Genomic DNA, 57,671 nt, shown 5'->3' with positions numbered 1-57,671 from the left:
CCGCCTTTGCCGAGGCGCTCGGCCGCTATGCCGGCAAGACGATCGCTGCGGACCCCGAGCGCGCGGTCGCGGCGATCTTCGATCGGCTCGATTCGGGTGGCGCCACGGTGCTCGCGCTGCGCGACCCGGTGGTACTGACCAAGGCGGTCAAGAACCCGGTCGAGATCGCCGGTCACCGTACCGCCTCGGCACGCGACGGTGCCGCACTCGCCAAATTCCTGCGCTGGGTCGAGGCCGAGGCGCCCAAGGGCGGGCTCGACGAACTGGCGTGCGTCGCAAAGCTGCAGGCGTTCCGCGAGGCGACGGGCGTGTTGCTCGACACCTCGTTCGATACGATCTCGGCGACGGGCGCGCACGGCGCCAGCCCGCATTACCATTCGACCCCCGAATCGAACGCGCCGCTCGAACTGGGGCAGCTCTATCTCGTCGATTCGGGCGGGCAATATGCCGACGGCACGACCGACCTGACGCGCGTCCTACCGATCGGCGAGCCGACGGCCGAGGTGCGCGATCGCTTCACGCGCGTGCTGCAGGGCCATATCGCGCTGGCGACGGCGGTCTTCCCGCTCGGGACGACGGGCGCGCAGCTCGATCCGTTCGCGCGGCGGCCGTTATGGGCGGTCGGGCTCGACTATGCGCATGGCACCGGCCACGGCGTCGGCGCCTATCTCTCGGTCCATGAAGGCCCGCAGCGCATCGCCCCGCCGAGCTATCCCGGCGGCGGCCCCGCCGAGCCGCTGCGCGCCGGGATGATCCTCTCGAACGAGCCCGGCTATTACAAAGCGGGCGAATACGGGATTCGAATCGAGAATCTGATCCTGGTCGAGGACCGCAGTTTCGACGGCGGCGCGCCGATGCTGGGATTCGAGACGCTGACCTTCTGCCCGATCGAGCGCTCGCTCATTGTCGCCGAGATGCTCAGCGCGGCCGAACGCGCATGGCTCGATTCGTACCATGAGCGCGTCGTCGCGGTGATCGGCGCGCATCTCGATGCCGACGAGCGCGCCTGGCTCGACGCGAAATGCGCACCTATTTCGTGACGTCGTCGTCGCGCGGCGCGGTGTCGAGTGCCCGCTCGCGCCCCTTGCGGCGCTTGAGGTTCTCGCGCAGCGCCGCGGCGAGCCGCGCGGCTTTTTCGTCGTCTTTGCTGCCCATCTGTCACACGCTCCTTGACAATCCCCGCGCCAACGGGTCTTAGGCCGCTTCCGCAGACGCCGTAAGGTGCTTTGCGGACATGCTGCCGTAGCTCAGTGGTAGAGCGCATCCTTGGTAAGGCTGAGGTCGTGAGTTCAATCCTCACCGGCAGCACCAGTTTCCCCCTTGTATATCAAGGGCGTGGGCAAGAGCGGCGGCGATCTTAGCGCTTAGTTAGATCGCCGCCCTCTTCCGACCAAGCAGATCAGTGTCGCCGCGCACACAGATGCGCAACAGCACCAGCCTTCGGCAGCGCGTGCTCGATGCGTTCGCGACAGCGATCTTCTCAAGTTTATGACAGCGAGAACTCTGTGGCGGCGCGCGGCAACGAAGCGTTCAAAGCGATCTCTGGCTCAAGGCCGTTTGCCTGGTAGCTGCCACGCGGTCTGCGTTCGCATAAGACCGTGTCCGACTTGATCCGACGGCTGGCGGCATCACCTGCCATTGCCCCGGTCAGATGGCGCAGCCTCTTGATCGCATTCCCAATGCGAATTCGTATGCGTATCCCTCGATCATGGCTCGCCGACGACCCAGCCTGCCGTCGCGACGCGCAGTTTCCCATCGAGATCGGCCTGGCGGAGATACAGGCGAAGATCGCGCGACAACCGACCGATCTCGCTGCCGCGGCGATGCATCGCGGTGCCGTTGACGCGCTCGACCAACGCCAACAGGCGCGTTGCGGCTTGCTCGATCGCTTCGCGCGCGAATAACGTCGTCGTGACCGCCTCCGCCGGGGATGCTTGCAATGCTTCCACAGCCAGGCAGGCCGACCTGGCCCATAACACGGCGCCCCTCGCCTCCATCGCGAGATGCCCGAGACGATGCGCGGCAAGGGGGTCGTCGCGGCTGCCGGTGCGGTCGATCTGGCGCGCGGTCAAGCGCGCCAACCGCTCCATCGCGCCGGCATAGCAAGCGCATAACCGCCACACCCCGCCATTGAAATCGGGCTCGATGAACAGCGCGTCGACCGCGCCGAGGCAATCGGCCGGACCCGCCGGGAGCCCCGTACAATCGAACCGGCCCGACCGGCTGCCGACCATGCCGTCGACGTCCCAATCGAAGATCTCGCCGCGCGCCGCATCGGTCGCATCGATCACCACCATCCGCAGCCCATCCGCGACGCGCGCGGTGACGATCGCGTGCGTCACATCGCCGAGCCCCGAAGCAAACGTCTTGACCCCCGCCAACAGTCCATCGGCATCGATCGTGACCGGTCGGTCGCGCTCCGCGCCCCAGACGCCGAGGATCGAGCCCGCCGCAACCGCGGCGCAGACGCGCGCCTGCTGGTCTTGATCCCCGTAGCGCAGGAAGAGCTTGATCGCGTTGACGTGCCCTTCGTAGATCCGCGCCAGCGGGAGGCTGGCGCCGCCCAGCGTCGCCAGCAACGCGAGCATCGGCTCGGCGCCGTCCGCGCTGGTGCCCCAGCCTCGGCCACCGCGATCCACGGGCAACGGCGCCGAGAGCAATCCGGCGTCGGCGAGCAGCGCGAGTTCGACGGCCGGACCGCGCAAGCCGCGATCGAGCGCTTCGTCGCCCGCACGGATCGCCGCGAGAGTGTCATCGGCCAATATCGGGTCAGGCATTCGAGGCTATCCAGTCGCGCAGGCGGTCGATTTCGGAAGGGAGGTCGGCCGGGCGCAGCCGGGGGGCGATATGGGATTTGCGCGCAGTCGCCGCCCATGCGCTGCCGAAGGTCGTGCCATCAACCGCATCGGCACGCCATGCAGCGCGCGCCGCCCGGCGTGCACGCCACAGCGCGATCAACGCGTCGGCGGGGACGAGGTGATCGTCGCACAGATAGTCGGCCGAAAGCCGTTGGCGTAGCGCGTCGGCCATGCCGCCGCCGGCGCGTCCTATCAGGCGCGCCGAGGCCGTGACGTGCGGCGCGCGATCGTGGCGGATGCGTCCATCGGCATGCTCCACTGCGGCCAGCAGCGCGCGGTCTTCGCCGGTCGCCAGCGCGGGCACTCCGCCGACCCGCTCGAGCATCGCGCGGGTTATGCCGAGATTGGCGCCGCAGCGTTGGGCGTGGCGGGGGGCGAGGTCGTGTGCGACGGGATCGAAAAGCGGCTCGGCTTCGGCGATCAGGCCGAGATAGGTCCATTCGAGCTCGCCGATCCGCAGCGCGGCCACGGGGTGGAGCGACAATTCGGACCAGTCCGCGCTGACCCGCCCGGCCACCGCATCGGCGCCGCGCGCAAAGGCGGCGCGATGCGCGCGGACCCAGTCGCGATCGACGACGCAGTCGGCATCGGTGGTCAACACGATCGTCCCATGCTGCGCGGCCTGCGCCATCGCCATGCGGCGCGCGGCGCCCGCGCCGCGTTCGTGATCGGCGAAGCGGTGTTCGATGACATCGACCCGGATCGCACGCGGCGCGCGTGCGATCGCGGCGGTCGCATCGCTGCAATTGTTGGCGACGACGACCGCGACGATCGGCCCGGGATCGTCCTGCGCGGCGAGCGAATCGAGGCATCGCCCGATCCGGTTGGCTTCATCGTAGGCGGGTATCGCGATGGCGACGATGGCGCTGCTCATATCCGGGCCATCACGTCGATCCGCAGACGCTCGGTGCGTTCGGCGTGGATCCGCGTCCAGCCAGGGAGATGCGCGATCGCGATCTCGGCAGCCATCTCGCCGGTTATGACGGTCTCGGTTTCGCCGAGATAACTGGCCAGGAAGATGCGGGCATCGGGCATCGCGGACTGCTCGATCGCGGCCATCAGCGCGACGACACCGTCGAGGCCGAGATAATAGAGCATGTCGCTCGCGACGATCAGGTCGAAGCGCGCGTCGGGCATCTCCTGCGGCATCGTCCGCTGCTCGAGCACGACGTTCGCGCGCGCACCGATGCGATCGCGCGCGGCACTCAGCGCGGCCTGCGAAGCGTCGGTCGCGAGCAACCGGTCGCACAGCGGCGCGAACTGCTCGGTCAGCGCGCCGTTCGCGCAGCCCAGTTCGAGCGCGGAGCGATAGCGGCGCCCGGCCAGCGCGGCGATCGTCCGCTGGAAACGATCGCGCTCATAGGGCTCGCTGTCATAGCGCCACGGATCGGGCGACTGCGTGAACAGCGAATCGAAATGCGCGGCAGGGATCGCGTCGTTGCTCCGGTCGAGGCGATCATAGGCGGTCCGCACATATTCGACCGTGGTGAACGCGTCGCAAATGTCGGGCGCGAGCGAAAATCCCGCGACCGGGTCGAGCTGGCTCCGGTGACAGGCGAGGGCTGCGCGCTTACGCTCGGCGAAGTCCCCGACCGCGATGGCGTCATAGCCGGTCGGGTCGAACCGGCGGTCGACCCGCTGGCTCACCGGCATGACCTGGAGCACCCGGCCGATCCCCGAGCCAATGATGCGGCTGGCGAGGCCGAACGCCGCCTTGTGATCCGGGTGCCCGTCGGCTGGATCGGTGACGAGGATCGTATCGGGCGCCACCTCAGCGACAAAATCGGCGAGCGCCGACATTCGGGAGGGGGAGATCGCGGTGCTCGACAGCCCGCCATCGGGTTGGTCCAGGAACAGGAGGGCGGGGACATATCCCAGCATTTGCTCGAGCCCGGCGCGGCATTCGTCGCGACGCGTGTTTGCCAGAGTCTCGGCGTCGCGCCCGGGGTCGGACGCCGCGCCGTTGGTGGCCACGACGACGGCGATCCGCGCACCGGACTGTGCAGCGCGCGCCATGATCGCACCCGCGCCCAGGATCTCGTCATCCGCATGCGGCGCTATGACGAGCAGCGATGCGGTCATGCGAGCCCTGCCACGATTGCGTCGAGCCGATCGCGCGTAGCGGGTGTCAGGGCTATGTCGGTCGCGACGACCAGGGGTTGCGGCAGCGACGCGAACGCGATGCCCATGTCGGCGAGATCGATCGGAACCGGCGCGGGGGATGTCCCGGGACGCCAGTCGGCGATCCGCTGCCATAAGGCGGCGCGATCGTTCCGGCGCCGGGTGCTCGAATAGCCCGTCGCGCCTGTGGCTGTCAGGCTATCGGGCTGCTCGTATTTGTCGAGCAGGACATCGTCGATGAACCAGATATGCGCGCCCGCCATAAGCGCGCGGTTCCGCAGGTCGCGATCTTCCTCGACGCTTTCGGCATAGCCGCCGATCCGGACGAACAGGTCACGCCGGAACAGCCCGCTGTTGATCAGCACCCAGTCGCCGGGCGGTCCTGCGGAGAATTGCAGATTGGGGAAGAAATCCTCGACCAGCGACAGCGTGCGGGCGATCCGCGCCGCGCGACCGTCGGCCGAAAGGAAGCGATGCGCGGTCAGCACCAGATCGAGCTCGGCCGGCGCATCCGCGACCTGGCCGCCGCCTGCGAGATGCCAGGGCGCGCAATCGGCAGCAACGAGACCGGAGCGCGAGAGCGTGCGCTGTTGGCGGAGCAGTTTGTCGACATGGGGAATGTCGTCGGAATCGTGGAAGGTGATCGCGTCGAACGCAAGAAGCGCGAGCGCGACGTTCTTGGCAGCCGCCGTGCCGAGGTTCCGCTCGAGCTTGATGTAGCCGAAGCGGGGATGGCCGAACCAGCGCGCGCACGCGGCTTGGGTCTCATCGGTCGATCCATCGTCGATCACGACGACGCTGACGTCATGCTGCGACTGCGCCAGCGCTGCCTCGACCGCGCGTACGATCTGCTGCGCGCGCTGGTAGGTCGGTATCGCTATGAGACTTTGCATGGGCTGCCTGACATCGGGAGAACCAGACCGGTCCGGGCGATCCAAACGCGCCCGGATTCGACACTGCCGCTCTGCGGTATTTTGTCTTCGGCGCGCATTTTCGACCTCCACATCACCGCTGAACGCGTGTCGCGCGAATTCGACGCCTCGGGCCGTGAACGCAGGGCGATGTCATTCGTCGAAATGCCCGCCCACCAAAGAGTACGAGCCTTCGCGCTGATGCAAATCAATATAAAATCCGCGGCAATTGGGTCTCGAACGCGCAACCACAACATGAACCCTGCGTTAATATGGTCGGTTCCGTCAGGAGCGCCTATCCCTTGACTTGAGGTTTTCCGTCCCTTGTTCATCATGTCGATTGCCCTTGGCGGGTGCCTGAAAGGCCCGCCCATCGAATTCGGCCTGACCGAAGATACCGGCGGACATATCACCTATGCGCTTGGGGCCGCGCAGGCGCTGGCGGCGCGCAGCGATGTCGACAGGGTCGAGATCGTCACGCGCCTGATCGAGGACGTCGGCCTAGGCGCGGCCTATGCGGTCCCGTTCGAGCCGATCACAGACAGCCTCGCGATCCGTCGCATCGGGACCGCGGATCGGCGCTATCTCTGCAAGGGCGCTGCAGCGGCCGATCGTCCCGCTTTCGCCGCGGCGTTGATCGCGCATATCGCGACGCTCGAGCGGCGGCCCGATGTGATCCATGCCCATTTTGCCGATGCGGCCGACGTCGCCGCGCTGGTTCGCGATCGTTTCGGCATCCCCTTCGTATACACCGCGCACTCGCTCGGCATCGACAAGGCGAACTGCGCGTCCGGGCCGAGCGAGGCGATGGCATCGCGGATCGGCGAGGAGAACCGGGCGATCGCCGCGGCGGATGCGATCGTTGCATCCTCGCGCGACGAGGCTGAGCGGCAGCTGATGTCGTATCCCGCGGCTTGCCCCGCAAAGATCCACTGTGTGCCGCCAGGGGCCGGTCTCGATTATGCCACGCCGAGCGACCTGACCCGCGCCCGGGCGTTGATCGCGCCGTTCCTGCGCGATCCCGACAAGCCGATGATCCTCGCCATCGCGCGGCCGGTCGCCAAGAAGAACCTTGGCGGGCTGATCGATCTTTTCGCGAGCGATGCGCGGCTGCGCGATCGCGCCAATCTGGTGATCGTGGCGGGCCTGCGCGATGGGCCGGATACGGGCGAGGATGAACAGCGGAGCGTCATCGCGGGGCTGCTGGCCGGGCTCGACCGGCACGACCTTTACGGCACGCTAGCGCTGCCCAAGCGCCATACCGCAGACGATGTCGCCGCGCTCTACGCGCTTGCGCGCGAAACGCGCGGCATCTTCGTCAACCCCGCGCTGACCGAACCCTATGGCCTGACGTTGACCGAAGCAGCGCTGCATGGCCTGCCCGTCGTGGCGACGTGCCATGGCGGTCCTGCCGACATCGTCGCGCGATTGGGCCATGGCCTGGTCGCCAATCCGCGCGATCCCGGAAGCTTCGCGGCTGCGATCAACACGTTGCTCGATGATGAGATGGCATGGGCGCGGGCTTCGATCGCGGGACGAACGAATGCGCGGTCGCTCGATTGGCATGGATATGCCGCGCGGTTCGTCGCGATCGTGAACGGTCTCCTCACGGTCCCCGCAGCCAAACCGCGCCCTTCGCGCTTATTGCTCTGCGACATCGACAATACGTTGACCGGGTGCACCGTCGGAGCGCTCGGCATGGCGGCGTATCTTCAGGCTGAACCAAACCTCGCCTTCGGCGTCGCGACCGGACGGTCGCTACAGGAAGCCGAGCGATTGCTCGTGGAATGGGGGCAACCCGCGCCCGACGTCCTGATCACGTCGGTCGGCGCCGAAATCTACTGGCGTCACGGCGCGCGGCTCGTTGCGGACGCCGATTATGCCGCGCACATCGATCACGGCTGGGATCCGGCAGCGGTCGAGGCACGCGTCGCGGGTCTTGCAGGCGTCGAGCGCCAGCCGGCCGTCGAGCAACGGCGCCACAAGCGCAGCTATTTCGCCGAGGAGCCCGCGGTGGTCGCCGCCATCCGCAGCGCGGTCACCGATCTGCCGGTGCGCGTCATCCACAGCCACGGGCGATTGCTGGACATCGTTCCGGCGCGTGCCGGCAAGGGTGCCGCGATGCAATGGGCGGCGCGCGCCTTGGGGGTCGCACCCGATCAGGTCTATGCCGCCGGCGATAGCGGCAACGATCTCGATATGCTCGCGCAGTGCCACAACGGCATCCTCGTCGCCAACTACAGCACCGAGCTTGCCGAACTGATCGGGCGTCCGACGATCTACCTCGCCCACCGTGCGCATGCGGCCGGCGTCGTCGAAGGCATGCGCGCTTTTGCCATGGAGCGCGCGGCATGACGCGACCGATCGGGTATTTCGTCCATCATCAGGGGCGCGGCCATGCCGAGCGCGCCGCGGCGATCGCCAACGCATTGCCCGGCGACCGGCCAGTGGTGCTGTTCTCGGCGCGCGCGGACATCTTCCCGCCGCTCGCCGCAAACGTATCGGTGCGGACGATCCCGTCGCTGTTCGAAGCGGTCGGCGACGAGCCGTTCGGTCTGGCAAACGCCCCCACACCCTCGAGCCTCCATTGCGCGCCGCTTGGCTGGAAGAGCATCACGCACGCCGTCGCGGCGATCGCGACCTGGTTCGATACCGCCCAGCCTGCGCTGTTCATCACCGACGTGTCAGCCGAGCTGGCACAACTCGCCCGGATAGCGTCGGTCCCGTGCGTGAGCGTCCTCCAGCACGGCGACCGCAGCGATCCGGGGCATATGGCGGCGTATGAATCGGGGCTGGGGATCTTGGCGCCCTATGCCCCGTCGCTCGAGCAGCCGGGGCGGCCGGCATGGATGCTGGCGAAGACGCACTATGCGCCGGGCGTAGGGGTTGAGATCGATGCGATCGGGCGCGACGCGGCGCGGACCGCGCTTGGCCTGCCGCTCGATGCCGAGATCGTCGTCGTCATCGCGGGCGGCGGCGGCACCGGCACGCCCGCGACCCCGCTCACGCTCGGCGCGCGCGCCGAGCCCGACGCGCTCTGGCTGACGATCGGGTCGGTCGAGCAGGAGTGGCATGCGACGGCGCCGGGCAACCTCAAGCATCTCGGCTGGGTCGATACGCCGGCGCTGTACATTGCGGCCGCCGATCGTGTCGTCTCCTCGGCGGGCAATACGACGGTCCACATGATCGCGGCGGTCGGGCGTCCCTGGATCGTCGTGCCCGAATGGCGCTATTTCGACGAACAGCTCTGGAAGGCGCGGATGCTCGATCGAGCCGGCGCGGCGACCATGCTCGACCATTGGCCGTCGCATGTCGGCGCATGGACGCAGGCGTGGGCGCGCGCGGCATCGCTCGATCTCTCGCAGCAACGCGCGCTCTTCGACGCCCATGCGGCGCAGGACGTCGCCGCATGGCTTTTGCGCGTGGCGGACGCGGCCTGGAAGTCGCCCGGCATCGCGGCAGCGCCCGAACTTGCCGCTGTCGATCATCTCATCTGTGAAAGCCTGTCATGACCGTCTCGATCTGTACGCTCGCCCATGGTCGCTCGGCCCATTTGGTCAACGTCGTCCGTGCGCTCGATTTGCAGACGCAAACACCTGACGAGCTGGTGATCGCGGTCATGCAAAGCGAGGCGTACGACTTGCCCGCGACGCGGTTTCCGGTGCGGCAGATCATGATGGGTGCCGACGGCATTCCGTTGGCATCGGCGCGGAACGCCGCCGCCCAGGCAGCGCAGGGCGAGCATCTGATCTTTCTCGACGTCGACTGCATTCCGGAGCCGTCGCTCGTTGCCGACTATCTGGCGCAGTTGCGATCGGTCGATGCGGTGCTGATGGGGGAGGTCTTGTACCTGCCCTCGGGCGCCACGGCGGAGGGGCTCGATTTCGACCGGTTCGCGGCGATCGGCGTCAAGCATTCCGAACGGGCGGGGCCACCGGTCGAGGCGCTCGGCGATTGTACCGACTATCGCTGTTTCTGGTCGCTCAACTTCGCGATGCGGCGCGCGACGTTCCGCGCGCTCGGCGGTTTCGACGAACGCTATGTCGGCTATGGCGGGGAGGACACCGATTTCGGGCGCGTCGCGATGACCGCCGGCGTGCCGATCCACTGGGTGCGTGGCGCGCGAGTCTACCATCAATACCACCCGCACCACATGCCGCCTGTCCACCATGTCGACAGCGTGATCGCCAACGCCGCGCGCTTTCGCGACAAATGGGGGCATTTCACCATGGAGCATTGGCTCAAGGCGTTCACGCTGATGGGCCTGATCACGCTGCGCGACGGCGAGCATGTGCGGCTGCGCGAAGTCCAGGAGGCCGATCTGGCGCTGACCCGTCAGCAGGTCGATCAGCCCTATGCAAGTACATCCATAGTGCTGGCACAGCTCGAAACGCGCGAGGCTGCGATCGCCGCGGCATAGGAGCGTTCATAGCCGTCGATCATCGATGTCAGCGAGAACAACCGCTCTACCCGGTCGCGACATGCCGTGCGGGAAATTGCCACCGACCGACTGATCGCGTTGGCGAGCGAGGCATCATCGGTCGCCAGGACACCGCAATCGCCCACAACTTCGCGCATCGCGCCGCGATCGAGCGCTGCGACGGGCACGCCGCAGGCCAACGCCTCGGCTGCAATCAGGCCAAACGGTTCGTCCCACATCGGGGTCGAGAGCAATACCGACGCCGAACCGACAGCATCGATCAGAGCTTGGCCGCCGAGAAGGCCGCGATAGACGCGACGATGATCCAGCAACGGCGCGACCCGATCGGTGAAGTAATCCATGCAGTCGATCGGCCCGATCACGTCCAGGTCGATGTCGGCCAGGCGCGCTGCTTCGAGCGCGACTGCGGTGCCCTTGTTCGGCGTTATGCGACCAGCCCAGACCGCCCGACCGTTGCCGGACGGACGGAATTGCCAGCGCGAGGTGTCGATGCCGTTATGGACGACCGATGCGGTTTCGGGCGGTCTGGTCCACCACGTCGCCAGATGCGCCCGCGACGTGGTCGTCTGGCGCATCCAGGCCGCGGCGTTGGCCGCGATCGCGTCGGCAAGGCCCGCAAATGGGGGGACGTGGAGCGACGTCACCATCGGTCTGCGATCGCGCTTTGCGAGGACGTGCAACGTCGGGTGCATCGTGTTGTTGTGAACGATGTCGAAGTTGCCCCCGGCGATCGCGTTCCAGGCGTGGCCGAAGGCCGTGTCCTGGAATGCGGTGAGTTCGCGCGTTCCATGCCACTGCGCCCAGGGCAGCACGGCCTCGTAATGGCGTTCGGCGATGGGATGAAGCGGCAGCACGGGGTCGCTGTCGCCGCTGGCGAACAGCGTGACATCATGGCCGCGTGCGACCAGCGCTGTGACGAGCTGATGGCAATGCGCTTCCATGCCGCCCATGAACGGCATCGCAATCGGATGACGAAGATGTGCGATAACGGCGATCCGCAAAGGCGGGTATTTGTAGTTGACGGCGCGTGCGGGTTTGGCTGGCTCGGTGATGTTCATGGAATCGAAACACCCCAATGGGGCGATCGTGCCCACCAGCGACCGCCGACCCACCACTATTCGGTCGCGAACTGAACCGTTTTCTCGAGGTTGGCCGCCCCATCACCATCGCCATCCGTGCGATCGCCGCCATCTGCCGTACCGACGATACAAGGCACGAGTTCCGATAGCGAAGGGCCCAAACAGGCACGCGACTTCTCCAGTCATCATCCTCCGACAGCGGGGCGTAGCCTGTTCGCGACCGTCAAATTTAAGCCAGAGCGCCGCTCTGATCACGAATAGCGCTCCTCCGACCACGGATCGCCACGCATATGGTATCCGTTGACCTCCCAGAAGCCGGCTTTGTCGGCAGCCATGAAGTCGATCCCGCGGACCCACTTGGCGCTCTTCCACAGATAGAGGTGCGGGATCAGCACCCGCGCTGGTCCGCCATGCGAACGGGTGAGCGGCTTGCCCTCCCAGCTATGCACCACCATCGCCGCCTCGTCCGCGAAGTCGGCGAGCGGCACGTTGGTCGTATAGCCGTCATAGCCGTGCAGCAGGACAAAGGCCGCCTCCTCGCGCGCCTGAACGAGGTCGAGCAGGTCGCGCGTGGCAACCCCGGTCCATGCATTGTCGTAGCGCGACCACGTCGTCACGCAGTGCATGTCTGATTGTGTCCGCCGCTGCGGCAGCGCCATAAACGCTGCCCAGTCGAGCGTCACCGGCCGCTCAACGAGGCCGCCGATTGCAAGCGCCCAGCGCTCGAGCGCGACGTCGGGCTGGCGGCCCAGGTCAAGCACCGGCCAGTCGCGTACCAGATGCTGGCCTGGCGGCAGGCGCTGCTGCGCGGTGCGCGGATCTTCCCCGGTGATGAACTTATGCTCGCTCGCCCAGCGTTGCTTAGAGCGGGTGAGCTTGCTGTCGGGCGGCGGCGTGTCGTCGGTCATGGCGGTCTCCAGCGGCAACCGCATCATCGAACAGCGCCGCCGCACGCGCAACCCGACCGATGCAGCGCAATATGGTGCATGCGGCGTGGCCCAGCTCGCGCCAGAAGTGTGCGGGCGAACGGCCAGCAACATTTTGATTGCGGCGTCAGCGCGACAAGCCAGTGGACCAGCAATCGGCAGGTTACTAGAGCCGCATCAGCTCGGATGGCGGCAGCAGGACTTTCAGTGAGGATCATGCGATGAGCTTCTGCGATGCGATATGGAAAGACGTTGCTCCGCTGCGACGTTCCATCCTGGAGCAGCCGTTTCTAGCAGAACTCGCCGACGGATCGCTGCCGCCCGCCAGCTTTCGGCACTACATCCTGCAGGACAGTCTGTATCTGGCGGAATACGCGCGCGTCCTAGCGATCGCCGCGGCGCGCGCGCCCAGTGCCGATGGTCGGCTCGAATTTTCCGACGGCGCCAAGGTCGCGGTGCAGGTCGAGGAAATCCTGCACCAGACCTTCTTCAAACAGTTCGATATCACGCCCGCCATGGTCGCGATGAGCGAGCCGAGCCCAGCCTGTCTCGGCTATACCGGCTACCTTGCGAGCCTCGCAGCCACCCGCAGCTACGAGGAATTGATCGCCGGCATTCTTCCGTGTTTTTGGGTGTATTGGGAGGTTGGGTGCGCGATCAAATCGATCGCCAGATCGCCCAATCCCTACGAGGCGTGGATCAACACCTATGCCGACCCCGGGTTTGGCGAGGCAACGCGTCGGGTGCGCACTCTGGTGGACGACGCCGCAAGCCTGTCGACCAAACCGGCACGCGCGGCGATGGCCAAGGCTTTTCGCACGGCCGCCCGCTACGAATGGATGTTCTGGGATTCCGCCTATCGGCAGCTCGACTGGCCGGTATAGTTTCGCGATTACGCCCGCCCCCTTGTCGAAGAGAACCCCTTTGTCCCGTCTGCGTCCGCTTGCTGACCCTGCCTATCTGCCCGCGCTCGACCGGCCGTTCGTTATCGACCGACCGGCCCTGGGGCTCGGCGACGATCAGCCGCCACCGCGCATCCTGCTGCTCTATGGTTCGCTGCGCGCGCGATCGTTTTCGCGGCTCTGCGTCGAGGAGGCGGCCCGGCTGCTCCGACTGTTCGGCGCCGAAACGCGCATCTTCGACCCGTCCGATCTGCCGCTGCCCGATCAGACCGCTGGCGACGATCATCCCGCCGTCCACGAACTGCGCGAGCTGTCGTTGTGGTCCGAGGGCCACGTCTGGTGCAGCCCGGAGCGCCACGGCCAGATCACCGGCGTGATGAAAACGCAGATAGACCATCTGCCGCTGGCGATCGGCGGCATGCGCCCAACGCAGGGGCGTACGCTGGCTGTGATGCAGGTGTCGGCGGGTTCGCAGTCGTTCAACAGCGTCAACACGCTTCGCCTGCTGGGGCGCTGGATGCGTATGTTCACGATCCCGAACCAGTCGTCGGTCGCCATGGCCTATAAGGAGTTCGGCGACGACGACCGCATGCGCGCCTCCAGCTATTACGACCGCATCGTCGACGTGATGGAGGAGCTGGTGCGCTTCACCGTCATGATGCGACCGCATGCCGCGCAGCTCGTCGATCGATATTCGGAACGGAAAGAAGCGGGCATGAAATCGCTAGCCGAAGATCACTCGGCTGATGCGATCGGCAATCGATAGCGCCGGTCACTCGCAGCGCCGCCGAACAGCCTAATCTGGGCGCATTGCGGTGAGCACGCACTTCACCGCAACGTGCCGTTGGCGCAGGCAGCGCGCCCCAGTTCGCGACGTTGGCTTGCTCCTTGAGCTTCCTGGAACGCGCCGTCCATTCATCTCACGCTACGGCGGTCGCCGTCGATCTGCAGCGGCTGGGGCTAGGTCTGTTCAATTCTGCGTGGCGGCTGCGCGCGCGTAAAGGCGCTAATTGCCCCCCGTCGGGCGCGCCGCAACGCCGCGGCTCTCCAGCAGGCGCGCCTCCAATGCCTGCCGTTTTTCCGCGAAGCAAGCAGTTCGCCGGGGCGACTCGACGAGCATCGCACGCTTATGGAAGCGACCCTGTGGCGCGACGTCGCAACGTAGCGACCGCGACCGCGACGCGCGAGGTCGAGGACCATATCCGCGAGACGACCGCCAATGTTCGCCGTTGGCTGATGTCGCAGCCGCAATCGGGTTGACCGTGGCGGAGGGGCACCCATTAATGACAGGATTCGAAGGGATTTCGGGACGACGTGCTGCAGCGCTACACGTGTGTCGCGATCGTCATCCATTGGCTGACAGTACTGTTCATTCTCGTCAATCTCGTCCTCGGCCATATCATGGAAGGCGCCTCGCCGGCGCTCAAGCCGATCCTGATCCCGCTGCACATCTGGATGGGCCTCTCGGTCCTGCTGCTCACCACCATCCGGGTCGCGTTGCGCCTCACCCACCGACCACTAGCCTACCCGCCCGACTATACGCTCTGGGAGCTTCGGCTTGCCGGGCTGCTCCACACCAGCTTCTACGCCCTGCTGATCGCGATGTCGGTGATCGGCTATCTGCTCGTTTCCGCCAATCCGTCGAACCCGCAACGGCATCTGACGTTCTGGGGCGTTATCCCGCTCCCCTATCCCGTGGCGCTCCAGACCATGGACCGGCCGGCGCAACTGGTCCTCCACGATCAATTCGTGACCGCGCATGCCATCGGCGGATGGCTTATCGCGCTGGCGCTGGCGCTGGCGCTGCATTTGGCAGGCGCGATCAAGCATCAACTTCTAGATAGAACCAACGTGCTCCGACGGATCGCGCCCTTGCGCGACTAGGTATTCGTCGAATGATGGCCGCTCCCATTGCAATTTCGCGCAGTCGCGAGCGGCACCTGACTGACCGAATGGAGTTCGATCGGCGTTACCGCTGCTGAAACTTAGCGGGCGGTCGATCCGACCCCCGCAAGCCATACCCACCTCATCCTGCGGGGGGCGCCGGCGTCTGGATCCGCGCCTTGGGCAGCCCGTATAGAGTCGCCGTCGCGACGAGCATCGGCAGCGCCAGCACCAGGCAATAGGCTGGCCGCGACCAACCCTCGGCCATCAGCAGCCCGGCGAGATACGGGCCGACCACCGCGCCGATCCGCCCGCCGCCGAGCCCGATCCCGGTCCCCGTCGCGCGCGTTGCCGGCGAGAAGATGTTGGGCAGGATCGTGTAGAGGCAGGTGATCGAGGTGTTGAGGAAGAAGCCCGCGACGAACGCCGCGACGATCAGCGGCAGTGCCTGCGCCGGCACCGCGCCGAACGCGACGACTGCGCCGGCCATGCACACAAAGACGATCGTCGACAGGCGGCGCAGCCCGAAGCGGTTGGCGAACAGCCCGAACAGCAGGCACCCGAGCGCCCCGGCCAGATTCATCATCAGCGAGGCGTAGATGCCGATGCTGTCGCTGAAGCCCAATTGGCTGAGCATCTTCGGCGTCCAGCTGACGGTGAAATAGACCGTCGCCATCACCGACGCGTTGAGCAGCACGACGAGCAGCGTGGTGCCGAGCATTCGCCCGGTGAACAGGTCGGCCACGCGCGTCTGCTCGCCCGCCACGTTCGCGGTGGGGGCGGGCAGCGTATCGACCGGCGGCTGCTTGAGCCGGCGCAGCACCGCATTGACCTTGTCGAGCGCGCGCGCGGGCTGGCGCGCGACGAGGAACTGGATCGATTCGGGCAGCAATACCAGCGTGACCGGAATCAGCATCGCCGCGACGACGCCACCCAGCACGAACACCGACCGCCAGCCGAACGCTGCGATCAGCGGCACAGCAGCCAACCCGCCGAACGACGCGCCGAGCGGATAGCCGAGCGCCATCAGCGAGATCGAGAGGTTGCGACGGCGGGTCGAGGCATATTCGGCGACCACCGTATTGATGCCGGCGAGGATCCCGCCGATGCCGAGCCCGGTCAGCACGCGCGTCAGCACCAGTTCGGTCAGGTCACGCGTGAACGCCGACAGCAGCATCCCGACGGTCAGGATCGCGAGGCAGAAGACGATCGAAGGGCGCCGCCCGAGCTTGTCGCCGAGCGGGGAGATGGTGAAGGCGCCGATCCCCATCCCGGCAAGCCCGGCGCTGAACAGCCCGCCAACCTGCGCCGGCCCCAGCCCCCATTCGCGCGAGATCGCCGGCGCGGTGAAGGCGACCGCGAGCACGTCGAACCCGTCGAGCGCGCTGATCCCAACGCAAAGCGCGACCGCGCCGATCTGGAAGGCCGTCATCGGTCCGCGCGCGATCGCGTCCTGCGGGGTGCCGGGGATAGTCGCGCTGGCCAATTTGGGTCTCCTGCTCGTCCCCGTTCGATCGGGACGTGTTGGCAAGGGTGTAGAACCGCGCCGCCGCACGCGACCTATCGCAATTTCCGCCGCCCCTATGCCTGGGGCGGTATATCGAGCCGCCGCATCGCCATGCTGCTTTCCTGCGTCATCGCATGTTCGCGGAACAGCATTTCGACGCGCGTGGCGTCGCCACCTCGGAAGGCATCGGCGATCGCATGATGCTGGTGGTGGGCATAGCGCAGCAGTTCGACGATCTCGTCTTCGCGATGGTCCTCGAACGCGATCACCCCCGGCGCGGTGAACGGCACGACGTTGCACCGCGCGATCAGGTCGGCGAGCAGCGGGCTGGCGGCCTGCGCGATCACCGCGGCGTGCAGCCGGTCGTTCATTTCGCCATAGCGTTCCTCGAGCGCGTCGGTGAGGATGCCGGGCGCGAGCATTGCGTCGCCTTCATCGAGCAACGGCTGGAGTGCCGCCGCCATCGCGCCGCCCTGCCCCGCGATCACGATCGAGCGCGCGGCGAACCCTTCCATCAGCGCGCGCAGGTGCAGCGCCTCGAGGCTTTCCTGCCGCGTGAAGCGCCGCACCGCATAGCCGCGCCCGCCCGCCGGCGTAAGCAGGCCTTCGAGCGCGAGCGCGGGCAGCGCCTGGCGCACCGGCGTTCGCGACAGGCCGAGCCGCGCGGCGAGATCGACCTCGAGCACGCGCTCGCCCGGCTGCAGCACGCCGCGCAGGATCATCTCGCGGATGCGGATCAGGGCGGATTGCTGGGGTTGGTTCACGAAAGATCCCTTGTTGCTGGCGCGGTTGTACTGCCCCGACGATCGCCGCGCCACTGTACGCTTTGTATCCATTCGAGGCGGAATTGAGGAACATACTGCCGTGTTTGACAGTTTATGGATCCATTGATACCCTAATGCCATCAAGACACGGCAGCCAAGCCGTGCTTCCCGGTTCCGCCGAACAATCCAAGGAGAGGCCCGATGCGCGGCCAGATCATCGACGTGGAGGTCCGCGGTATTCGCCAGCTGACGCCGCGCATCCGCGAATATCTCCTGCAATCGGCCGACGGCGCTGCGCTGCCGCCTTATGCGCCGGGCGCGCATGTCGAACTGCACACCGAATCCCCGCTCAGCGGGCCGATCGTGCGCCACTATTCGCTCGTCGGCGGCACCGGACTTAAGGACGACCCCGCCGACCGCTATCGCATCGCCGTCCAGCGCGAGGATCGCCAGCGCGGATCGGCGCATATCCACGACACGTTCGAGATCGGCACCGCCTTGCGCATCTCGCGCCCCAAGAACAATTTCCTGCTCGACCGGCGCGACCGGCGCGTTCTGCTGATCGCCGGCGGGATCGGCATCACACCGATCTTCTCGATGCTGCGCAGCCTCGTTCGCCGCCGTCGCGATTTCGAGATGGTCTATGCCGGCCGCGAGCCCGACCGGCTCGCTTACGCCGAGGATTTCGCGGCGCTCGCCGGTTCCGCGGGGCGGCTGCATTTCAGCGGCCAGCCTGCGACCGATCATCTCGATCTGACGGCGTTGCTCGCACACCAGTCCGACGACACGACGGTCTATGTCTGCGGCCCCGGCCCGATGATCGAGGCGACCCACGCCGCCGCCGCCGCGCTCGGCTGGGCCCCCGAGCGGGTGCGCAGCGAACGCTTCGGCGCCGGGCCATCGGCCGACGACCGGCCGTTCGAGGTCGAGCTGCGCCGCAGCGGCCGCACCGTCCAGATCGGTCGCGACACCAGCATCCTCGATGCCCTCAATGCGCAGGGGCTCGACCTGCTGTCGGATTGCCGGCGCGGCGAATGCGGGCTGTGCCCGCTGCCGGTGCTCGACGGCGCGATCGACCATCGCGACCGCTATCTGTCCGACGCAGAACATGCCGCCGGCGACACGCTGTGCATCTGCGTCTCGCGCGCGGCGGGCGACCGCCTCGTCCTCGACGCCTGATCCGGAGACTGCCATGAACACGCTCACATCCATCAAGGCCGCGCCCTCGCCGCTCGAACTCGGCCGCTTCGCCGACGAAGCGACGCCGCTGATCCGCAATTGCTGGTATGTCGCCGGGTTCGCCGACGAGATCAGCCGCGACATCATCAGCCGCCGGCTGCTCGGGATCGACATCGCGTTGTATCGCACGCTCGCCGGCGAAGCGGTCGCGGTGCGCAATCGCTGCCCGCACCGCTCCTTCCCGCTCGCCAAGGGCAAGCTCGACGGCGATACGCTGGTGTGCGGCTATCACGGCATGCAGTTCGATCCGTCGGGGCGTTGCGTCAACATGCCGTCGATGCCGCTGGTGCCGACCAACGCCAACGTCCGCAGCTTCCCGCTCGCCGAGCGCGGGCCGATCGTGTGGATCTGGATGGGCGAGGCCGACCACGCCGACGAAGCGCTCGTCCCCGAGACGCCGTGGCTCGCCGATCCCGCGTGGAAGAGCGTGCGCGGGCAGTATCACATCAAGACCGATTACGTGACGATGCACGAGAATCTGCTCGACCAGACGCATTTCCCGTTCCTCCATCCCGGCACCGTCGGCACCCCCGAATATGCGCGCTCGAAGCTCGACGTGCGCCGCGACGGCGACGTGATCGTGATCGACCGCGCGCTGCGCGATGCGGCGCCGCCGGGGATTTACGGCGTGCCGATGCAGCTGATGGACAAGAAGGTCGATCGCTTTTCCGAGGCGCGCTTCGTCAGCCCGGCGCTCCACACCGCGTATGCCAGCGTCGTCGATCGCGCCGATGCGTCGGGCGAGCCCAAGACCTACCGCTTCAATATCACCCATCTGCTGACGCCCGAGACCAACGGCACGATCCACTATTGGTGGTTCAACACGCGCGACGAGCGGCTCGACGATGCTGAGGCCGACGCCTTCCTGCTCGCCGCGTCCGAGGCAGCCTATCTCGAGGATGTCGACGCGCTCGAATGGATTTCGGAGGTGATCACCTCGGACATCGAGCCGCAGTTCGACCTCAACTTCGCCGCCGACAAGCCCGGGCTGCTGATGCGCCGCGCCTTGTTCGAGCTGGCCGAGGCCGAAACCTCCCCTGCCCTCACTGCGAAGGACTGAACCATGGCACGCATCATCGGCGGCATCGGCACGTCGCACGTCCCCACGATCGGCGTCGCCTATGACAAGGGGCGGCAGGAGGATCCCGCCTGGGCGCCCTTGTTCGACGGCTACAAGCCCGTCGCCAAGTGGCTCGCGGAAAAGCAGCCCGACGTGCTGCTGTTCTTCTACAACGACCATGCGACGACGCTGTTCTTCGATCTCTACCCGACCTTCGCGTTAGGGGTCGGCGAACGCTTCCCCGTTGCCGACGAGGGCGCCGGACTGCGCGGGCTGCCCGACATTCGCGGCGACGTCGATTTCCAGGCGCATATCGGCGAGGCGCTGGTCAATGACGAGTTCGACATGGCGTTCTTCCAGAACAAGCCGATCGACCATGGCATCGCCTCGCCGCTTCCCTTGCTCTGGCCGCACGTCCCCGACTGGCCCGGCACGGTCGTGCCGATCGCGATCAACGTGCTGCAATATCCGCTGCCGACCGCGCGCCGCTGCTTCCGGCTCGGCCAGGCGGTGCGCCGCGCGGTCGAGAGCTATCCGGTCGATCTCAAGGTCGTCGTGGTCGGCACCGGCGGGCTGTCGCACCAGATCCACGGCGAGCGCACCGGCTTCAACAACACCGATTGGGATCACGAATTCCTCGAGACCTTCCGCGACAATCCCGAAGCCCTGACCGAGCTGCGCCACGCCGACTGGGTCCGCCTCGGCGGGGCCGAAAGCGTCGAGCAGATCATGTGGCTGGCGATGCGCGGCGCGCTCGCGCCCAAGCTGACCGAGGTGCACCGCAATTACTATCTGGCCACCACAACCGCGATGACCGTCGTGGCGTATGAAGAAGTCGCCGCTGATGCCTTGCCGGCACTCGAGAGCGAGCTGGTCTGATGTTCACGCAGAACCCCCAGACCGTCGGCATCGCCGAACTCACCGGCACCTATGTGTTCGACCTGCGCACCTGCAACCGCACGCTCGCCTTCAACCGCTTCTTCTGGAACATGATCCGCCCCGAGGCGCGCGAGGCGTTCTGGGCCGATGAGGAAGCCGCGATGCAGGCGGCCGGCCTCAACCCCGAGGAACAGGCGCTGGTCCGCGCGCGCGATTGGCTCGGCATCGTCCAGTACGGCGTCAATTTCTTCGTGCTCGAGAAATGGGCGCGCGTCGTCAAGACCACCAACCTCGAAGTCTACGCGATCATGCGCGGCGAGAGCTTCGAGGATTTCATGAACACCCGGCAAGTGCCCAGCTCGCGCTGAGCCTGCCGCTGCCCAAAGGACAGGATCCGCCATGAAGACGCCAACCTTCCCGATGAACGCCTGGTACGTCGCCGCGTGGGACGCCGAAGTCGGCCGCAGCCTGCTGCAGCGCACCGTCTGCAACCGCAAGCTCGTGCTCTACCGCAAGCAGGACGGCACCCCCGCCGCGCTCGTGAATGCCTGCTGGCACCGCCTCGTCCCGCTGTCGATCGGCAGCCTGAACGGGGATTCGGTGCGCTGCGGCTATCACGGGCTCGAATTCGGCGCGAACGGCCGCTGCACGCACATGCCCTCGCAGGAGACGATCAATCCGTCGGCGGCGGTGCGCGCCTTCCCGGTGGTCGAGCGGCACCGCTTCATCTGGGTGTGGCCGGGCGACCCCGCGCTCGCCGACGCCGCGCTGATCCCGCCGCTCCCTTGGGCGGACGATCCCGAATGGGCCGGCGACGGCCGGATGACCGAGGTCAAGGCCGACTACCGGCTGGTGATCGACAATCTGATGGACCTGACGCACGAGACCTATGTCCATTCGACCAGCATCGGCAACGCCGCGCTCGCCGAGGCGCCGTTCGACGCGTTCCACGGCGATCGCACCGCACGCGTCGAGCGCTGGGTGATGAACGAGGAAGCGCCGCCCTTTTGGGCGGGGCAGCTCGGCCATGCCGGCAAGGCCGATCGCTGGCAGATCATCAATTTCCTCGCACCCTCGACCATCTATCTCGAGGTCGGCGTGGCGCCGGCCGGAACGGGCGCCCGCGACGGCGACCGGTCGCAGGGCGTCGACATGCGCGTCATCCACATCCCGACACCGTCGACCGACAAGACCTGCTATTATTTCTGGTCGCATTTGCGCAATTACCGCGTCCACGACCAGGGCGCGACGCGGCGCGTGCTCGATGCCGGCGGCGGCATCCTGCTCGAGGACGAGGTCGTGATCGAGGCGCAGCAGCGCGCGATCGACGAGAATCCTGATCACGTCTTCTACAATCTCAACATCGATGCCGGATCGATGTGGGCCCGCCGCGCGATCGACACAATGATCGCCGCCGAGACCGTCGCCCCGCTCGCGGTGGCGGCGGAATGAGCGTTGCCGACCAGGGCTGGCTGCCCGCCGAGCTGGTCGCGACGCGCGACCTGACGCCGACGATCCGCGAATTCACCATCGCGACCGGGCAGGCGCTGACCTGTCCGCCGGGCTCGCACCTGCGGGTCCGCATCGCCGCCGCCGGGCGCGACGATTTCCGCTCTTACTCGGTCGTCGGCCATGCTGCCGGGACAGTGCGCATTGCGGTCAAGCGCCAGCCCGAAAGCCGCGGCGGATCGGCGCATATGTGGTCGCTCAACCCGGGCGCGAGCCTTGAGATCGCGCCGCCGCGCTGCGATTTTCCGCTCACCGCGGGCGCCGCGCACTATCTGCTCGTCGCCGGCGGCGTCGGCATCACGCCGATGGTGGCAATGGCCGAGCAGCTCGTGCGGCGCGGGGCGTCGCTGCGGATGGTCTATGCCGCGCGCAGCGCCGATGAATTAGCGTATCGCGACGAGTTGCAGGCGCTGCTCGGCGAGCGGCTCGCGCTGTTCGCCGCCGATGCCGGCGAGACGCTCGACATCGCCGCCGAGATCGACACGCTCCCCGCCGACGCCGAACTCTATATGTGCGGTCCGCTCGGGCTGATGGAGGCGGTGCGCCGCGCCTGGGACGATGCCGGCCGGCCGCGCGCCGGCTTGCGCTACGAAACCTTTGGATCGAGCGGAAAATTCGCCGCGCAGGCGTTCACCGTGAAAGTCCCGCGGCTCGCCGTCGAAGTGCTGGTGCGCGAGAACGAATCGATGCTCGACGCGTTGGAAAATGCAGGTGTCGGTGTCGTGTTCGAATGCCGGCGCGGCGAATGCGGCCTGTGTGCGGTCGACATCGTCGCAACCGATGGCGACGTCGATCACCGCGACGTCTTCTTCAGTGCGCGCCAGCACGCCGAGAACCGGCGGATGTGCGTGTGCGTGTCGCGCATCGCCAATGGCAGCGTGACGATCGATCCCGCGTGGCGTGGCGACGACGCCTTCGTCGCGGCCTGAACGACCCAATTTCCACAAGGAGACCAAGCATGAGCGGCAATCGTGGCGTAGTCTATCTCGAACCCGGCAAGGTCGAGATCCAGAACATCGCGGATCCCAAGTTCGAGGATCCGCGCGGCAACCGCATCGACCATGCGGTGATCCTCAAGATCGTCTCGACCAACATCTGCGGCTCGGACCAGCACATGGTGCGCGGCCGCACCACCGCGCCGTCCGGGCTGGTGCTTGGCCACGAGATCACCGGCGAAGTGATCGAGAAGGGCCCCGACGTCGAGATGCTCGAGGTTGGCGATCTCGTCTCGGTGCCGTTCAACGTCGCCTGCGGCCGCTGCCGCACCTGCCGCCACGGCGACACCGGCGTGTGCCTGACGGTCAATGAAGGCCGCGCCGGGGGCGCGTATGGCTATGTCGACATGGGCGGCTGGATCGGCGGCCAGGCCGGCTACGTCATGGTGCCCTATGCCGACTTCAACCTGCTGAAATTCCCCGATCGCGACCGCGCGATGTCGAAGATTCGCGACCTGACGATGCTCACAGACATCCTGCCGACCGGCTTCCATGGTGCGCTCAACGCCGGCGTCGGGGTCGGCTCGACCGTCTATGTCGCGGGCGCCGGCCCGGTCGGGCTCGCCGCGGCGGCATCGGCACGACTGCTCGGCGCGGCGGTCGTCATGATCGGCGATTTCAACCCCGCGCGTCTCGAACATGCCAAGAAGGTCGGCTTCGAACCGATCGACCTGGCGAGCCATGACCGGCTCGGCGACCTGGTCGAAGCGGTGATCGGCGTGCCCGAAGTCGATGGCGCGATCGACGCGGTCGGGTTCGAGGCGGTCGGCCACGGCGGCGGCGAACAGCCCGCGATCGTGCTCAACCAGATGATGGAAGTGACGCGCGCGGCGGGGTCGATCGGCGTCCCCGGCCTCTACGTCACCGAGGATCCGGGCGCGCACGAACAAGCCGCCAAGACCGGGAATCTCAGCCTGCGGCTCGGGCTCGGCTGGGCCAAGTCGCACAGCTTCCACACCGGCCAGACCCCGGTGCTCAAGTATAACCGCCAGCTGATGATGGCGCTGCTCCACGATCGCCTGCCGATCGCCGACATCGTCAACGCCAAGGTGATCTCGCTAGACGAAGCGCCCGCGGCGTATCAGCAGTTCGACGAAGGCGTCGCCGCCAAGTTCGTGATCGACCCGCACGGGATGATCCCGGCCTGAGCGCACGATGACGCGCTATCTCGAACAGCGGCTGAAGATCCGCCATCTTCGGGTCATCGACGCGTTGGAGGAGCATAAGAGCCTCCTCCGCGCGTCGCAGGCGCTGCGCGTCAGCCAGCCCGCGCTCAGCCGCACGCTGCAGGAAGTCGAGGAGATCGTCGGCGGCGAGCTGTTCGAACGCCACCCGCGCGGCGTGCGGCCCAATGCGATGGGGCTGCTGATCGCCAGCCGCGCGCGCACGTTGCTCCACACGATCCGCGAGATGGAGACCGACCTCGACGCGATGCGCGACGGGCAGAAGCGCTCGATCCGCGTCGGCGTGCTGCCTGTCGCCGCGCACGGGCTGCTCCCCGCGGTGCTCGCGCACGCCAATAGCGAGGCGGCGCATCTCAGCTTCGAGGTAATCGAAGGCCGCAACGACCAGCTCACCCCGGCCCTGCTCTCGGGCGAGATCGATGTCGTGCTCGGCCGGCTCTATCCCCCCGAACTGCCCGACGAGCTGACCCGGCGCGTGCTGTACCACGAGCCGATCTCGCTGATCGCGCGCGCCGACCATCCGCTGTTCGAGCGCGCCACGCTGACGCCCGCCGACATCCAGCGTTATCCGATCATCCTGCCCGCAGTGGCGACGCGGATGGAGCGCGACGTCAGCGACCTGCTCGCGACGATCGACCTCCAGCCCGACCGGAGCATCCAGTCGAGTTCGGTTGGCTTCATGCGTGAGCTGTTGCTCAGCGGAAACTTTGTATCGGCGATCCCGCGCATCCTCGTCGCCGGCGATCTCGCGCGCGACACGCTGCGCATCCTGCCGATCGCGCTGCCGCCGGGCGAGCGCCCGGCGGGGATGATCTATCGCGGCGCGTTGAGCGAGGCGGGTACGCTGCTGCTCTCCGAAGTGGCGGGCGAGCTTGCCCGACTGGCCGAGAGCGACATCGTCGAGATTGCCGAGAGGAATTAGGGTGCGGCCGCGGCGGGGGGATGATCTGTTCGTCGCCGCGGCGGAGGCCAGGGCCGATCGGAGGCTTGGCGTATGGCCCGTCCCAGACGTGAGCGGCCCCGGCCGGGGCGACGATTGTGCGCGAGGTCTGTTTCCAGCAATAACCGCCATCCCCGTCCAGCCCCGCCCTGGAAGCCCCGCCGCTAAAAGCGAAAATCACTCCACAGCCCGAAATAGTCCGAACTCCGCCCGCCGCCGCGCTCGAAGCCCTCGCTCGCGTTGAAATGGGTGTAGAACAGCCGGAAGCTGATGTTCTTGGTGAAGATATAGTCGCCCTGCAGATTGTAGTTGGTGCCGACGAAGCGCCCCTTGCCGACCGGGCGGATCAGCGGGAAGTTGGTCGGCCCGGCATAGACGCCGTCGCCCGCGGTCTGCCGCCAGAAGAAGTCGGGCCCGGCGACCACCACCAGCCGCTTGGCCGGCTTGAGCGTTACGCTGGGGAACACGTCGATCAAATTGGAGAAATTGAGCCAGCCCGCGTCGCTGTACAAGGGCGTGCGCGGGAACGGCGGCGCGAAGGTCTGGATCGTTCCGTCGGCGGCATTGTTGTCGCCGCTGAAGACGTTCGCTCGCACGCCGAGCCGCGGCGCCGCGGGTCCGCTCGGCAGCGTATAGCCGCCCTCGAGCAGCACGCCCCAGGCACGGATCCGCTCGCCCGCAAAGCTTCCGGTCTGGTAGGTCCCCTCGGCATCGTAGTCGAAACCGTCGGTGCGACCGGCGAAGCGCACGCCCCAGCTGCGCCGGCTCTCGGTGCCGATCTTGGTGACGTAGCGCGCATTCTCGCGGTAGAGATCGTAATAGAACAGGTCGACGCCAAGGCTCGGCACCAGCAGCGACGGTGCGGTGGCGATATAGACGCCGTTGAAGTGGCGCGTCTTCTCGGGCGCATCATCGAACGCGCCGGGCGTGAAGGTGACGGGCTTCACCGCGAAGGCGTCGATCCGCACCACGCCGCGGTTGATGTAGGTGCCGCGGATCCCCTGGTAGATATAGCGCACGTTGACGCCGTCGCGCAGCCCGACCTGCTTGCCGTTGCCGATCGGCATCTCGAACCGGCCCGGTCGCAGCGTGACCTTCGAATTGGCGGTCAGCGGCACGGTCACGTCGACGAACGCCTGCATGATATCGGCGGCGTCGCGGTTGGGCGGAGTCGCGAACGTGTCGAAGAACTCGCGATTGTCGCCCAGCTCGACGAACGCGCGCAGATCGGCGCCGATGCGCAGATCGCCGACCAGGCGCAGCCGCTGCTGCAGGGTCGACAGCGTGTCCTTGCCCTTCGCGCCCAAGTTGAGCGCGCTGAAATAGGTGTAATTGTAGCGGATCTCGCCACCGATCGAGAGGAAGCTGCGCGGATCGCTGCCAAGGGGAATGTAGCGCAGTGCCTCGAGCGGCGAGGTGCGCTTCGACGGGTCGGCGAGGAACGACCAGTCCTCGGTCCAGCGCAACCCTTGCGGAACCCCCGGCGGCCCGAGGGTGCCGCCGGGCACCGGTTCGGGTATCGGCGTGCCGGGCGCGCCGGGCACGGGCGGTGGCGCACCGACGAGCAGCGGCGCGTCGCGCTGGCGCGGGAGCTGCGCCGCCGCGGCATCTTCGGTCGTGGCGGGATCGGCCCGATCCGCGACCGTGCCGGGCGGCGTCGGTTCGGCAAGCGCCGGCGTAGCGAACGCAAACAGGGTACAGGCGATCACGCCGCGACCCATCGGGGATCGGCGCGCGCGGTGGCGCGGGAATGTCGGCAAACGGGCTCTCCTGTCGAGGCCTGGGCGACCTTCTCGGTTGGCGGACCATTCCGCGTCCTGTGGAGCTATCGTGCTGATCCGCCTGCGGCTTATGCTTTTACCGGGCGGCGCTATCAGCGGCGGTGATAGGCACGCCATGCCAGATCGGCATAGCGCGGCAGAACTCTTGCATAAGACGCGCCTGCCCGTGTCGCCTACACCGGTCTGGTGGCGTGAATTCGTGGGGGGCTCGACGTGCGCGAAAACATTCTCTTTCTTCCGGGCCTGCTGTGCGACGAGGTGGTCTGGCGGCATCAGACCGCGGCGCTCGGGGCGCGCTACGATGTCGTCGTCGCGCGATTGACCGACTTTGCGTCGATCACTGCGATGGCGCAGGCCGCGCTCGCGCTCGCACCCGGCAGCCTTTCGGTCGTCGGACATTCGATGGGTGCGCGCGTCGCGCTCGAGATGGTTCGCCTCGCGCCCGATAGGATCGCGCGGCTCGCCTTGCTCGATACCGGGGTCCATCCCGTCGGCGCTGCCGAGCCCGGACGCCGCCAGCAGATGATCGATCTGGCCGAGACCAAGGGCATGGCCGCGCTCGCCGACCGTTGGCTGCCGCCGATGGTGATGGCAGGCGCGCTCGAGCGCGATCCGGCGCTCGATGCGACGCTGCGGGCGATGGTGGAGCGGATGTCACCAGAGATCCACGGCCGCCAGATCGCCGCGTTGCTCGGCCGGCGCGATGCCGCCCCGCTGCTCGCGACGATCCGGTGTCCGGTGCTCGTCGGGGTGGGACGGCACGACGCGTGGAGCCCGCCCGAGCAGCACGCCGCAATCGTCGCTGCGATCCCGCGGGCGCGCTATGTCATCTTCGAGGAGAGCGGCCATATGGCGCCGATGGAGGCGCCCGAGGCTGTCACCGCAGCGCTGAGCGAATGGATGCTGCAGTCGGCAGGGGAAACCGTATGACTCATGACGAACGCCAAACCATCGAGATCGCGTGCGAACGGCTGATCCGCCAGTTCGCGCTGCTCAACGATTCGCACGACCATGCCGCCCTCGCCGCGCTTTTCACCGAAGACGGCAGCTTCGCGCGTCCGACCAATCCCGACGAACCGATCGAAGGCCGCGCGGCGATCCATGCATTCTTCCGCGACCGTCCGGCGCGCACGACGCGCCATCTGATGTCGAACATCGTCGTCGATGTCACATCCGCGACGCAGGCGTGCGCGCACAGCTATGTCCTGCTGATCACCGGCGAACGCGGCGAAAAGATGCTGGTCGGCGATTTCCATGACGTCTTCGCATTCGACGAAGGCGCGTGGAAGTTCGCACGCCGGCGCGGTTCGCTGGCCTTCGCGCAATAGCGATCGTACCCGCGCCCGAGGAGGCGATCTGTCTCGTCATTTGCCACCGCGTATCTCGTTTGGCTCGTTCGCGAACTTCAGGCTTTGTTTGCGACAGTGTGATGGTGATCATCGCAGGAGCTTTGGGGATCCGGCAAGAACTTGGCACGATCGTTCCGCCGACAGTCCTCCCTGCCCGCTTTCCTTCGCCCACTGATCCTCCATGAGGCGAGATTGACCGCGATTGAAGTTCGCATTCTGCACGAACTGGTCGAATGCGTCGGTTGGCCCGTTGAATCGTGTCGCGATGTAGGGACCGCCTTCATCGATTGATCGCCGATCGGAGCCGCCAGCCTGAACCTGGGCTACGCGGGATCGCACTTGCGCGTCCGCACGCGTGAGGGTCCCCGAAACCCTGCGCGTTCGTCCGCATCGTCGATCTGATATTCGTAGCCATTGCGGATTTCGCGATGGAACGGAACTGCCGTCGTCGACGACCCGGCGGGCAAAACCGCGGACGATGTCGTCGAGCGCTTTGCTCGCCCGGCGGGGGCAGTGATTACGGGGCTATGGCGGCAAGGTCGGTACCGGCCGCGACAAGTTCGAGGCGCTGCGGCACCGTGCCGATGTCGATCCCCGCCGCCCGGAATTGGTCGAGCAAGGTCATCAACACCGTGCTGCGCGCCGCATAGACGGCGCGTTGATTGGCGACGTGGCCGAAGCAGTTGAACTCGATGCGGCCCTCGGTCAGCCCATCGATGAAGACCTTGGGGGCAGGCTCGTCGAGCACGGCGGAATCGCTCGCAAAGGCGTCCTGCACCATCCCCCTGACCTTGCTCGCATCGGTATCGAGCGGCACCGAGAATTTGATCTGGATGCGCCCCAGCGGACCCGCCATCGTCTTGTTGAGTACGGACTTGGTGATCAACTCGGAATTGGGGACGATCAGCGTCGAATGATCGGCCAGCTCGATCTCGGTCGAGCGCACGCTGATGCGCTTCACGTCGCCCTCGTCGTTGCCGACGCGGACGAGATCCCCGATCTTGATCGGGCGCTCGGCCAACAGGATCAGACCCGACACGAAATTTTGGGTGATCGCCTGAAGCCCGAATCCGATGCCCACCGACAAGGCCGAGAGCAGCAGCGCGACGTGCTCGATCCCGATCCCAAGCGAGGCGAGCGCCCAGATGAAGGCGATCGCGATCGCGACATAGCGCGCCACCAGGCTGACCGAGTTGCGGCCGCTCCCGTCGAGATCAGTGATCGGCAGATAGCGGTTTTCGAGCCACCCCATGAAGGCGCGGGTGAGGCCTAGGCCAATGGCGAGCACGACGGCTCCCCGCACGATCGTTGCCGGCGAAATCGAGACACCGCCCACCTCAATGCCCTGCGCGAGCACTCCGAGGCGTCCAAAAACGGCGCCGAGACCACCGCTGCCGCCGAACGGCGACACCAGCATGCCGAGCGCGACGCACACCAGCACCAGTCGCAGGAACGCCGAAAGCAGCACCCCGAACTGGTCGACGACGCTGCCGCGCACCCTGAGCGCGCGAGTCAGCATGACGCCGAGCCGGCTCGACCGCGTGAAGGCGCTCGTCGCGACGTCGTCGACCGCGGCGGTCATGAGGTACAAGGTGGCACTGAGGATCGCCGCCCAGGCGATCAGCTGCGCGGTGAACAGACTGAACGCGATATAGCCCATCACCAACGCGATCGACGCGATCACGATGAGCATCCACACGACCAGCAACACGATACCGATACCGGCACTGGCAGTCGTGCTGGCAGCATCGTCGTATTCGGATCGCGCCGCGCGCAGGCGGCCGAGCACCAACAGGAATGTCGCGATCAGCAGCAGGTGCAGCACGGCGATGAGCGTCTGGCTGGCGACCTGAGCCGCCTGGCTCGCGCCGATCGCCATGTCGAATGCGGAGAGCAGGATCGTGACGAACGACAGTGCCGCCAGAATCCAGGTGAGCGGCCTCATCCGCGCGGCAGTCTCGTCGTCGATCGCGGCAATCCGCCACGAGGGCTGCCGCCGCATGAGCAGCGCCCCGCTGACCGCGGCGGTAAACGCACTGAAGCCCGTCGCGAGCACGACGGCATCGCCCATGCCGTTCCACCGCGCCGGGAGCAGCCCCGACCAGCGCAAGCCTTGCGTTACTATCATCGCGGCGAGGAGCGGGCACAGCGTTCCCACGATCACGCGCCACAAGGCGTTGGCCGACCGCCGCACGCGCCGCCCTGGCGCGCCCTCGACCAGAACCTTTTGGCCGAGCGCCCGTGCCCAGATCCGCAGGGGTACGAAAAACACGAAGCCGAAGACCGCTCCGAGCAGCGCCTGCCACGGCACGGCATCGCGCGCGCTGCCGATCTGATCGATGCCCTGCGAGAGGAACAGGCCAATCCGCTTGATGTCGCGCGGGAGCGACGCCAGCAATGCTTTCCAGAATGCAGGTCCCAGCGGAGAGGCCGCCTGCGCCGAAATCTTCTCGTTGAACTGTTGTTCGCGACTTTGCTCGATTTCATCGACAAGCTGTTGCGCTTCGATGCTGGCGAGCCCGGCCCGCTTCGACGTGGCGTCGAGTGCCGAGCGCTGTTGCGTCAGGACCATGCGCTGCGCCTTGATGTCGGGCGCTTCGGTCACGCCCGCTGCGGGCGGTCCAAGCCCCGCGAGTCGCGCATCGAGTAGCGTGATCTGCTCGTCCAACCCGTCGCCAACGTCCTTTGCGACCTGCTGTGCGGCCAGCGCACGACTGCGAAGGGACTTTTGCGCGTCCGCGTCGACGCGTCCGTCGAGCGCGCGATCGATCGCGCGCAACTCGGTCTCGGTTCCCGCCAGCTGGGTTGAGAGCGGTGCGGCAGGCGTTTGAGCGACCGATGGCGCTGCGATCAATAGCGATAGGGCGAGCGCGCCCAGCAGTCGTTTGCTCATAAGATATCCGCCCGAACAATAAGCCAGCCCTGCTCGTCTGGAGCGAAGGACGCTAGCGAATTATCTGGTCCGGATCCTTCCGCCCTACGCGAGCGCTTGAAGGCGAGATTAAGGAATGTCTGGTCTCAGGGACGCGCTACAAAAAGGTGAACGGTGGGTAATGGGTCTTTTTGGCGTAAAAAGGGCCTGACCCGTCCGCCCCATGCCGAGTTGATGGGTAGCGGCAGAGACGAGTCAAGATCTAGACGAGCGATATCGATCGTTCGATGAAACCCGATAACAAGGTGCTTGCGACGGCGCGCGCTTCCGGGCCGAGCGCCTCGTCAGGGAGTTCACCGGCGCTCCAGAATGACAAGGCGCCGCGAAACCCTAAGGCGAGTTGCCTTGGCAGGCGGTCCAACGCATGCGTCCGGTAGGTCTCCGGGATACTTTCGCCTGCGCCCAGCGCCAGCGTCCACAAAGCGGTAGAGCGCGCCCAGGCGTGACCAACAGCCCCCCCCGTCGTGCCGATCCAGCTCATCACGGCACGGTTCACGCCCGGCTCCTCCAGCATCACCGCGACCGCTGTGTCGACCGCGAGCATCACGCGGGATGCAGTATCAGCCGGGAGCCGCGCCTCGGCGAAGCGCCGTTTCATCGTGTCCGTCCGGCGTTCGGATAGGGCATGCATGATCGCCCCCTTGCTGCCGAAATGATTGAAGGGCGTGGCGAAGCTGACGCCGGCTTCGGCGGCAAGGTCGCGCATGGAGAAATCGGCTTTGCCCTTACGGAGCAGCCGTTCCCCGGCGTCGATCACGCGCTGGCGCACGGGCTCACCGCGGCCAGTAATCTTTGTCTGTGACTTGTCCTGCACCATCTCGCGATCTATATCATGATATACACATTGAGCATAACGGAGTTAGCCCGTGGCAAGCATCACCGCCAAGACCTTCCTCATCACCGGCGTCAGTTCCGGCCTCGGTCGCGCGTTTGCCGAAGCCGCCTTGAACGCCGGACACCGCGTGATCGGCACAGTGCGCAAGGAGGAGGACGCCGATACGTTCGCGGCCCTCGCAGCGGGCCGCGCACATCCACTGATCCTCGACGTGACCGACTTCGCAGCGATTCCGGGCGCCGTGGCCGAAGCGGAGCTGCATGCCGGTCCGGTCGAGGTGTTGGTGAACAATGCAGGATACGGTCACGAAGGTGCGCTGGAGGAATCTTCGATGGGCGATCTTCAGCGTCAATTTGCGGCCAACGTGTACGGACCGGTTGCGATGATGAAGGCCGTGCTTCCCGGCATGCGAAAGCGCGGTAGCGGGCACATCATCAACGTGACCTCGATGGGTGGCTTCATCACTATGCCGGGGATCAGCTTCTACTGCGGTAGCAAGTTTGCGTTGGAAGGCATCTCCGAGGCGCTTGGCAAGGAGGTGGCGGCGCTCGGCATTCGGGTGACTGCCTTGGCGCCAGGCCAGTTCCGGACGGATTGGGCAGGACGCTCGATGGATCGCACACCGCGCAGTATTTCCGACTACGATGCCGTGATGGATCCGATCCGAGCGGCGCGCCAGGCCAAGAGCGGCAATCAGCCCGGCGATCCGGCCAAGGCGGCACAAGCTTTGCTCGCCATAGTCGACGCAGAGACCCCACCGATACGCCTGTTCTTGGGTACGGACGCGCTGGGCGTGGTCGACCAGAAGCTTGGTGCGATGACGGCCGAGATCGCCGCCTGGGATGCGCTCTCCCGTTCGACCAGCTTCGCATCGTGACCGCCTGAGCGCCGTTGGCGAGCCGATGTCAATTCCGCCGACAGCGACACCGGTTTCGGCAGAATCTATCGATCCAACGCAGCGCGTCCAAGAAAGGGTTACGCCTTCCACGAAAGCCATACGCTTCAGCTGTCCGGCGCCGTCTTTCGACGAATGCCGATCATAGTTTCTCGCAGCCACCGATTCACGGGATCGGCATCCATACGAGGTTGCCAGAACGTTGGGCCGGGATGCACTATGATGCCGGCATTCAGTTTCTGCGTCTCGTCCTGGCAGGCATATGCGATCGCTTGCCAAACCTTCAGGTGATACTCGCCCATTGGGGGAACTCATCCTCTTCTACGCGGAGCGGCTGGCAATAGCCCGCAGAGTTCTTTGGCCATTACGCGCACGCTCAGCGTCCTCAAGCAACCAAGATCGGTCATTGCTTCGGTAGTCGCCCCGGCGGAAGCCGGGGCCTCTAGGTGGCCTGGCCGGGCGGCACGAGACCAAGGGGGAGGCCCCGGCTTTCGCTTGTTTGACGGTTATGCGTTAGGGCTACTCCGCACCAACTATTGTCGTTCAGCGGAAAACGCCCGGTATTCAAACGGGTCGTCCGAGGGACTTTAACAAATGTCGGAAGTTGGGTAGCGCTGGAGGCGGAATGAATGCCCGGGAATGGGTCGTCATTGCCGCAAAGCTGCCGGCCCCCTGTTGACCAATTTCGGTCATTCGTGCGCCGGATGGCAAAGTCCGATTGCTGACGTTGCTATGGCATGTCAGCATGAATCATGAGCATGCTCACCCTTCGCTATCAGTATGATTCCAGCTTTTTCGACCCGAAGCAGCCGCGAGATGACTTCGGTTGGCTCGGTATGAAAGTGGAAACCGACCGCTTCTCGGGGAACGGTGGTTTTTGGGTGCAATGGCAGGACGTGAGGGAGTTTGGTGAGGCTCTAAGCGCTTTCCCAATCACGCCAGATCATCCGATTGTCGGGCAATGGGGCTATGAAATGCAGATGGGCGACGACCTTATCCTGAGGATCGACATTGTCCCAGCAAACAAGCGCGGCGATCTCGCAATTCACTTTGAGGTGGCCGGTTACGCTCTGCCTTGGGACCGCGCACGCTGCTCTTTCACGACCAAATATCCTGATCTTGAGGCATTCCGGGCCGACATTGCAGTCCTGATGGATAGGAAAGCCGAGGAAGCAATTCTGGTCGGGATCTAAAGTCCGCTTCTTTCAATCTCGCGCAAAAAGCGGCCTGTTGTCTTTCCACCACACACCGGCCGGCATCGAACGGGGAGCAAAGGGGCCGACGGCAGTCGCTCATGTGCATCCGACTTTCCTTTATACGCTCACGAAGGTTGCGGTCCGCCGCGGCATCTCGCGCCAGGCGACTTTTGCCAGGAACCACTCCGGGCGCGATGGCACCTTGAGATAGCCGCTGAGGTCGGGCAGCCGCTCGATCTCGGAGGGCATGACGGCATCCTCGGTATGGGCCGACAGCGAGTTGCCCCAGGTCTTGCCGCCCGGCCCTGCCCCGTCGCTGTAGCTCTGCTGCATGTAGCTCTGCTGGCCGATCAGCGACGACGCAAACCGGGCGGTGCTGTTGGTGTCGCCGCCCGCGCAGCGCAGTATCAGCCGAGTACTGCAATTCTCCACCAGCGCGGCAGCAGCGCCGTCGCCGTAGAGGGCACGCACCTTGCCGATCGTCTGAAACCCGAGCACGCAACGGCCGCCGAACTTGCGGATACGCTGGAGCGCGTCGTCTAGTCCCTCGATCTTGCCAATCGCGTCGAGCTCGTCAGCGACAAACCAGGTCGGCGCCGTGTCGCTTTCGGGGCGGCTCATCGTGGCGAAGATGGCGAGCCGCATCCATGGCCCGATCAGCGCTTTCAGGGCGGCGATCTGGTCGGCCCGGTACGGCAGGAATACCCAACGCCTGTCGCCTGGATCGGATGCCCAGCGGGTCAGCGAGAACGGCATGCCGCCGGTCGCACTGGCGGCATATTCAAGCGCGCTCATCGCGTCACCGCTAGAGGAGCGCACGCTGTCGAATAGCCGTGTCGCGCCCTCGGCCAGAAACGGCTCGGCGGCGGTGCCGGCCAGCATTGCGCGGAGTTCGGCGCGGTCAGCGATGGCGAACAGACGGTAGACCTCCGCGGTGTTGATGCCGGCAGCCCGACCACGGCGCAGAATGGCGGTGAGCAACGTCCGGGCACGCGCCGCCCAGCTTGCATCAGCCGACCCACCCGGGCTCGGCACCAGCGACGCCGCGAGCTGCTCGGCGGCAAAGTCATTGGGCACTTCGCCCATCATGTCCCAAACGCCCGAGCGCGCATCGAACGGGTTGAGGATCACGTCACCGCGCGCGGCATCGTAGAACCGCGACAGGAACCCGCCGTCGGGATCGGCGATGATCGCCCGGTCGCCGCGGCCTTCCGCGCCGCGCAGCAGCTCGCGGATCGCGACGGACTTGCCGGTGCCGGTCGTCCCCATCAGCAGGAAGTGCTTGGGCTCATCGGCCCGGTCGATCGCCAGTCCCGCAAGCGTGACGACAGCTTTGTCCTTCTGCAGCCGCTGCGTGCGCTTGTTCCAGCGATCAGCGGTGGAAAGTTGCGCACCGCGCAAGACGTCGCCGGCCTGCGGTCCCTTTGGCGCACCCATCACGAAGGCTAGGAAGTGGCCACCAATCGCGCACAGCGCCACCAGCACCGCAGTCACCACCCCATAGGCGAACAACGACAAGCCAGGGACATGGCCGAGCACCTCGAGCGGCCCCGTGGCAAGGCCGGACAGCGACGCCGCGGCAAAAGGCACTCCGAATAGCGCGACGAGGATCGAGGCGATGGTCGGCCGCTTGTGTTTGCCGACCGCACTTCGGATGAAGGCGCCGACGGACGCCGCAGCGCTGAGCGCGATCGCGACCCCGGCAAGGGCGGTGACCATGACCTCAGTGCTCCCCAGCTGCGTATAGGCCGTGCACCGCCGCCTCTACCGCCGGCCAGCGTGTGAGGGACAGATGGGGATATTCGAGCCACTCCGGGGCGAGCGGATCACGCGACTCAAGGGCGACCTGCCAGCCGACCAGCGCTTTAGGCACCCACACCGTGCTTTCGGCGGGGGCAAGCGTCACCCAACCGTTCGCATCAGGGTCGCTCCATTCGGCGTTCCCACGCAGCCAGTCGACCTGCTCGGTCTCCGGAGGGGGTGTGGTTCGCCCCACATCACGCAAGGTCTCGGTGACCAGCGCCAGCACCGCATCACGATCGTGCTGAGATATGTCCATCATGTCACTCCTCTGCCATGACCTGGATTTCGCAGCGCACTGCTTTCTTCGCCCTGGCGGCCTTCTTGCGGCAGGCGTCCAGAGTGTCGCGATTGGCGATGATCAGCCGGTTGCTCGACAGGATGCCTGCGAACGCAGTGGGCGATGCCGCACGCATCAGGCGCTGTCCGCTTTGCCACATCGGCATGCGCAAGGTGCGCGCCGCCATTAACTCCGGCCATAGCCAGCTTGACGGCATGGCACGCACGAGCGGACCGGCGAGGATCGCCCACAGCAAAACGCCCGCGGCCAGCGAAGCCAAACCGACATGCCGCAACCGGCGCCGCTGCTTGTCGGCTTCAGTATGCGAATGCAGTTGAAGGGTCAGCTGCCTCGCCACTGTCTCGAACCCCTGTTGCGCCGCGAGAAACAGGCGATGATCCTCACGGCGCGCATTGTACGCGGCTTCGATGACCTGACGGTTCAGTTCCTCTGGCGTCAGCAACAGCGCCGGACTGTTCACCACCGCATCGATCCGTTGCGCGGCTGCGAGGACGTTCTGCGAGATCACCCCAAGTGTCTCTGAATAATCCGGCGCGTCGGAGGGCTCCGCCCGCTCAGCGGTCAGCCGTTCCACAGCACGGCGGATCAGTGACACCTCGCCACGAAGATCTTCGAACGCCTGTGCCGCCTCGTCCGCCATGGCTTAGCTCCGACCTGAGGTCACTACGCGCTTGGATGGTCGTCTCGAAGTATTTGCGGCGCGCGCACCGACCTGCTGGATCCGCTCTTGCAACTGGAAGTGCTGCACTGCACAATCAGCAAGCCTTTCAGGCATCCTCTCCTAAAACTTTCAGGCCGCCCCTCAGGGCGGCCTTTCTTTTATCAGCGCGTGCCACGGCCTTCCAGCTGCTAAAGCTCTCGATTTTGGAGCAAATCGCGTTCAAGATCGCGCTGCATCTGACGCTCGAGCACCTGCTCGACCGATGGCTGTCGGTCGCGGCCAAGCCCAAGTTCTGGCGCGCTGCGCTCCAGCTCCATCCGCAATGCCGGATCATGTCGCAGATCATTGATCATGATCCCCATGCGCTGCGCCACAGGGCCGTTCTGAGCCTCGCCGCGCTCGGCTGACAACGCCTGCCAGCGTTCCATGAACCGCCCTGCCCTGAGTGCCGGATCAGCGCGGACGCGGGCTTCCTCGCGCATTGCCTGTACGGCGCCGCGCGTCTTACCGGCTGCGGCGTCGCGCGCGAGCTTGGGATCGCGCTCAATCGCGGCAGCGAGGTCATGCGCGCCCATATACCGGCTCTTGTCGAGCGCCTCGCCGGCACGCGCGAGTGCGGATGTTTGATGCGCCAGGACGGGCAGGCCTTTCTCCCGCATGGCCGAAATATCAACAGCGGCGCGCGCGTAGCGCTGGATCGCCTTGGCCTCTCCTGGCCTGCTCGTGCTTTCGGTAACAGGTTCGGGAGGGACGGCTTCCTGCGGCTTTGGCCTGAACCCGGCGAACATGGAACGCGCCTTCCCCTCCACTGTCTCGACAAGCTCGCGCAGTCGCTCAGGGAATTTGATCTCGCGTCGATCCGCGAAAGCACGAACCGCTTCGTTGGGCTCGGCTGCATAGTCGCCTACCATGTCCTTCGCCCGGTCGCGCGACAGCACTCCCGCGAGCTTTCCGTCGCTCGCAAAATCGTCGCGACCATAGTAGAGTTGCACCCCGTCACGGTGCCGCGACAACGCGACATAGGCGGCGTGCCGGTCCATGCCCGGTGTGGCGAGCACGTGGCTGCGATCCACCGTCACGCCCTGCGACTTGTGGATGGTGGCGGCATAGCCGTGATCGACCGCGGCATAGTCCGCCACGTCGAACGCGACCGCCCGACCGTCGTCCAGGCGCACGCCAAGCGCGGCCGGTGACGCCTCAGTGACCGTACCGAGCATCCCGTTCTTTACCCCCATCTCGCGCTCATTGCGCAGGAACATGATCCGGTCGCCGATCGCAAACTGCCGCTCGCCGCGCTCCGCCTGCACGGTTACGTCGTCTCCGAGATCACCCGATGCCCGCAGCCGCTCACGCGCCTCCTCGTTGAGGGACTGCACCTCGGCGTTGGTATGCGTCAGGATGATCCGGCTCTTGTCGGGCTCCGCCTGTCGCTGCCGGTCCCACTTCCCGACCAGCACCGCCCGCGCCTGGCTGCGTGTGTCGGCACTGCGCACCATGTCACGATCGCCGTACGCCTGAAGCGCCTCCGCCGTCATGCCCGTAGCAAGCCAGCGGGTCGCGTCGCGCTGCCAGTCCGTCCGCTGGCGGCGGATCTCGGTGATCTCGGCTGCGCCGTGCGCTTGAGATAGCGCACGAAAGGCTGCCCCCGCTTCGATCGCCTGCAACTGCTCGGGATCGCCGACCAGTACCACCTTGGCGCCGGCTTGCTCCGCTGCCGACAACAACCGCTCCATCTGTCGCGTGCCGATCATGCCGGCCTCATCCACCACCAGCACATCGCGCGGACCCAGCTGCTCACGGTCACGCGCCCATGCATATTCGAGACTGGCGATCGTACGAGATCCGATACCCGATCCAGCCTCGAGGTTCTCAGCCGCGATGCCGGATAGCGCTGCACCCCGCACCGTGTAGCCGGCACCTTCCCACGCCTCGCGTGCGACCCCCAGCATGGCCGACTTACCGGTGCCGGCGTAGCCGACGACGGACGCCATAGCACCGCGTTCGGTGATCCGTCCTAGCGCGCCACGCTGCTCGTCCGAAAGGCTAAGCCCCCTGCCTTCCGCCGTCCCCAGCGCACGCTGGACATGACTGGCGGCGACAAAGTGATCTTTCGTTCCGGCAAGCCGGTTCGCAGCCTGCTCCAGTCGCGCCTCGGTCGCGATCATCTCGCGGCTCGTGAACCGCTCGTCACCGCGTCCGTCCCGGCCCAGCGCAACCAATTCCGGCGACGCCTTGGTCACGGCCATCACCGCGTCATACTGCGCCTTGCCGTCGGAATGCCGGAACGCAAACACCGCGAGATCGCGCTTGGTAAACGTCGCCTGCGTCCGTGTGATCGCGTCGAGCGCGACGCTCGGGTCAGCGATGATCTTCTCGCCGTTCTCGCGCGCGAGGCGCACGTGATCCTCGAGCCGTTCGGTCGCAAGCCCCTGCGCTGGTCGGCGCGATGCGGCGGGGCCGATCTTGTGCTGTGGTTCGAGCGCAATGCCCTGCTCCGCGAAGCTGCGATGGTCGATCCGCGCATCGATGCCGAGCTCCGCCAGCCGCTCGTTGACGTGTGCGCTCCAGGCTTCGCGCCAATGTTGCAACAGCTCCAGGCGATTCCATTCGCGGTCCTTCCTGCCAAAACCGTCCGGGCCCACTTTCCGCATCGCCAGCATGACATGCGCGTGCGGCTTGGGAGTGCCATCCTCGGCATGATCCCAATGCACATTGAGATCAGCGACCATCCCGCGGTCGACAAACTCACGGCGGACGAAATCGCGAGCCAGCAAAACGCCCTGTTCGCGGGTCATCTCACGCGGGATCGCGAACTCGACTTCGCGGGCGAGCTGCGCGTCCTTGCGCTTCTCAGCAACCTCAACTTCATTCCACAAGGTTGTTCGATCGGCTAGGCGCTCTGGCGCGCCCCCTGACAGCATGATCTCCGAGTGAACCACACCGGCCTTGTTCGAGAAGTCGTAGTGTCGCCCCAGCCGCTCGTCATACAATTTGAGCGCGGCGCGGTAGGCAGCGGAGGCAACGGCGCTGGAGCCTTTGGCACGGCTGATGATCTTCGCCGAGAAGTGGTAGATCGCCATCGCGAAACGCCGACTACTCCTTTTTGCGCATATCTGCAACAATGTATTAACTTGGATTCACAATCTGCTTCACGTTTACTTGTGATTTCACTCCATTTTCGGTGTTTTATCCGAATTCGACTTATGAGACCCTCACCCGCCGACGACATATTTGATCAAACGAGGAGTTCGGTTGATGCGCAAGGTCCGGGACTACGATGCTGAGTTGAAAGCGCTCGGTGACAAGGCAAAAGCACTGAAGGCACGCAAGGTCGAGCAACTCGGTCAGCTTGTCGCCATGACCGGCGCCGATGCGCTCGATGTCGAGACGCTTGCCGGCGTACTGCTCGACGCCGTGGCCGCGAGCGATACGGGTACAAAGGAGGCGTGGCGCGTGAAGGGCGTCGACTTCTTTCAGCGGCGCGAGCGCAAGTCTGGCAAAACGGCTCCGGGCGACATCATCGCTGCAGCGACGACTACGGATAACGACGCTGCGGGCGGAAGCAGCAGCCAGGCGCACGGATAACCGGAGCTGGGTCATGGCACGTCGCGAACGCACCCGTCACCTGATCGAGCTTGGTGGACTGGTTCAGAAGTCTGGCTTGGTTGATCTTACCGAGGATGATCGCGCTACCCTCTACGGCGCGATGCTCGACCTAGCGGCACAGGCGCGGCAGGACAGCTATGTTCTCACCTTGTGGAAGCGGCGTGGCAAACGCGCGTTTGATGCGGCGGCTGACGCGCTGATCGGGACATGACCTACGTCGTGGCATCCAATCAGCTTGCCTGCCTTACCGGGCCGCATGCAAGCGTGACGTCGGTGATGAACGATGCAGCGCGGAGTCAGCGTCAAGTCAGGGCTGCGCAACGCTGCACAAATGATGATCGCGACCAAGTGATGCCGCTGTGGCGACGACGCAAAGGGTGCGGTTTCGCTATTGCGGAGGCGAACCCTTTGTCAGCATGGCCTCAGCAATGAACGACACGATTCAAGCGACGATCACTGCGGTCGTCACCCATGCGCCCGAATGGATTCGCCACGATCTCGTTTCGAAAGAACGGGCCGCGCGCAAACGCGCCGAAGAGACGCTCGCCGCGATGATCGCGAGCGCACTGGCCAAGACCAGCAACATGTAACCGAGCTACGCCGCCGCGCGGCGCTCGAGCGCCGCGATATGTTCGGCGCAAACTACCTCAACGACGTGGCCGAGCGCTTCGACGCGCTCGCCGAGCCACGCCAGTTCGCCTTCGCTGATCTGGTAATGTTTCGAGTAGCGCGCTTTCACATAAGCTTCCTTTAGCTTCTCGAACCGCGCGCGATCCGCTTTTGCCTCGCGCGGCCAGACGTCAATCAGGCGCGGGTCAATCCGCTCGGCCTGCGTGCGCAAGAAGCCGAGATTGTGCACGTGCGGCGTATAGAAGGTGCAGACTAACAAGACGCAGTGATAATAGCTCTCCGTCGCCTGATGGAGAAGGAAGGCAGTGTCTTTGGTGTATCCTTTCCGCTGGGCATCGCCAGCTAAGTCGAGCTTGCGTGCTCCGCTGGGCAGCCACTCTTCAAAATACTCGCACGCCATCGCTAGCGCTTGGTCCGGCGTCTTCGGCTTGGGCTCGGGCAGATCAGTGTCGTCGCTCTGGTACAGCGCGATACCGTCACGCGCGATGTCGATGAAGAAATAGCGCCCGTCGAAGAGACCGGCGGTCACCTCCTGCAGCGTGTGGACGATGAAATTAACCGGCGTGCGCAGCGTGCCCGTGATCGCCAGTTCGCGGTTGAGTGTGTCTTCGGCGGTCGCCCAGAACTCGACGCGGTCGGTGAGCTTTTCGTGGTTGACGATCACCAGCAGATCAAAGTCGGACTGATAGCCCTTGGCGGTGTGCGGCTCATCGACCCAGCCGCCGCGCGCATAGCTCCCATAGAGGATCACCTTGAGGATGCGCGCCTGCTTCTTCCAGTCCGACGTCGCGATCGCGGTCGCGTCGCCAAACTGCTCGAACAGAATTCGCACGACGCGTTCGAGCTCGCGCTGCTTGGCCGCCGGCAGATGGTCGAGGCTGGTCTTCATGATGCCCCGATACTAGCGCCACCGGGGGCGTTGGGACAGCCTCGCCGGCTAGCCGGCGAGGCTGAAAATTTAGCGGCCCAGCGCTGCTGCGATACGTCGCGAAAACCGCCGCCACCATGGCGACGGTCTACGTCCTTCCAAGCACGGCGGAAGTGTCGAGAAGAGTGACAAAACTTGATCACGTCGAAGCTTTTTGCGGAAGATGACGGCACCACTCGTATCCGAGCCGTGAATCTGAAAAACCGACTTGGCCAGATCGATGCCGATTGTGCTAACCTCACCCATGGACGCCTCCTTCAGTGGTGTTTCCAACACCTCAAATATGGCACATCGATGCCGTCAGGGAGCGTCCACCCCAACGGGTTTGGTCGAGAGCAGCTGCCCGCTTTGCGGCGGCGCTGACCCAGTTTCGGTCGTTCGCCTCACTGTTGGCTTCCCACCTTCAGCCACTCGTTCATCTTAGCGACCACACCGATCAGCATCGGCATGTGCCTTCCTGCACGCCGCCGCCGGCTTTCTCAAAAGGAACCACGTGTCGGGAATGGCGAGCTCATTACGCCAGCGCCTTGCTACAATCGTGCAGCGCCCATTTTTTGCGTCTCGTAGTCGCCGTCCTCACCCGGATAGCGTAACAGCTTCTCGAAGCGGCCATCTGCTTTCGCCAGCGACCAAACTAGGCTCTGTCCAGCGGGCAACACGTTAGGTTCCAAAGCGAACACCGGAGATGCAAAAGCCGTCTTTGCGTCGGTGAGCCGCCAGCCTCGGTTGCGAAACATCGAGAGCATATCATCCAGGAATAAGCCGGTGGTTAGCCGATGATGAAGCAGGATAGTGTGATCGATCGAATGTCCAAAAAGCGACTGCGCCAGACCGTCATAGAAGGTAGCTCGACCCCAAATGTGGTCCAGATAGAAGCGTCTGTACGGGCCGATTTGGGCCTTATGGTCGGCCTTGAGACGTGCTTTGAGCCGGTTGTCGATATACCAATCTGAGGTGTCGATCGTGACATGGGCGTTCGCGTACTCGTGCTCTTTCAGGAGCGCACGCATTTGGTCACGGCCTCTGCCGTCTGTCCCGCCGCCAGAAACGAAAAACGAAAGAGCTTACGGAAATCGGGATAGTCAGACAGCAACGCCTCGCACCTCAAAATATCAGCCATCAACCCCTCGGGATTTTTGCCGGTGAAATACTGATGGGAGAAGCTATGATTGCCGATGATATGACCGCCATCGGACCAAGCATATAGAATGCGTGAACTAGCACCTTATCAACGTACTTTCTTGCAACGAAGTCGCCTGCCTTGATCCGGTGACGCATTAAAGCTGCGCGAATGGCTGAATCGCGTTCCTCACCGCCCATCAGAGCGGTGTCCGAGAGATCAAAGTCGTCGATCGTAACTGCGATGGCCGGCGCGCGCACGCCTCGTGCCGACTTTGTTGTGAAAATGTCGAAGTAAATCCCAGCGCAGCAAGGCCCGTGAGAACGCAGCGACGATCAGGTTAGAAGGTCATCCCTCCTTATGATGCCTTACCCCTGAGGCTACAACGCTCGCTGACCGACCTTCCCGATTGAAATCGAGTTTCGGGGATGTGCTTGCCGGCCCTCAAAGATCATAGAGAACGCCTCCGTAGGCGTCGCTGCCGGGCTTCAAAACATTTCATCTAGCAAAAGGTGAAACTGGAGCTTGCGTTCGTCGGCCTCTGCAACGCCGTACTGTCGAATAAGCCGGTCTTGCAGCGATGGATCGAACTCCCCGAGGCAATTCCACAATATAGCCAGGTCTTGATAGCGGTCGGCGATACCGACCCTGCCGGCGTCGATGCAGCCGGCCACTTAACCATCGAGCATCAGAATATTGTTGAGCGAGAAATCACCGTGCGTGCCGACCGAGTCGGCGGGCATCGGCAACAGGTGCTGCATCGCTTCCCAAACCTGCTCCGCCGCCCAGCCTTCACGCTCGTCGTCAAAGTCGTCTTCGTCGACCAGATCCGCGTCGATGCGTTCACGCGCGCGTGAAAGGCGGTAGGCGTGATCACTGTTGAAAGGACATTCGCTGGTTGGGATGGCATGTCGACGACGCAGAAACATCGCGAGCGCATCTACTATCTCAACGCCGGCATCGGGTTGCGCCTCCAGAAGTTGGTATGCGGTCTGTCCAGGAACCGCCGTTATCAGCAGCCATGCCTCGTCCTGTGACGACGAAGCCTTCGACGGCGGGGACGGGGATGTACCTCGCCAGCCAACGCAATCGGACCATTTCGTCAGTTATGTCGCCAGCCATGGAGCTTCGACCATGTCTTAGGAACAGGTCAGGCGCACCGACCTTGCCATGCAGCCGGTAAACGGCACCGCCTGACTCCCCGACGTTATCGCCCGCCCACTCATACCCTACGAGGTGCGCGGACCTACTCGCCGGCAGCGGTATGACGGCGTATGCCTCTTCCCGATCTGAATCCATCATCCTTCACCCTTCCACGACGCCTTATGGCAACCGAGGTTGGCTGAGAGTAGCCCAGCAATGAGGACGTTCCGTGTCTTCGGCTTCCCGCAAACGAACCAGTAACGAGAAACCCGCTCCGCTGATCACGCTGCCGGTCAGCCCGTTGGGCCCGCTTTCCTGAAATCTGTTCCAGAATGCATTTTCCCGAACTGACAGGCGGAGGCGGAGAGTCCGGAAAGCCGCGATCTTCCCAAGAGATGCATTTCGGGAACGCAACGGGCACAGTGGCTGAGCAAGATCTGTCACGTAAGTAGCGGCTGCGACGACCCAATCCGGGCCATTCGCGTTGGCCTTTCGGCTACCCAACTACAGTTATTCGTTCATCGCTATCTCATGACCGCTTTAGCTTTTATTCGGCTTCATCCGCACGTCGTATCTGTGGATAGCCGCTACTCGTGCCTCTGCGGCCAAGGCTGCGTGCCTTCGAATAAGGCCGTCGTCGAGGCCTCGACGACAGTAGGCTCGTTGAATCGAGTAAGACGTCGTCAACAAAATACGTTTGCCGTTTGTTGATCCGTCAATATAGCGACGATTACTTTGGTTGATATTTGAACAAAAGGGGGGGATTCATGAACGACTCGCTGCTGCGATTTTTGTCGCTTCGTCGCGTTGCGCTGGTTGGAGGCGTCAGCGCTTTCGCGATCGGCGTTGCGATCGCCTCGCCCGCCGCGGCGCAATGTGCGCCCGATCCCACGATCGCCAACGCGACGACAACCTGCAGCGGCTTCGATCCGAATGGCATCCGCGTGACTACTAGCGGGACTGTCCTGCGGATAGATCCGACCGCGATCGTGCGGGGCCAATCCGGGCCGGCCGTTGCGGTGGAGATACCCGTACCGATCGATCGCTTCTCGGCGCGTACGGGTACGATTTCGGTTGCCGGCCTCGTCGATGGCGGAACGCGCAACGGCATCGAGATCCTTACGGGAACGACGTCGCCCAACTCGTACGACAATTACGGAACGCAGGTAGGCGTGACGATCGGCCGGGGCGGCTCCGTCACCGGCGCGGCCGGCGTCGCCATCCTGGGAACGACCGGCAACAGCGTCGGCATCGCGACTGTCAATCTCAGCAATGCGGGCTCGATCAGCGGAACCAACGGTTACGCGTTGCTCGCCACGGATCGCATCCACGGCTATTTCGGCACGATCACCAATGCCGCGTCGGGCCAGATCGGGGCCATAAACGCATATGCCAGTTCGCTGGACAACGCCGGCCTTGTCAACGGCGGCACGCGAAGCGCGATCGATCAAACCGGCAGCTTTTACAATTACGAGACCGTCAGCGTCGCATCGATCACGAATAGCGGGACCATTCGTTCGAGCAGCACGACCGCGACGATCGCGAAAAGTAGAAGCATTACTAACTCCGGAATAATCGAAAACACGGGCGCCGGTCGCGTGATCGTGAGCGATCAGGTCACCCTGCGGGAATCTCCATCGGCGTACGTACCGGTCAATATCACCAACCTCGCAGGCGGCACGATTGCGAGCGCCGGCGGCACCGCCGTAAGCGTCTATGGCGGGAATTTTGCCAATGCCGGCCGCGTCGTCGGGACGGTCGATCTCGGCTATATGCCTCCCGCGTTCGTGGGTGGTTCTACGCGCGCACCTGAAACCGGCAATTATGTCGCGGCCGGCGGTACGATCACCGGCGACTTGCTGTTCGGCTCCGGGAGCGACACCCTAACCGTCACCGGCGCTTCGGCCGGGGTCAGCGGCACGATCGACGGCGGCGCGGGAATTGACACGGTCGTGCTGGATCGCGTCGGCACCGGCAGTTTCGGCGGTGCGAAGAATTTCGAGCGACTGGCCGTCAACCGCGGCGCCTGGACGCTTAGCGGCTCGCAGGGCTATTCGGGCGGCACGACCATCGCCGTCACGTCGAGCCTGACGGTGGCGGCACCCGACTTTTCGGGCAACGTTGCCAATGCCGGCGCGCTGACGTTCGACCAGACGGGCAACGGAACCTTCGTCGGCACCATCAGCGGAACCGGCATGGTCGGCAAGGCGGGAAGCGGAACGGCGACGCTGGGTGCGCAGACCTATACCGGCGCGACCCGCGTGGTGGGGGGCACGCTCGCGCTGACCGGCATGCTCGACAGCGGATCCTATACCATAACGAGCGGCGCGACGCTGACCAGCGCAACGCGAGCGACGATCTCGAGCACCTCGACGGTCCTGACGATCGCCAACGGCGGCACGATCTCCAACACCAATCCGACCGGTCGCGCTATCGACCTCGGCGGGGCGTCCGACGCGCGGACGATCAATATCGTTAACAGCGTCGGCGGTCTGATCACCAGCGCCGACGACGCAGTGCGAATCAACTTCAACCCGACCGGCAGGGCCATCCTGATCAATAATACCGGTACGATTCAAACCACCAATGGCGGGAACGCGCTCGACTTCGACGCGGCTACGTCGGGCAACGCGCCGATATCGATCATCAACGCCCGCGATACGGGTATTATCCGCTCGTTTGGAGCGTCCGCGATCCGCCCCGGGCAGGGCACGGTCATTACCAATGCCGGGCGAATCGCCGCGGACGGTGCGCCCAACAACAGCGCTGACGGCATCGAGTGGGGATGGAACACGGGCAGCATCCTCAGCTCGATCACCAGCACGATATCGGGCGCGCGCAATGGCATCAGCGCCAATGTCGACCTGAACTACAGCGGCGGTGGGAGCGTCGTCGGCCGCAACGGATCTGGCATCACCTCGGCCGGGACCGGCACGGTTGAGGCGATTGCAGGCTCTATCATCACCGGACAGTGGGACGGCGTTTCGACCAATGGCGGCGGCGACGGCATCCACATCGGCTCGATCGGTACGATCTCGATCGGTTACACCGCCACCGTGCAAGGCCTAAGCGCGAATGGCCTCGACGCGGCCGGACGGCCGATCAGCGCGAACGGCGTCTCGCTGGGCGGCGGCACGATTAGCAGTGGCGGTACGGTGTACGGCGCGTCCAACGGGTTCCTGATCAGCGACCAAAACAACCCGGGCGGCATCGCCGACATCGCGACCAAAATCACTCTTGGTTCCGGCGGCACCGTCCGTGCCGGAACCGGCTATGGCGTGTTGTTCGTCGGCGACTATAATGACGTGTTGTTCAATTCCGGCCCGATCATCGGCGGCGCCGCTGGAGCGATCAACATGGGTGGCGGTGACGACACGCTAAATCTGTCTTACGAATCAAACATCACCGGGACGGTCGACGGTGGAGCGGGAAATGACCTTCTGGTTCTCGGTGCTGTGGGTAACGTGTATTTCCCGGTGAATGGCGTTTTCGCCGGAGCGATTAATTTCGAAACACTGCAGGTGGACGCGGGGCCATGGGTCGTGACGGCGCCTTCCACTTTCGCCAATGGCATCATCATCAATAACAACGGTGGCAGCTTGATCGGCACCAGCGCAACGCTGAACGGCCGGATCGCCAATAGCGGCCAACTGACCTTCGATCAGGCTGCCAACGGAACATTCGATGGCGCGATCAGCGGAACCGGCCGATTCGCAAAGACGGGCAGCGGGACGCTGACGCTCGGCGCGCAAACCTATACCGGCGCGACCACGGTAACGGGGGGAACGCTCGCGCTGACCGGCAACCTTACAAGCACGTCCTACACCGTCGCGCGCGGGGCGACGCTGACCAGCGCTTTGTCGTCGACCGTCGCAAGCACCGCGCCCAGCCTGTCGATCAGCAACGGCGGGACGATCTCGGACACCAACGCGACCGGCCGCGCGATCGATCTCACCGGTCCCACTACGGTGCGAACCGTCGTCATCGCCAATGCCGCCGGTGGCCTCATCACCAGCGCCGACGATGCGGTACGGGTCAACTTCAACCCGACGGGCGGCAGCATCCGGCTCGACAATTCCGGGACGATTCAGTCGACCAATGGCGGGCAAGCGATCGATTTCAACGCCGCCGCTTCTGGCCGAGTCTCGATCGTCATCAACAACACCGCGACCGGTGTCATCAAATCGTTCGGGCAGGACGCGATCCGCCCCGGTCAGGGCGCGGTGGTCACCAATGCCGGGCTGATCGTATCCGATGGCCTCGCCAACAACAGCTATGACGGGATCGACTGGCAGGCGAGCGCCGGCACCGTCGTCAACCAGGCGACCGGCACGATCTCGGGGCTGCGCCACGGCGTCACCAGCGACGTAAACGTCAACGTGACCAATGCCGGCCTCGTACTCGGCCGCAACGGATCGGGCGTCGGCTCCGACGGAACCGGTGCGGTGGTCAATAGCGGCACGATCACCGGCCAGTGGGACGGGATCGCGACCAATGGCGACGGCGACGGCATTGATATCGACTTCATCGGCTCGGTCACCAACAGCGGCATCATCCAGGGCATCAGCGCGACGGGCGTCGATTCGGGCGGCCGCCCGAACAGTGCCGAGGGCATCGCGATGGGCGGCGGGACGATCGTCAATACCGCTGGCGGCTTGGTGTTCGGCGCGGGTAACGCGATCCTCGTCAACCACGACACCAACCCCGGCGGCGTCGCCGACGGTGCGACCAGCGTCACCAACGCGGGCACGATCCGCGCGGGGTCGGGCTATGCTATCTCGCTCGTCGGCAGCTTCGACGACACGATGGTCAATTCGGGCACGATCATCGGCGGCACCGCCGGGGCGATCGACATGGGAGCGGGCAACGACACGCTCATGCTATCGCCCGGATCGGTCATCACCGGCAGGGTCGACGGCGGCGCCGGCACCGACCGCGTCATCCTCGGCGGCACGGGGACCGGCAGCTTCGCGGGCGCAGTCAATTTCGAGACGCTCGCGGTCACGTCGGGCAATTGGACGCTCACCGCGCCCGCCACCTTCGCCACCGGCACAAACATCGCCGCAGGCGCCAGCTTCACCGAGACCGGCGCAATGCTGACCGGCGGGATCGCCAGTGCCGGTACGCTGTACCTCAACCAAGTCACAGACGGTGCGTTCGCGGGTACGTTCAGCGGGAACGGCCAGTTCGTGAAGAACGGGGCGGGTGCACTCACCATTGGCAATCAGAGCTTCAACGGAGGGACATCGGTCAACGCCGGGCGGCTTATTCTCGCGGGTGCCCTGCCCTCGGCGGTGAGCGTCGCGAACGGTGCGACGCTCGCGGGTAACGGCACGATCGCTGGCCTGACGCTCGCCACCGGCAGCACAGTCGCGCCGGGCAGCAGCCCGGGTACAATCGTCGTCACAGGCAACTTCAGCCAGGCGGCGGGCGCGACCTACGCCGTCGAAGTCGCGGCGGGCGGCGTCTCCGATCACATCATCGTCGGCGGTACCGCAACCCTCGCCAACGGTGCGCTGCTGACGGTAACGCGCGACGGGAGCGCGCTGAGGATCGGACAGCGCTACACGCTGCTGACCGCGGCCGGCGGAATCGTCGGCACCTATACGCTGGTCCAGTCGCCCGCCGGCGATACCGAATTCCGGCTGGTGCAGTCCGCCAACGGCATCGCGGTCGACCTCGCGCGCACCGGTGCATCGCTGGCCACGCTCGCACAGACGCGGAACCAGGCAGCGGTCGCGGCCAGCTTCGGCACACTCGGCGTGGCTAATCGCGCTTACGCAGCGCTGACGCTTAATTCGGAGGACAGTGCGGTGCGCACGGCGCTCGACGGTCTGTCGGGCGAAGTTCATGCGTCGCTGCGTACCGGCATGCTCAAGGACGCACAGGCCGGCGCCGATGCCGTGCGGTCGCGGATGGCATCGCGCGCGATCAGCAACAGCGTGTGGGGTGAGATCAACGGCCTTTTCGGCACCGATGCCGCCACGCGCGATGCGGCGGCAGTCAACCGCCGCGGGTGGGGGATCTTCGGTGGTGCCGACGTGGCGATCGGAGCGCATGCCCGCGCCGGCATCGCGGGCGGTTATACCCGCAGCAGCTTCGCGATCGACGAACGTGCGAGCCGCGGTACGATCAAGACGAAGCAGGTGCTCGCTTATGCGAACGGCACGCTCGGGCCAATCGCGGTGCGCGCAAGTGTTGGCTATGCTTGGTCGGACGACAGGACCTCCCGCTCAGTCAGCTTCCTTGATTATGCCGCCACGCATAGCGCGTCTTATAGTGGCCACACGCTGCAAGGCCTGTTCGAGGTAGGCGTCACGCGGCCGCTGCTTAACGGTTCAGTGGAGCCCTATGCCGGAATCGAAGCCTATCGCGTTTATAGCGGCGCATTTGCCGAAACCGGCGCCGCTGCGACCGGGTTGGTCGGTCGATCCAAGACCGAGACGTTCACGCTCTCCAATCTGGGCGTTCGTACCGACACGCCGATCGTGAACGACGTCAGCGCACGCATCCAGCTTGGCTGGCGGCACGTGCTTAGCGACGCACGGCCGGATGCGACGCTACAATTTGTCGACACGACCTCGGCCTTCACCGTATCGGGCGCGGGGCTATCGCGCGAGAGCGCCACCTTGTCGCTCGATCTCGAATGGAAGCCGGTCGATCGTCTCTCGATCGTTGCGGGTTATTCAGGCGCAATCGGGGGAAATGGTGCGGACGACGGGCGTCTGAGGCTTACCGCATCGTTAGGATTTTGAGTTGCTAGTCAAAGCGATCGCGCCTGAGGTCACATCATCCTCACTGATATGCCGCATTGCCACAGGCAGTCGTCTCCGGCAGCGCCACCCTCAGATGTCGAGGCTGGCAACTGATGTGGAAAGCAGCAAGGGGGGAGGCTGTCGTTCAAGTTCTCTACAGACGCGCTGGAATGATGGAAACGCGGAATCAAACTCTTAACCCTCTATTAGACGAGATTTTTCGTTTCTAATCACGGCGGGAACGGAGCGACCGCGCCGTTCCACTTATCGTGCGAACGCAGTTACTTTCTATGCGTTCGCATTTCCGTTCCCGCTATAGAGAGAGTATATCCGGCTTGAACCGGAATATCTCTCGAATTAGCGATGGGCGGGGTGAGTTGGATCAGACAGAGAAGGAGATGTGCGCAGAGCCCGGATGGGATATAATAGATGAACAATGCCGGTAATCCTTGGCTTCTCGCGCGCGATGGTCGGCAATAGACGCTCGTAGACCGAGTTTTTATCCTTTCACAGCGTAAGCACGAGTTCGATTCTCGTAAGGGTCACCAGCGTCAAGCGAAAATGACTAGAAAGCGCCGTTGTCGTCGAGCTGGCCAAAGCCGTTACCACGTTTCGCCCCACACTATCTGTTGGCTTCAGTGGCACGCCACGGACGGCAAGCGCGACTTCCCGCATCAATTTTAGCATTAAGTCGCGGCCGGTCACGCTTCAAGGCGACAGCCCCTTGTCCGCTTTCTGCAGCGCATCGGAGACGAGGCCTTTCGCTCGGTCCGTTTTTGCGTGCAGAAAGAGTAGAGTCAGGAAGTGGCGCGGTGTCGTGCGGTCCGCCTGTGGGGCTCACCGGACGACCCGTTTCCACCCCCTGCTCATAGAACCGGACATGCGAATCTCCCTGTATCCGGCTCTCCGACAAAGCATCACGCCTTCGCCCACGGCGCGCCCCGACCAAGCTGGGTAAGCCGTACGAGCCCGTATTGCTCATAGAGGTACTGGGGTAGATAGGCTCCCGCCCTCTTGCCGGCCTTTCCGTGCTTGCGCCGAAGCCACCGACGCAGCCGCACCACTGTGTAGCTGTCGATCGCCCTGTACGCTTTGACGTGACCCCCGTTTTTTCCTCCATTTGGAGCTAGAGTCCGACCCCGAAGTGAGCTGCTACCCATTCTTGGGCCACCCGGCTGGGCGTCATCCAGTTCCTGCCGGTCGGGGCGGGCCATGTGGCGCTGACCGGTTCACCAGCGATATCGGCGGCTTATTGCCGATCGCGCTATGTGGTCGCACCTCGTTATAGTCCCTTTGACAAGTATCGCATTTTCCGACCGCGTCGTCGAGGCTCATGAACCAGTGCTGGTTCAGGCACTCCGCCCGGAACTTGCCGTTGAAGCTCTCGATGAACGCATTGTCCGTCGGCGTGCCAGGCCGCGAGAAGTCCAGTACGACACCCCGCATGTACGCTCACAGGTCGATGTCTCGGGAGATGAACTCGCTGCCTTGATCCACCCGGATCGAGGCTGGATAGCCGACCTCACCGCAGACCCGGTCAAGCACGGCGATCACGTCGGGGGCCCGGAAGCTGAACCGTGGCACTACTGCTGGCGAGAACCGGCTGAACGTGTCGATCACCGTCAGGATGCGCAGCTTCGATCTCTCGGCGAGTTGGTCATGGACGAAGTCCATGGCCCATACTCATTCGAACACGACGCCGCGCAGCGTCCTTCTCTCAGCTTCGCTTTCACCCGGCGCTTCGGTGGCTTTTCTCGCAGCTGCAGCCCCAACTCCTTGTAAAGCCGATAAACACACTTCGCGTTCACGTCCCAACCCTCCCGCCGGAGCAGCACATGGATCCGGCGATAGCCGTAACGCACCCGCGTTTCAGCGATCTCCTGCATCCGCTTCTTCAGGTCGGCCTGATCCGCACGGCGTCCACGATAGTGGTAGCTCGATCGCTCCGCCCGAAGCACGCTGTACGACCGTCGGATACTGACGGACCAGATGCCCCGGATGTCGTCGACGAGCTGACGCCGCCGATCAGGCCTCAGAGCTTTCGCGAGACGACATCCTGCAACATCGCCTTGTCGAAACTCAGGTTGGCCACCAACCGCTTGAGCTTCGCATTCTCATCCTCGAGGTGGCGTAATCGCCGCATCTCCGATGGCATCAAACCGGCGTATTTCTTGCGCCAGGCATAGAATGTCGCATCGCTGATCCCGGCTTTGCGGCACACCTCGCCGATCGTCGTGCCGTCCTCGGCCTGCTTCAACACGAACGCGATCTGCGCCTCGCTGAACTTCGATCTTTTCATCGCTCACGCCATCGCCTGACCCTCAATCCTAAACTAGAATTTTCCAGCTCAAAACGGTCCAGGAAACGGGCAGCAGGTCAATACGACTGTAAGGACGTACTCTATCCCCGACCCATACTCCGCAAGGCGGCACCCGCCGGACGGATACATCCAGCGCTCAGGACGACGGCATTCAAAATACCGCAGGCCGCGGCAATCGTCAAATTCGTGCCAGCGGTGTCCTAACGCAAAAAGACCGCCTCGTGAGAGGCGGGCTTTTGCTAAGTAGCTGTTTGAGCTTGCTTATTTGGTTGCGGGGACAGGATTTGAACCTGTGACCTTCAGGTTATGAGCCTGACGAGCTACCGGGCTGCTCCACCCCGCGACGAGGTGTTTGTTTTGCTCGCGAGCGCGAGCGGGGTGTTAGATGACATGTAAATGGGTTCTTATCGAGAGACACGAACGTTTTGTGTTCACCGGCTTCAATGCCTGGCGACGACCTACTCTTCCATCGCTTAAGCGATAGTACCATCGGCGCAGTCAGGTTTCACGGCCGAGTTCGGGATGGGATCGGGTGGGGCACTGACGCTATAGCCACCAAGCAATGGAGCCGGTGAACAGCAAAAGGTTCGGGTTCTCAAGGGACCTTTACCCAGGATTGTCATTGATGGTGGGACTCTCAAGCGCGAATAGAGCAATTAGTATCGGTTAGCTCCATGGATTACTCCACTTCTACATCCGATCTATCAACGTCATGGTCTCTGACGGCTCTATGAAATCTTATCTCGAGGGAGGCTTCCCGCTTAGATGCTTTCAGCGGTTATCCCGTCCATACATAGCTACCCTGCTGCGCTCTTGGCAGAACGACAGGTACACCAGAGGTATGTTCAACCCGGTCCTCTCGTACTAGGGTCAACTCCTCTCAAATTTCGACGCCCACGGCAGATAGGGACCAAACTGTCTCGCGACGTTCTGAACCCAGCTCACGTACCACTTTAATTGGCGAACAGCCAAACCCTTGGGACCTGCTCCAGCCCCAGGATGTGATGAGCCGACATCGAGGTGCCAAACAACCCCGTCGATATGAGCTCTTGGGGGTTATCAGCCTGTTATCCCCGGCGTACCTTTTATCCGTTGAGCGATGGCCCTTCCACGAGGGACCACCGGATCACTATGACCGACTTTCGTCTCTGCTCGACTTGTCAGTCTCGCAGTCAGGCGGGCTTATGCCATTGCACTCTAACAGACGGTTTCCAACCGTCCTGAGCCCACCATTGCGCGCCTCCGTTACTCTTTAGGAGGCGACCGCCCCAGTCAAACTACCCGCCACAGAGGGTCCCTGATCCAGTTTCATGGATCGAGGTTAGACATCAGAAACAAACAGGGTGGTATTTCACCTATGGCTCCACGTCAGCTGGCGCCAACGCTTCAAAGCCTCCCACCTATGCTACACAGTTTCTTCCTAATGCCACTCTGAAGCTGCAGTAAAGGTGCACGGGGTCTTTCCGTCTAACCGCGGGAACCCCGCATCTTCACGGGGAATTCAATTTCGCTGAGCATGTCCTGGAGACAGTGGGGAAGTCGTTACGCCATTCGTGCAGGTCGGAACTTACCCGACAAGGAATTTCGCTACCTTAGGACCGTTATAGTTACGGCCGCCGTTTACCTGGGCTTCATTTCAGAGCTTGCACCCCTCCACTTAACCTTCAGGCACCGGGCAGGCGTCAGGCCCTATACGTCGTCTTGAAGCCGACTTAGCAGAGCCCTGTGTTTTTGCTAAACAGTCGCTACCCCCTGGCCTGTGCCCCCCAACAGAGCTTGCGCTTAGTTGGGGCCTCCTTCTTCCGAAGGTACGGAGGCAATTTGCCGAGTTCCTTCAGGACACTTCTCTCAAGCGCCTTGGTATACTCTACCTGACCACCTGTGTCGGTTTCGGGTACGGTCTATACGGTGGGGCTATTTCCTGGGACCTCTTCGAAGCCTTCCCAATCCAATAAGGGAAGACAACACACGAGATCCGTCACACACCACCAGGTCACGGAATATTAACCGTGTTCCCATCGACTACCCCCTTCGGGCTCGTCTTAGGGGCCGACTCACCCTGCGCGGATTAGCCTTGCGCAGGAACCCTTGGTCTTTCGGCGAAAGGGCATCTCACCCTTTTTATCGCTACTCATGTCTGCATTCGCACTTCCGATACCTCCACGACCCATTACCAGATCGCTTCACAGGCTTACGGAACGCTCCGCTACCGCGTACCATATAAATGGYACACCCTAAGCTTCGGTGCGTGTCTTGAGCCCCGTTACATCTTCGCCGCAGAACCTCTTAWTTAGACCAGTGAGCTGTTACGCTTTCTTTAAAGGATGGCTGCTTCTAAGCCAACCTCCTGGTTGTTTTGGAAGTTCCACATGCTTTCCCACTTAGACACGACTTGGGGACCTTAGCTGTAGGTCAGGGCTGTTTCCCTTTTGACGACGGACCTTAGCACCCGCCGTCTGTCTCCCGGATATCACTCTTGGGTATTCGGAGTTTGGTTAGAGTTGGTAGGTCTCGCGACCCCCGCATCCATCCAGTGCTCTACCCCCCAAGGTGTCCATCCGAGGCACTACCTCAATAGTTTTCGCGGAGAACCAGCTATTTCCCGGCTTGATTGGCCTTTCACCCCTAAGCACAACTCATCCGGTAACTTTTCAACGTTAATCGGTTCGGACCTCCAGTGCGTGTTACCGCACCTTCATCCTGGTCATGCATAGATCGCCGGGTTTCGGGTCTAATACATCAAACTCTGGCGCCCTATTCAGACTCGCTTTCGCTGCGCCTACACCTAACGGCTTAAGCTTGCTTGATACATTAAGTCACAGACCCATTATGCAAGAGGTACGCTGTCAGGCCTCAAGGACCCTCCAACTGCTTGTAGGCAATCCGTTTCAGGTACTGTTTCACTCCCCTCATCGGGGTGCTTTTCACCTTTCCCTCACGGTACTAGTTCACTATCGGTCGCATACGAGTATTTAGGCTTAGAGGGTGGTCCCCCTATGTTCAGACAGAATTACACGTGTTCCGCCCTACTCGAGTCCTGATGTTTCATTTTCGCATACGGGGCTGTCACCCGCTATGGCCGATCTTTCCAAATCGTTCTGCTAATTCACCATCAGGCACTGGCCTGGTCCGCGTTCGCTCGCCACTACTAACGGAATCTCGGTTGATGTCTTTTCCTCCAGCTACTGAGATGTTTCAGTTCGCCGGGTTCGCCTCACGAAACCTATGTATTCAGTTAAGTGATACCTAACCCCATTTAGCGTCGCACTCAGTTGCCTGAATGCGAAGTTAAACGGGATAGGTGGGTTTCCCCATTCGGAAATCGTGGGATCAATGCCTGCTCACGGCTCCCCCACGCTTATCGCAGCGTGCCACGTCCTTCATCGCCTGTATGCGCCAAGGCATCCACGAATTGCCCTTACCTCACGCTTGAGAGTCCGCACCACCAATGACAATGCTGGGACCGATCATGACGATCGGACCAAAACTCGGCAGAGCAGCAAAGTCACAGTATCTTGGTGCGGATGATTAAAAATGCTCAGCCTGATTATTAAAGCGTTGNCGCACTCAGTTGCCTGAATGCGAAGTTAAACGGGATAGGTGGGTTTCCCCATTCGGAAATCGTGGGATCAATGCCTGCTCACGGCTCCCCCACGCTTATCGCAGCGTGCCACGTCCTTCATCGCCTGTATGCGCCAAGGCATCCACGAATTGCCCTTACCTCACGCTTGAGAGTCCGCACCACCAATGACAATGCTGGGACCGATCATGACGATCGGACCAAAACTCGGCAGAGCAGCAAAGTCACAGTATCTTGGTGCGGATGATTAAAAATGCTCAGCCTGATTATTAAAGCGTTGATGCCGACCATCCCGTCCTGACCGCGAGGCGAACCTCACTCCAAGATCGTTCCTGTCGAACCAACGCCGATATCACGGCATCGATTTTAAGAACCCATTCACAATGTCAAATAAGGCGGGGCTAACCCCGCGTGTTCCGCCGAAGCGGAAGAGTTTTCTCTTCATCTCTAGGTTTTGGTGGCGAGTGGTGGAGCCTATCGGGATCGAACCGATGACCTGATGCTTGCAAAGCAACCGCTCTCCCAGCTGAGCTAAGGCCCCATACTCTTTTAAAGCGCGAAAGTGGTGGGCCTGGGTGGATTCGAACCACCGACCTCACCCTTATCAGGGGTGCGCTCTAACCAACTGAGCTACAGGCCC

44 protein-coding genes, 4 tRNA genes, 2 rRNA genes and 3 pseudogenes (1 of these 53 running past the window's edge) are annotated in these 57,671 nt (G+C 64.3%); 24 read left to right on the top strand and 29 right to left on the bottom strand.

The window, feature by feature from the left end; translation table 11 throughout:
• A protein-coding gene (locus EAH76_RS20670) for an aminopeptidase P family protein (RefSeq protein ID WP_140852166.1) crosses the window boundary here: on the top strand, window positions 1-1,040 show its 3' portion. It extends 754 nt beyond the left edge of the window; the window shows 1,040 of its 1,794 coding nt (coding positions 755-1,794); the start codon falls outside the window, past its left edge; it ends in the stop codon at window positions 1,038-1,040.
• On the opposite strand, the gene EAH76_RS24730 is transcribed toward EAH76_RS20670, so the two are convergent.
• Window positions 1,030-1,155, bottom strand: a complete 126-nt coding sequence (locus EAH76_RS24730; RefSeq protein WP_277754306.1) for a hypothetical protein — start codon at window positions 1,153-1,155, stop codon at window positions 1,030-1,032. The genes EAH76_RS20670 and EAH76_RS24730 overlap by 11 nt on opposite strands.
• An 81-nt stretch (window positions 1,156-1,236) precedes the next feature.
• Here EAH76_RS24730 and EAH76_RS20665 point away from each other — a divergent pair.
• A tRNA-Thr gene (locus EAH76_RS20665) sits at window positions 1,237-1,311 on the top strand.
• A 395-nt stretch (window positions 1,312-1,706) separates the two neighbouring features.
• On the opposite strand, the gene EAH76_RS20660 is transcribed toward EAH76_RS20665, so the two are convergent.
• The 4 genes from EAH76_RS20660 to EAH76_RS20645 are packed head-to-tail and all read right to left on the bottom strand — an operon-like array spanning window position 1,707 to window position 5,872.
• Window positions 1,707-2,777: an acyl-CoA dehydrogenase family protein gene (locus EAH76_RS20660; RefSeq protein ID WP_140852165.1), complete on the bottom strand. Its 1,071-nt coding sequence runs from the start codon at window positions 2,775-2,777 to the stop codon at window positions 1,707-1,709.
• Complete coding sequence (locus tag EAH76_RS20655; RefSeq protein ID WP_140852164.1) at window positions 2,770-3,732, bottom strand: glycosyltransferase; 963 nt, start codon at window positions 3,730-3,732, stop codon at window positions 2,770-2,772. The genes EAH76_RS20660 and EAH76_RS20655 overlap by 8 nt, the downstream gene beginning before the upstream one ends.
• A complete protein-coding gene (locus EAH76_RS20650) occupies window positions 3,729-4,940 on the bottom strand; it encodes a bifunctional PIG-L family deacetylase/class I SAM-dependent methyltransferase (protein ID WP_161989104.1) in 1,212 nt (403 codons plus the stop codon). The genes EAH76_RS20655 and EAH76_RS20650 overlap by 4 nt, the downstream gene beginning before the upstream one ends.
• Window positions 4,937-5,872, bottom strand: coding sequence for a glycosyltransferase family 2 protein (locus EAH76_RS20645; protein WP_140852162.1), 936 nt, complete (start codon window positions 5,870-5,872; stop codon window positions 4,937-4,939). The genes EAH76_RS20650 and EAH76_RS20645 overlap by 4 nt, the downstream gene beginning before the upstream one ends.
• 351 nt (window positions 5,873-6,223) lie before the next feature.
• On the opposite strand from EAH76_RS20645, the gene EAH76_RS20640 reads away from it, so the two are divergent.
• Genes EAH76_RS20640 through EAH76_RS20630 form a run of 3 tightly spaced genes read left to right on the top strand, consistent with a single transcriptional unit; the run spans window position 6,224 to window position 10,310 of the window.
• The gene (locus EAH76_RS20640; protein WP_140852161.1) at window positions 6,224-8,245 is read left to right on the top strand and encodes an HAD-IIB family hydrolase; all 2,022 of its coding nucleotides are present in this window, start codon (window positions 6,224-6,226) and stop codon (window positions 8,243-8,245) included.
• On the top strand, window positions 8,242-9,402 hold the full coding sequence (locus tag EAH76_RS20635) for a glycosyltransferase (RefSeq protein WP_140852160.1): 1,161 nt from the start codon (window positions 8,242-8,244) through the stop codon (window positions 9,400-9,402). Before EAH76_RS20640 ends, EAH76_RS20635 begins: the two co-directional genes overlap by 4 nt.
• Entirely contained in the window at window positions 9,399-10,310 is a 912-nt protein-coding gene (locus tag EAH76_RS20630) for a glycosyltransferase family 2 protein (RefSeq protein WP_140852159.1), read from the top strand. The genes EAH76_RS20635 and EAH76_RS20630 overlap by 4 nt, the downstream gene beginning before the upstream one ends.
• Here the strand turns inward: EAH76_RS20630 and EAH76_RS20625 are convergent.
• On the bottom strand, window positions 10,244-11,389 hold the full coding sequence (locus EAH76_RS20625) for a glycosyltransferase (RefSeq protein WP_206667917.1): 1,146 nt from the start codon (window positions 11,387-11,389) through the stop codon (window positions 10,244-10,246). The genes EAH76_RS20630 and EAH76_RS20625 overlap by 67 nt on opposite strands.
• A gap of 272 nt (window positions 11,390-11,661) precedes the next feature.
• Entirely contained in the window at window positions 11,662-12,318 is a 657-nt protein-coding gene (locus tag EAH76_RS20620) for a sulfite oxidase-like oxidoreductase (protein WP_140852158.1), read from the bottom strand.
• A 239-nt stretch (window positions 12,319-12,557) separates the two neighbouring features.
• On the opposite strand from EAH76_RS20620, the gene EAH76_RS20615 reads away from it, so the two are divergent.
• The 3 genes from EAH76_RS20615 to EAH76_RS20605 all read left to right on the top strand — a co-directional run bounded on the left by EAH76_RS20615 (window position 12,558) and on the right by EAH76_RS20605 (window position 15,122).
• A complete protein-coding gene (locus tag EAH76_RS20615; RefSeq protein ID WP_140852157.1) occupies window positions 12,558-13,220 on the top strand; it encodes a TenA family protein in 663 nt (220 codons plus the stop codon).
• Window positions 13,221-13,260: 40 nt separating this feature from the next.
• Complete coding sequence (arsH, locus tag EAH76_RS20610; RefSeq protein ID WP_140852156.1) at window positions 13,261-14,004, top strand: arsenical resistance protein ArsH; 744 nt, start codon at window positions 13,261-13,263, stop codon at window positions 14,002-14,004.
• A gap of 548 nt (window positions 14,005-14,552) precedes the next feature.
• Window positions 14,553-15,122: a cytochrome b gene (locus tag EAH76_RS20605; RefSeq protein WP_140852155.1), complete on the top strand. Its 570-nt coding sequence runs from the start codon at window positions 14,553-14,555 to the stop codon at window positions 15,120-15,122.
• A 142-nt stretch (window positions 15,123-15,264) separates the two neighbouring features.
• On the opposite strand, the gene EAH76_RS20600 is transcribed toward EAH76_RS20605, so the two are convergent.
• Both EAH76_RS20600 and EAH76_RS20595 read right to left on the bottom strand, forming a co-directional pair.
• Window positions 15,265-16,608, bottom strand: a complete 1,344-nt coding sequence (locus EAH76_RS20600) for an MFS transporter (RefSeq protein ID WP_140852154.1) — start codon at window positions 16,606-16,608, stop codon at window positions 15,265-15,267.
• A gap of 95 nt (window positions 16,609-16,703) precedes the next feature.
• On the bottom strand, window positions 16,704-17,393 hold the full coding sequence (locus EAH76_RS20595) for a GntR family transcriptional regulator (RefSeq protein WP_206667916.1): 690 nt from the start codon (window positions 17,391-17,393) through the stop codon (window positions 16,704-16,706).
• Between the two features lie 201 nt (window positions 17,394-17,594).
• Between EAH76_RS20595 and EAH76_RS20590 the strand changes: the two genes are divergently transcribed.
• The 8 genes from EAH76_RS20590 to EAH76_RS20555 are packed head-to-tail and all read left to right on the top strand — an operon-like array spanning window position 17,595 to window position 25,181.
• The gene (locus EAH76_RS20590; protein ID WP_140852152.1) at window positions 17,595-18,572 is read left to right on the top strand and encodes a PDR/VanB family oxidoreductase; all 978 of its coding nucleotides are present in this window, start codon (window positions 17,595-17,597) and stop codon (window positions 18,570-18,572) included.
• 13 nt (window positions 18,573-18,585) lie between these two features.
• Complete coding sequence (locus EAH76_RS20585) at window positions 18,586-19,692, top strand: aromatic ring-hydroxylating dioxygenase subunit alpha (RefSeq protein ID WP_140852151.1); 1,107 nt, start codon at window positions 18,586-18,588, stop codon at window positions 19,690-19,692.
• Between the two features lie 3 nt (window positions 19,693-19,695).
• Window positions 19,696-20,571 (top strand): gallate dioxygenase, encoded by an 876-nt coding sequence (locus EAH76_RS20580; RefSeq protein ID WP_140852150.1) that lies wholly within the window; start codon window positions 19,696-19,698, stop codon window positions 20,569-20,571.
• A complete protein-coding gene (locus tag EAH76_RS20575) occupies window positions 20,571-20,939 on the top strand; it encodes a protocatechuate 3,4-dioxygenase (RefSeq protein ID WP_140852149.1) in 369 nt (122 codons plus the stop codon). Before EAH76_RS20580 ends, EAH76_RS20575 begins: the two co-directional genes overlap by 1 nt.
• 31 nt (window positions 20,940-20,970) lie before the next feature.
• Entirely contained in the window at window positions 20,971-22,023 is a 1,053-nt protein-coding gene (locus tag EAH76_RS20570) for an aromatic ring-hydroxylating dioxygenase subunit alpha (protein WP_140852148.1), read from the top strand.
• Window positions 22,020-23,009 carry a PDR/VanB family oxidoreductase gene (locus EAH76_RS20565; RefSeq protein WP_140852147.1) on the top strand — a complete coding sequence of 330 codons (990 nt, stop codon included), beginning with the start codon at window positions 22,020-22,022 and terminating at the stop codon, window positions 23,007-23,009. The genes EAH76_RS20570 and EAH76_RS20565 overlap by 4 nt, the downstream gene beginning before the upstream one ends.
• A gap of 29 nt (window positions 23,010-23,038) precedes the next feature.
• Window positions 23,039-24,223, top strand: a complete 1,185-nt coding sequence (gene fdhA / locus EAH76_RS20560) for a formaldehyde dehydrogenase, glutathione-independent (protein WP_140852146.1) — start codon at window positions 23,039-23,041, stop codon at window positions 24,221-24,223.
• A 7-nt stretch (window positions 24,224-24,230) separates the two neighbouring features.
• Window positions 24,231-25,181 carry a LysR substrate-binding domain-containing protein gene (locus EAH76_RS20555; RefSeq protein ID WP_140852145.1) on the top strand — a complete coding sequence of 317 codons (951 nt, stop codon included), beginning with the start codon at window positions 24,231-24,233 and terminating at the stop codon, window positions 25,179-25,181.
• 182 nt (window positions 25,182-25,363) lie between these two features.
• Here the strand turns inward: EAH76_RS20555 and EAH76_RS20550 are convergent, their stop codons facing one another.
• The gene (locus EAH76_RS20550; RefSeq protein ID WP_140852144.1) at window positions 25,364-26,908 is read right to left on the bottom strand and encodes an alginate export family protein; all 1,545 of its coding nucleotides are present in this window, start codon (window positions 26,906-26,908) and stop codon (window positions 25,364-25,366) included.
• A 285-nt stretch (window positions 26,909-27,193) separates the two neighbouring features.
• Here EAH76_RS20550 and EAH76_RS20545 point away from each other — a divergent pair, with 285 nt between their 5' ends.
• Together EAH76_RS20545 and EAH76_RS20540 are read left to right on the top strand one after the other, a co-directional pair.
• The gene (locus EAH76_RS20545; RefSeq protein ID WP_241659814.1) at window positions 27,194-27,910 is read left to right on the top strand and encodes an alpha/beta fold hydrolase; all 717 of its coding nucleotides are present in this window, start codon (window positions 27,194-27,196) and stop codon (window positions 27,908-27,910) included.
• The gene (locus EAH76_RS20540; RefSeq protein ID WP_194151055.1) at window positions 27,907-28,308 is read left to right on the top strand and encodes a nuclear transport factor 2 family protein; all 402 of its coding nucleotides are present in this window, start codon (window positions 27,907-27,909) and stop codon (window positions 28,306-28,308) included. The genes EAH76_RS20545 and EAH76_RS20540 overlap by 4 nt, the downstream gene beginning before the upstream one ends.
• A gap of 108 nt (window positions 28,309-28,416) precedes the next feature.
• On the opposite strand, the gene EAH76_RS24890 is transcribed toward EAH76_RS20540, so the two are convergent.
• From EAH76_RS24890 to EAH76_RS20525, 3 genes are all read right to left on the bottom strand, one after another.
• Window positions 28,417-28,734, bottom strand: a complete 318-nt coding sequence (locus EAH76_RS24890; protein WP_431358006.1) for a DNA/RNA non-specific endonuclease — start codon at window positions 28,732-28,734, stop codon at window positions 28,417-28,419.
• Window positions 28,735-28,846: 112 nt separating this feature from the next.
• Window positions 28,847-31,222, bottom strand: a complete 2,376-nt coding sequence (locus EAH76_RS20530) for a DUF3772 domain-containing protein (protein ID WP_140852141.1) — start codon at window positions 31,220-31,222, stop codon at window positions 28,847-28,849.
• Window positions 31,223-31,463: 241 nt separating this feature from the next.
• Window positions 31,464-32,078: a TetR/AcrR family transcriptional regulator gene (locus EAH76_RS20525; protein ID WP_140852140.1), complete on the bottom strand. Its 615-nt coding sequence runs from the start codon at window positions 32,076-32,078 to the stop codon at window positions 31,464-31,466.
• Window positions 32,079-32,127: 49 nt separating this feature from the next.
• On the opposite strand from EAH76_RS20525, the gene EAH76_RS20520 reads away from it, so the two are divergent.
• Complete coding sequence (locus EAH76_RS20520) at window positions 32,128-32,973, top strand: oxidoreductase (protein ID WP_140852139.1); 846 nt, start codon at window positions 32,128-32,130, stop codon at window positions 32,971-32,973.
• 125 nt (window positions 32,974-33,098) lie between these two features.
• Here EAH76_RS20520 and EAH76_RS24260 read toward each other — a convergent pair whose 3' ends face one another.
• The gene (locus EAH76_RS24260) at window positions 33,099-33,293 is read right to left on the bottom strand and encodes a hypothetical protein (RefSeq protein WP_161989103.1); all 195 of its coding nucleotides are present in this window, start codon (window positions 33,291-33,293) and stop codon (window positions 33,099-33,101) included.
• A gap of 450 nt (window positions 33,294-33,743) precedes the next feature.
• Here EAH76_RS24260 and EAH76_RS20510 point away from each other — a divergent pair, with 450 nt between their 5' ends.
• On the top strand, window positions 33,744-34,184 hold the full coding sequence (locus EAH76_RS20510) for a hypothetical protein (RefSeq protein ID WP_140852138.1): 441 nt from the start codon (window positions 33,744-33,746) through the stop codon (window positions 34,182-34,184).
• Between the two features lie 120 nt (window positions 34,185-34,304).
• Here the strand turns inward: EAH76_RS20510 and EAH76_RS20505 are convergent, their stop codons facing one another.
• From EAH76_RS20505 to traA, 4 genes are all read right to left on the bottom strand, one after another.
• Window positions 34,305-35,906 (bottom strand): type IV secretion system DNA-binding domain-containing protein, encoded by a 1,602-nt coding sequence (locus EAH76_RS20505; protein WP_140852137.1) that lies wholly within the window; start codon window positions 35,904-35,906, stop codon window positions 34,305-34,307.
• A 4-nt stretch (window positions 35,907-35,910) separates the two neighbouring features.
• Window positions 35,911-36,246: a hypothetical protein gene (locus tag EAH76_RS20500; RefSeq protein ID WP_140852136.1), complete on the bottom strand. Its 336-nt coding sequence runs from the start codon at window positions 36,244-36,246 to the stop codon at window positions 35,911-35,913.
• A gap of 4 nt (window positions 36,247-36,250) precedes the next feature.
• Window positions 36,251-36,928 (bottom strand): DUF6118 family protein, encoded by a 678-nt coding sequence (locus EAH76_RS20495; RefSeq protein ID WP_140852135.1) that lies wholly within the window; start codon window positions 36,926-36,928, stop codon window positions 36,251-36,253.
• Window positions 36,929-37,137: 209 nt separating this feature from the next.
• Complete coding sequence (gene traA, locus EAH76_RS20490) at window positions 37,138-40,029, bottom strand: Ti-type conjugative transfer relaxase TraA (protein WP_140852134.1); 2,892 nt, start codon at window positions 40,027-40,029, stop codon at window positions 37,138-37,140.
• A gap of 175 nt (window positions 40,030-40,204) precedes the next feature.
• Here traA and EAH76_RS20485 point away from each other — a divergent pair, with 175 nt between their 5' ends.
• From EAH76_RS20485 to EAH76_RS24200, 3 genes are all read left to right on the top strand, one after another.
• Entirely contained in the window at window positions 40,205-40,534 is a 330-nt protein-coding gene (locus tag EAH76_RS20485; protein ID WP_140852133.1) for a conjugal transfer protein TraD, read from the top strand.
• A gap of 13 nt (window positions 40,535-40,547) precedes the next feature.
• On the top strand, window positions 40,548-40,766 hold the full coding sequence (locus EAH76_RS20480) for a conjugal transfer protein TraD (protein ID WP_140852132.1): 219 nt from the start codon (window positions 40,548-40,550) through the stop codon (window positions 40,764-40,766).
• A 217-nt stretch (window positions 40,767-40,983) separates the two neighbouring features.
• A complete protein-coding gene (locus EAH76_RS24200; protein ID WP_170208054.1) occupies window positions 40,984-41,145 on the top strand; it encodes a DUF6771 family protein in 162 nt (53 codons plus the stop codon).
• Between the two features lie 5 nt (window positions 41,146-41,150).
• Here EAH76_RS24200 and EAH76_RS20475 read toward each other — a convergent pair whose 3' ends face one another.
• The 5 genes and pseudogenes from EAH76_RS20475 to EAH76_RS20460 form a co-directional block, all read right to left on the bottom strand.
• Complete coding sequence (locus EAH76_RS20475) at window positions 41,151-42,074, bottom strand: nucleotidyltransferase and HEPN domain-containing protein (protein ID WP_140852131.1); 924 nt, start codon at window positions 42,072-42,074, stop codon at window positions 41,151-41,153.
• An 81-nt stretch (window positions 42,075-42,155) separates the two neighbouring features.
• Window positions 42,156-42,359 (bottom strand): annotated as a pseudogene (locus tag EAH76_RS20470) (IS110 family transposase); the annotation flags it as partial.
• Between the two features lie 284 nt (window positions 42,360-42,643).
• Entirely contained in the window at window positions 42,644-43,123 is a 480-nt protein-coding gene (locus tag EAH76_RS24335; RefSeq protein ID WP_206667915.1) for a hypothetical protein, read from the bottom strand.
• The gene (locus EAH76_RS24885) at window positions 43,108-43,290 is read right to left on the bottom strand and encodes a hypothetical protein (protein ID WP_431358005.1); all 183 of its coding nucleotides are present in this window, start codon (window positions 43,288-43,290) and stop codon (window positions 43,108-43,110) included. The genes EAH76_RS24335 and EAH76_RS24885 overlap by 16 nt, the downstream gene beginning before the upstream one ends.
• 431 nt (window positions 43,291-43,721) lie before the next feature.
• A pseudogene (locus tag EAH76_RS20460) lies at window positions 43,722-44,535 on the bottom strand (APH(3')-I family aminoglycoside O-phosphotransferase).
• Window positions 44,536-45,143: 608 nt separating this feature from the next.
• Between EAH76_RS20460 and EAH76_RS20455 the strand changes: the two are divergent.
• Window positions 45,144-51,131 (top strand): autotransporter domain-containing protein, encoded by a 5,988-nt coding sequence (locus tag EAH76_RS20455; protein ID WP_140852130.1) that lies wholly within the window; start codon window positions 45,144-45,146, stop codon window positions 51,129-51,131.
• A 1,182-nt stretch (window positions 51,132-52,313) separates the two neighbouring features.
• On the opposite strand, the pseudogene EAH76_RS20450 reads toward EAH76_RS20455, so the two are convergent.
• From EAH76_RS20450 to EAH76_RS20425, 6 genes and pseudogenes are all read right to left on the bottom strand, one after another.
• Window positions 52,314-53,430 (bottom strand): annotated as a pseudogene (locus EAH76_RS20450) (IS3 family transposase).
• Window positions 53,431-53,717: 287 nt separating this feature from the next.
• Window positions 53,718-53,794 (bottom strand) — tRNA-Met (locus tag EAH76_RS20445).
• Window positions 53,795-53,896: 102 nt separating this feature from the next.
• Window positions 53,897-54,011, bottom strand: a 5S ribosomal RNA gene (gene rrf / locus EAH76_RS20440).
• A gap of 76 nt (window positions 54,012-54,087) precedes the next feature.
• Window positions 54,088-56,883: ribosomal RNA gene (locus EAH76_RS20435) — 23S ribosomal RNA — on the bottom strand.
• Between the two features lie 613 nt (window positions 56,884-57,496).
• Window positions 57,497-57,572: transfer RNA gene (locus tag EAH76_RS20430), tRNA-Ala, on the bottom strand.
• A 22-nt stretch (window positions 57,573-57,594) separates the two neighbouring features.
• Window positions 57,595-57,671: transfer RNA gene (locus tag EAH76_RS20425), tRNA-Ile, on the bottom strand.

This window comes from Sphingomonas glacialis (assembly GCF_006439055.1).
In the GTDB taxonomy this organism is placed as follows: Bacteria; Pseudomonadota; Alphaproteobacteria; order Sphingomonadales; family Sphingomonadaceae; genus Sphingomonas; species Sphingomonas glacialis_A.
Note: the sequence above shows the minus strand (reverse complement) of the source record. Positions and strands in the feature narration are given on the sequence as shown.

Excerpts from the sequence above, each read along its gene's own strand:
- EAH76_RS24730 (WP_277754306.1), bottom strand. The coding sequence starts at position 1,155 with ATGGGCAGCAAAGACGACGAAAAAGCCGCGCGGCTCGCCGCGGCGCTG.
- EAH76_RS20660 (WP_140852165.1), bottom strand. The coding sequence starts at position 2,777 with ATGCCTGACCCGATATTGGCCGATGACACTCTCGCGGCGATCCGTGCG.
- EAH76_RS20655 (WP_140852164.1), bottom strand. The coding sequence starts at position 3,732 with ATGAGCAGCGCCATCGTCGCCATCGCGATACCCGCCTACGATGAAGCC.
- EAH76_RS20650 (WP_161989104.1), bottom strand. The coding sequence starts at position 4,940 with ATGACCGCATCGCTGCTCGTCATAGCGCCGCATGCGGATGACGAGATC.
- EAH76_RS20645 (WP_140852162.1), bottom strand. The coding sequence starts at position 5,872 with ATGCAAAGTCTCATAGCGATACCGACCTACCAGCGCGCGCAGCAGATC.
- EAH76_RS20640 (WP_140852161.1), top strand. The coding sequence starts at position 6,224 with ATGTCGATTGCCCTTGGCGGGTGCCTGAAAGGCCCGCCCATCGAATTC.
- EAH76_RS20635 (WP_140852160.1), top strand. The coding sequence starts at position 8,242 with ATGACGCGACCGATCGGGTATTTCGTCCATCATCAGGGGCGCGGCCAT.
- EAH76_RS20630 (WP_140852159.1), top strand. The coding sequence starts at position 9,399 with ATGACCGTCTCGATCTGTACGCTCGCCCATGGTCGCTCGGCCCATTTG.
- EAH76_RS20625 (WP_206667917.1), bottom strand. The coding sequence starts at position 11,389 with ATGAACATCACCGAGCCAGCCAAACCCGCACGCGCCGTCAACTACAAA.
- EAH76_RS20620 (WP_140852158.1), bottom strand. The coding sequence starts at position 12,318 with ATGACCGACGACACGCCGCCGCCCGACAGCAAGCTCACCCGCTCTAAG.
- EAH76_RS20615 (WP_140852157.1), top strand. The coding sequence starts at position 12,558 with ATGAGCTTCTGCGATGCGATATGGAAAGACGTTGCTCCGCTGCGACGT.
- EAH76_RS20590 (WP_140852152.1), top strand. The coding sequence starts at position 17,595 with ATGCGCGGCCAGATCATCGACGTGGAGGTCCGCGGTATTCGCCAGCTG.
- EAH76_RS20585 (WP_140852151.1), top strand. The coding sequence starts at position 18,586 with ATGAACACGCTCACATCCATCAAGGCCGCGCCCTCGCCGCTCGAACTC.
- EAH76_RS20580 (WP_140852150.1), top strand. The coding sequence starts at position 19,696 with ATGGCACGCATCATCGGCGGCATCGGCACGTCGCACGTCCCCACGATC.
- EAH76_RS20575 (WP_140852149.1), top strand. The coding sequence starts at position 20,571 with ATGTTCACGCAGAACCCCCAGACCGTCGGCATCGCCGAACTCACCGGC.
- EAH76_RS20570 (WP_140852148.1), top strand. The coding sequence starts at position 20,971 with ATGAAGACGCCAACCTTCCCGATGAACGCCTGGTACGTCGCCGCGTGG.
- EAH76_RS20565 (WP_140852147.1), top strand. The coding sequence starts at position 22,020 with ATGAGCGTTGCCGACCAGGGCTGGCTGCCCGCCGAGCTGGTCGCGACG.
- fdhA (WP_140852146.1), top strand. The coding sequence starts at position 23,039 with ATGAGCGGCAATCGTGGCGTAGTCTATCTCGAACCCGGCAAGGTCGAG.
- EAH76_RS20555 (WP_140852145.1), top strand. The coding sequence starts at position 24,231 with ATGACGCGCTATCTCGAACAGCGGCTGAAGATCCGCCATCTTCGGGTC.
- EAH76_RS20540 (WP_194151055.1), top strand. The coding sequence starts at position 27,907 with ATGACTCATGACGAACGCCAAACCATCGAGATCGCGTGCGAACGGCTG.
- EAH76_RS20530 (WP_140852141.1), bottom strand. The coding sequence starts at position 31,222 with ATGAGCAAACGACTGCTGGGCGCGCTCGCCCTATCGCTATTGATCGCA.
- EAH76_RS20525 (WP_140852140.1), bottom strand. The coding sequence starts at position 32,078 with ATGGTGCAGGACAAGTCACAGACAAAGATTACTGGCCGCGGTGAGCCC.
- EAH76_RS24260 (WP_161989103.1), bottom strand. The coding sequence starts at position 33,293 with ATGGGCGAGTATCACCTGAAGGTTTGGCAAGCGATCGCATATGCCTGC.
- EAH76_RS20510 (WP_140852138.1), top strand. The coding sequence starts at position 33,744 with ATGAGCATGCTCACCCTTCGCTATCAGTATGATTCCAGCTTTTTCGAC.
- EAH76_RS20505 (WP_140852137.1), bottom strand. The coding sequence starts at position 35,906 with ATGGTCACCGCCCTTGCCGGGGTCGCGATCGCGCTCAGCGCTGCGGCG.
- EAH76_RS20500 (WP_140852136.1), bottom strand. The coding sequence starts at position 36,246 with ATGGACATATCTCAGCACGATCGTGATGCGGTGCTGGCGCTGGTCACC.
- EAH76_RS20495 (WP_140852135.1), bottom strand. The coding sequence starts at position 36,928 with ATGGCGGACGAGGCGGCACAGGCGTTCGAAGATCTTCGTGGCGAGGTG.
- traA (WP_140852134.1), bottom strand. The coding sequence starts at position 40,029 with ATGGCGATCTACCACTTCTCGGCGAAGATCATCAGCCGTGCCAAAGGC.
- EAH76_RS20485 (WP_140852133.1), top strand. The coding sequence starts at position 40,205 with ATGCGCAAGGTCCGGGACTACGATGCTGAGTTGAAAGCGCTCGGTGAC.
- EAH76_RS20480 (WP_140852132.1), top strand. The coding sequence starts at position 40,548 with ATGGCACGTCGCGAACGCACCCGTCACCTGATCGAGCTTGGTGGACTG.
- EAH76_RS24200 (WP_170208054.1), top strand. The coding sequence starts at position 40,984 with ATGAACGACACGATTCAAGCGACGATCACTGCGGTCGTCACCCATGCG.
- EAH76_RS20475 (WP_140852131.1), bottom strand. The coding sequence starts at position 42,074 with ATGAAGACCAGCCTCGACCATCTGCCGGCGGCCAAGCAGCGCGAGCTC.
- EAH76_RS24335 (WP_206667915.1), bottom strand. The coding sequence starts at position 43,123 with ATGCGTGCGCTCCTGAAAGAGCACGAGTACGCGAACGCCCATGTCACG.
- EAH76_RS20455 (WP_140852130.1), top strand. The coding sequence starts at position 45,144 with ATGAACGACTCGCTGCTGCGATTTTTGTCGCTTCGTCGCGTTGCGCTG.